The sequence below is a fragment of the Streptomyces sp. NPDC004126 genome (assembly GCF_050275515.1).
Classification (GTDB): domain Bacteria; phylum Actinomycetota; class Actinomycetes; order Streptomycetales; family Streptomycetaceae; genus Streptomyces.
The window spans coordinates 55,957-112,480 of record NZ_JBNNPF010000004.1 but is presented as its reverse complement, the minus strand read 5'-3'; the positions used below and the strand labels follow the sequence as shown (position 1 = coordinate 112,480).

At 70.5% G+C, this 56,524-nt stretch carries 53 protein-coding genes (1 of these 53 cut by a window edge); 27 read left to right on the top strand and 26 right to left on the bottom strand.

Going from position 1 to position 56,524, the window contains the following annotated elements; translation table 11 throughout:
* A protein-coding gene (gene hisC, locus ACQKM2_RS05805; protein WP_427706976.1) for a histidinol-phosphate transaminase crosses the window boundary here: on the bottom strand, nt 1-1,007 show its 5' portion. 73 nt of this gene lie to the left of the window's left edge; the window shows 1,007 of its 1,080 coding nt (coding positions 1-1,007); its start codon is at nt 1,005-1,007; the stop codon falls past the left edge of the window.
* Nucleotides 1,008-1,369: 362 nt separating this feature from the next.
* Here hisC and ACQKM2_RS05800 point away from each other — a divergent pair, with 362 nt between their 5' ends.
* The 3 genes from ACQKM2_RS05800 (at nt 1,370) to ACQKM2_RS05790 (ending at nt 4,902) form a co-directional block, all read left to right on the top strand.
* The gene (locus ACQKM2_RS05800; RefSeq protein ID WP_007265278.1) at nt 1,370-2,485 is read left to right on the top strand and encodes a LacI family DNA-binding transcriptional regulator; all 1,116 of its coding nucleotides are present in this window, start codon (nt 1,370-1,372) and stop codon (nt 2,483-2,485) included.
* 216 nt (nt 2,486-2,701) lie between these two features.
* A complete protein-coding gene (locus ACQKM2_RS05795; protein ID WP_427707185.1) occupies nt 2,702-3,937 on the top strand; it encodes a metallophosphoesterase in 1,236 nt (411 codons plus the stop codon).
* Between the two features lie 149 nt (nt 3,938-4,086).
* Nucleotides 4,087-4,902 carry a hypothetical protein gene (locus ACQKM2_RS05790; RefSeq protein WP_427706974.1) on the top strand — a complete coding sequence of 272 codons (816 nt, stop codon included), beginning with the start codon at nt 4,087-4,089 and terminating at the stop codon, nt 4,900-4,902.
* A gap of 130 nt (nt 4,903-5,032) precedes the next feature.
* On the opposite strand, the gene thiC is transcribed toward ACQKM2_RS05790, so the two are convergent.
* Nucleotides 5,033-6,820, bottom strand: coding sequence for a phosphomethylpyrimidine synthase ThiC (gene thiC / locus ACQKM2_RS05785; RefSeq protein WP_427706972.1), 1,788 nt, complete (start codon nt 6,818-6,820; stop codon nt 5,033-5,035).
* Between the two features lie 177 nt (nt 6,821-6,997).
* Between thiC and ACQKM2_RS05780 the strand changes: the two genes are divergently transcribed.
* Entirely contained in the window at nt 6,998-8,473 is a 1,476-nt protein-coding gene (locus tag ACQKM2_RS05780; RefSeq protein ID WP_427706970.1) for a YibE/F family protein, read from the top strand.
* A gap of 35 nt (nt 8,474-8,508) precedes the next feature.
* Here the strand turns inward: ACQKM2_RS05780 and ACQKM2_RS05775 are convergent, their stop codons facing one another.
* The 4 genes from ACQKM2_RS05775 to ACQKM2_RS05760 form a co-directional block, all read right to left on the bottom strand.
* Nucleotides 8,509-8,958: an SsgA family sporulation/cell division regulator gene (locus tag ACQKM2_RS05775; RefSeq protein WP_427706968.1), complete on the bottom strand. Its 450-nt coding sequence runs from the start codon at nt 8,956-8,958 to the stop codon at nt 8,509-8,511.
* Nucleotides 8,959-9,055: 97 nt separating this feature from the next.
* Nucleotides 9,056-9,826, bottom strand: coding sequence for an IclR family transcriptional regulator (locus tag ACQKM2_RS05770; RefSeq protein WP_427706966.1), 771 nt, complete (start codon nt 9,824-9,826; stop codon nt 9,056-9,058).
* A gap of 181 nt (nt 9,827-10,007) precedes the next feature.
* The gene (locus ACQKM2_RS05765; RefSeq protein WP_427707184.1) at nt 10,008-10,232 is read right to left on the bottom strand and encodes a DUF5326 family protein; all 225 of its coding nucleotides are present in this window, start codon (nt 10,230-10,232) and stop codon (nt 10,008-10,010) included.
* Nucleotides 10,233-10,423: 191 nt separating this feature from the next.
* Nucleotides 10,424-10,741, bottom strand: coding sequence for a cupin domain-containing protein (locus tag ACQKM2_RS05760; protein WP_427706964.1), 318 nt, complete (start codon nt 10,739-10,741; stop codon nt 10,424-10,426).
* Nucleotides 10,742-10,833: 92 nt separating this feature from the next.
* Between ACQKM2_RS05760 and ACQKM2_RS05755 the strand changes: the two genes are divergently transcribed.
* The 5 genes from ACQKM2_RS05755 to ACQKM2_RS05735 all read left to right on the top strand — a co-directional run bounded on the left by ACQKM2_RS05755 (nt 10,834) and on the right by ACQKM2_RS05735 (nt 14,517).
* Nucleotides 10,834-11,214 carry a phage holin family protein gene (locus ACQKM2_RS05755; RefSeq protein WP_427706962.1) on the top strand — a complete coding sequence of 127 codons (381 nt, stop codon included), beginning with the start codon at nt 10,834-10,836 and terminating at the stop codon, nt 11,212-11,214.
* 11 nt (nt 11,215-11,225) lie between these two features.
* Nucleotides 11,226-11,735, top strand: coding sequence for a low molecular weight protein-tyrosine-phosphatase (locus ACQKM2_RS05750; RefSeq protein ID WP_427706960.1), 510 nt, complete (start codon nt 11,226-11,228; stop codon nt 11,733-11,735).
* The gene (locus ACQKM2_RS05745; protein ID WP_427706958.1) at nt 11,732-12,898 is read left to right on the top strand and encodes a cystathionine gamma-lyase; all 1,167 of its coding nucleotides are present in this window, start codon (nt 11,732-11,734) and stop codon (nt 12,896-12,898) included. The genes ACQKM2_RS05750 and ACQKM2_RS05745 overlap by 4 nt, the downstream gene beginning before the upstream one ends.
* A 181-nt stretch (nt 12,899-13,079) precedes the next feature.
* Complete coding sequence (locus ACQKM2_RS05740; RefSeq protein WP_427706956.1) at nt 13,080-13,976, top strand: LysR family transcriptional regulator; 897 nt, start codon at nt 13,080-13,082, stop codon at nt 13,974-13,976.
* Nucleotides 13,977-14,037: 61 nt separating this feature from the next.
* Complete coding sequence (locus tag ACQKM2_RS05735) at nt 14,038-14,517, top strand: NUDIX domain-containing protein (RefSeq protein WP_427706954.1); 480 nt, start codon at nt 14,038-14,040, stop codon at nt 14,515-14,517.
* A gap of 33 nt (nt 14,518-14,550) precedes the next feature.
* Here ACQKM2_RS05735 and ACQKM2_RS05730 read toward each other — a convergent pair whose 3' ends face one another.
* A complete protein-coding gene (locus ACQKM2_RS05730) occupies nt 14,551-15,651 on the bottom strand; it encodes a globin domain-containing protein (protein WP_427706952.1) in 1,101 nt (366 codons plus the stop codon).
* A 225-nt stretch (nt 15,652-15,876) separates the two neighbouring features.
* On the bottom strand, nt 15,877-16,527 hold the full coding sequence (locus tag ACQKM2_RS05725) for an HAD family hydrolase (protein WP_427706950.1): 651 nt from the start codon (nt 16,525-16,527) through the stop codon (nt 15,877-15,879).
* Between the two features lie 135 nt (nt 16,528-16,662).
* Between ACQKM2_RS05725 and ACQKM2_RS05720 the strand changes: the two genes are divergently transcribed.
* From ACQKM2_RS05720 to ACQKM2_RS05710, 3 genes are read left to right on the top strand one after another with little or no spacing between them, the layout of a single operon-like run.
* A complete protein-coding gene (locus ACQKM2_RS05720; protein WP_427706947.1) occupies nt 16,663-17,556 on the top strand; it encodes a GNAT family N-acetyltransferase in 894 nt (297 codons plus the stop codon).
* A 16-nt stretch (nt 17,557-17,572) separates the two neighbouring features.
* Entirely contained in the window at nt 17,573-18,034 is a 462-nt protein-coding gene (locus ACQKM2_RS05715; protein ID WP_427706945.1) for an N-acetyltransferase family protein, read from the top strand.
* A 54-nt stretch (nt 18,035-18,088) separates the two neighbouring features.
* Nucleotides 18,089-19,264 carry a winged helix DNA-binding domain-containing protein gene (locus ACQKM2_RS05710; protein ID WP_427706943.1) on the top strand — a complete coding sequence of 392 codons (1,176 nt, stop codon included), beginning with the start codon at nt 18,089-18,091 and terminating at the stop codon, nt 19,262-19,264.
* A 24-nt stretch (nt 19,265-19,288) separates the two neighbouring features.
* Here ACQKM2_RS05710 and ACQKM2_RS05705 read toward each other — a convergent pair whose 3' ends face one another.
* Both ACQKM2_RS05705 and dnaB read right to left on the bottom strand, forming a co-directional pair.
* Nucleotides 19,289-20,674: a serine hydrolase domain-containing protein gene (locus tag ACQKM2_RS05705; protein ID WP_427706941.1), complete on the bottom strand. Its 1,386-nt coding sequence runs from the start codon at nt 20,672-20,674 to the stop codon at nt 19,289-19,291.
* Between the two features lie 9 nt (nt 20,675-20,683).
* Nucleotides 20,684-22,147 (bottom strand): replicative DNA helicase, encoded by a 1,464-nt coding sequence (gene dnaB, locus ACQKM2_RS05700; RefSeq protein WP_042803698.1) that lies wholly within the window; start codon nt 22,145-22,147, stop codon nt 20,684-20,686.
* Nucleotides 22,148-22,599: 452 nt separating this feature from the next.
* Between dnaB and ACQKM2_RS05695 the strand changes: the two genes are divergently transcribed.
* The gene (locus ACQKM2_RS05695; RefSeq protein WP_427706938.1) at nt 22,600-23,937 is read left to right on the top strand and encodes an MATE family efflux transporter; all 1,338 of its coding nucleotides are present in this window, start codon (nt 22,600-22,602) and stop codon (nt 23,935-23,937) included.
* A 140-nt stretch (nt 23,938-24,077) separates the two neighbouring features.
* On the opposite strand, the gene rplI is transcribed toward ACQKM2_RS05695, so the two are convergent.
* The 4 genes from rplI to rpsF all read right to left on the bottom strand — a co-directional run bounded on the left by rplI (nt 24,078) and on the right by rpsF (nt 25,772).
* The gene (gene rplI / locus ACQKM2_RS05690; RefSeq protein WP_125594108.1) at nt 24,078-24,524 is read right to left on the bottom strand and encodes a 50S ribosomal protein L9; all 447 of its coding nucleotides are present in this window, start codon (nt 24,522-24,524) and stop codon (nt 24,078-24,080) included.
* Between the two features lie 18 nt (nt 24,525-24,542).
* Nucleotides 24,543-24,779, bottom strand: coding sequence for a 30S ribosomal protein S18 (gene rpsR / locus ACQKM2_RS05685; RefSeq protein WP_005315025.1), 237 nt, complete (start codon nt 24,777-24,779; stop codon nt 24,543-24,545).
* Nucleotides 24,780-24,821: 42 nt separating this feature from the next.
* Nucleotides 24,822-25,409 carry a single-stranded DNA-binding protein gene (locus ACQKM2_RS05680; protein WP_007265255.1) on the bottom strand — a complete coding sequence of 196 codons (588 nt, stop codon included), beginning with the start codon at nt 25,407-25,409 and terminating at the stop codon, nt 24,822-24,824.
* A 72-nt stretch (nt 25,410-25,481) separates the two neighbouring features.
* The gene (rpsF, locus tag ACQKM2_RS05675; protein ID WP_007265254.1) at nt 25,482-25,772 is read right to left on the bottom strand and encodes a 30S ribosomal protein S6; all 291 of its coding nucleotides are present in this window, start codon (nt 25,770-25,772) and stop codon (nt 25,482-25,484) included.
* Nucleotides 25,773-26,022: 250 nt separating this feature from the next.
* Here rpsF and ACQKM2_RS05670 point away from each other — a divergent pair, with 250 nt between their 5' ends.
* From ACQKM2_RS05670 to ACQKM2_RS05660, 3 genes are all read left to right on the top strand, one after another.
* Nucleotides 26,023-26,349, top strand: coding sequence for a hypothetical protein (locus ACQKM2_RS05670; RefSeq protein ID WP_427706935.1), 327 nt, complete (start codon nt 26,023-26,025; stop codon nt 26,347-26,349).
* A 131-nt stretch (nt 26,350-26,480) separates the two neighbouring features.
* On the top strand, nt 26,481-27,599 hold the full coding sequence (locus ACQKM2_RS05665; protein ID WP_427706933.1) for a lipid II:glycine glycyltransferase FemX: 1,119 nt from the start codon (nt 26,481-26,483) through the stop codon (nt 27,597-27,599).
* Nucleotides 27,600-27,633: 34 nt separating this feature from the next.
* Nucleotides 27,634-28,665: an alanine racemase gene (locus tag ACQKM2_RS05660; protein WP_427706931.1), complete on the top strand. Its 1,032-nt coding sequence runs from the start codon at nt 27,634-27,636 to the stop codon at nt 28,663-28,665.
* Nucleotides 28,666-28,698: 33 nt separating this feature from the next.
* On the opposite strand, the gene ACQKM2_RS05655 is transcribed toward ACQKM2_RS05660, so the two are convergent.
* Together ACQKM2_RS05655 and ACQKM2_RS05650 are read right to left on the bottom strand one after the other, a co-directional pair.
* On the bottom strand, nt 28,699-30,183 hold the full coding sequence (locus tag ACQKM2_RS05655) for a glycosyltransferase family 87 protein (RefSeq protein WP_427706929.1): 1,485 nt from the start codon (nt 30,181-30,183) through the stop codon (nt 28,699-28,701).
* Between the two features lie 90 nt (nt 30,184-30,273).
* Nucleotides 30,274-32,862 (bottom strand): transglycosylase domain-containing protein, encoded by a 2,589-nt coding sequence (locus ACQKM2_RS05650; protein ID WP_427706927.1) that lies wholly within the window; start codon nt 32,860-32,862, stop codon nt 30,274-30,276.
* 272 nt (nt 32,863-33,134) lie between these two features.
* Between ACQKM2_RS05650 and ACQKM2_RS05645 the strand changes: the two genes are divergently transcribed.
* From ACQKM2_RS05645 to ACQKM2_RS05635, 3 genes are all read left to right on the top strand, one after another.
* Entirely contained in the window at nt 33,135-33,737 is a 603-nt protein-coding gene (locus tag ACQKM2_RS05645; protein WP_007265248.1) for a PadR family transcriptional regulator, read from the top strand.
* A 50-nt stretch (nt 33,738-33,787) separates the two neighbouring features.
* Complete coding sequence (locus ACQKM2_RS05640; protein ID WP_427706925.1) at nt 33,788-34,870, top strand: inositol-3-phosphate synthase; 1,083 nt, start codon at nt 33,788-33,790, stop codon at nt 34,868-34,870.
* Nucleotides 34,871-34,973: 103 nt separating this feature from the next.
* Entirely contained in the window at nt 34,974-36,236 is a 1,263-nt protein-coding gene (locus ACQKM2_RS05635) for an MFS transporter (protein ID WP_427706923.1), read from the top strand.
* A 75-nt stretch (nt 36,237-36,311) separates the two neighbouring features.
* On the opposite strand, the gene ACQKM2_RS05630 is transcribed toward ACQKM2_RS05635, so the two are convergent.
* Nucleotides 36,312-37,763, bottom strand: a complete 1,452-nt coding sequence (locus ACQKM2_RS05630; RefSeq protein ID WP_427706921.1) for a CCA tRNA nucleotidyltransferase — start codon at nt 37,761-37,763, stop codon at nt 36,312-36,314.
* 186 nt (nt 37,764-37,949) lie between these two features.
* Between ACQKM2_RS05630 and ACQKM2_RS05625 the strand changes: the two genes are divergently transcribed.
* The 7 genes from ACQKM2_RS05625 (at nt 37,950) to trxA (ending at nt 47,457) form a co-directional block, all read left to right on the top strand.
* Nucleotides 37,950-40,217: a DUF6049 family protein gene (locus ACQKM2_RS05625; RefSeq protein ID WP_427706919.1), complete on the top strand. Its 2,268-nt coding sequence runs from the start codon at nt 37,950-37,952 to the stop codon at nt 40,215-40,217.
* 46 nt (nt 40,218-40,263) lie between these two features.
* A complete protein-coding gene (murJ, locus tag ACQKM2_RS05620) occupies nt 40,264-42,447 on the top strand; it encodes a murein biosynthesis integral membrane protein MurJ (protein WP_427706917.1) in 2,184 nt (727 codons plus the stop codon).
* Nucleotides 42,448-42,564: 117 nt separating this feature from the next.
* Nucleotides 42,565-44,265, top strand: coding sequence for a protein kinase family protein (locus ACQKM2_RS05615; protein ID WP_427706915.1), 1,701 nt, complete (start codon nt 42,565-42,567; stop codon nt 44,263-44,265).
* Between the two features lie 26 nt (nt 44,266-44,291).
* Nucleotides 44,292-44,993 (top strand): RNA polymerase sigma factor SigM, encoded by a 702-nt coding sequence (gene sigM / locus ACQKM2_RS05610; protein WP_427706913.1) that lies wholly within the window; start codon nt 44,292-44,294, stop codon nt 44,991-44,993.
* Between the two features lie 14 nt (nt 44,994-45,007).
* Nucleotides 45,008-45,961 carry an anti-sigma factor family protein gene (locus ACQKM2_RS05605; protein ID WP_427707182.1) on the top strand — a complete coding sequence of 318 codons (954 nt, stop codon included), beginning with the start codon at nt 45,008-45,010 and terminating at the stop codon, nt 45,959-45,961.
* A 147-nt stretch (nt 45,962-46,108) separates the two neighbouring features.
* Nucleotides 46,109-47,068 carry a thioredoxin-disulfide reductase gene (trxB, locus tag ACQKM2_RS05600; protein ID WP_427706911.1) on the top strand — a complete coding sequence of 320 codons (960 nt, stop codon included), beginning with the start codon at nt 46,109-46,111 and terminating at the stop codon, nt 47,066-47,068.
* Between the two features lie 50 nt (nt 47,069-47,118).
* Nucleotides 47,119-47,457, top strand: a complete 339-nt coding sequence (gene trxA, locus ACQKM2_RS05595; protein ID WP_427706909.1) for a thioredoxin — start codon at nt 47,119-47,121, stop codon at nt 47,455-47,457.
* 90 nt (nt 47,458-47,547) lie between these two features.
* Here the strand turns inward: trxA and ACQKM2_RS05590 are convergent, their stop codons facing one another.
* The 9 genes from ACQKM2_RS05590 to rpmH all read right to left on the bottom strand — a co-directional run bounded on the left by ACQKM2_RS05590 (nt 47,548) and on the right by rpmH (nt 54,008).
* The gene (locus tag ACQKM2_RS05590; protein WP_427706907.1) at nt 47,548-48,171 is read right to left on the bottom strand and encodes a GNAT family N-acetyltransferase; all 624 of its coding nucleotides are present in this window, start codon (nt 48,169-48,171) and stop codon (nt 47,548-47,550) included.
* Between the two features lie 86 nt (nt 48,172-48,257).
* Nucleotides 48,258-49,340, bottom strand: a complete 1,083-nt coding sequence (locus ACQKM2_RS05585; RefSeq protein ID WP_427706905.1) for a ParB/RepB/Spo0J family partition protein — start codon at nt 49,338-49,340, stop codon at nt 48,258-48,260.
* Nucleotides 49,337-50,437 carry a ParA family protein gene (locus tag ACQKM2_RS05580; protein ID WP_427706903.1) on the bottom strand — a complete coding sequence of 367 codons (1,101 nt, stop codon included), beginning with the start codon at nt 50,435-50,437 and terminating at the stop codon, nt 49,337-49,339. Before ACQKM2_RS05580 ends, ACQKM2_RS05585 begins: the two co-directional genes overlap by 4 nt.
* A gap of 255 nt (nt 50,438-50,692) precedes the next feature.
* The gene (rsmG, locus tag ACQKM2_RS05575; protein ID WP_427706901.1) at nt 50,693-51,430 is read right to left on the bottom strand and encodes a 16S rRNA (guanine(527)-N(7))-methyltransferase RsmG; all 738 of its coding nucleotides are present in this window, start codon (nt 51,428-51,430) and stop codon (nt 50,693-50,695) included.
* 129 nt (nt 51,431-51,559) lie between these two features.
* Nucleotides 51,560-52,072, bottom strand: coding sequence for a protein jag (locus ACQKM2_RS05570; RefSeq protein ID WP_362456712.1), 513 nt, complete (start codon nt 52,070-52,072; stop codon nt 51,560-51,562).
* 14 nt (nt 52,073-52,086) lie between these two features.
* Complete coding sequence (gene yidC / locus ACQKM2_RS05565; RefSeq protein WP_427706898.1) at nt 52,087-53,193, bottom strand: membrane protein insertase YidC; 1,107 nt, start codon at nt 53,191-53,193, stop codon at nt 52,087-52,089.
* 3 nt (nt 53,194-53,196) lie between these two features.
* Nucleotides 53,197-53,478, bottom strand: a complete 282-nt coding sequence (yidD, locus tag ACQKM2_RS05560; protein ID WP_007265231.1) for a membrane protein insertion efficiency factor YidD — start codon at nt 53,476-53,478, stop codon at nt 53,197-53,199.
* Nucleotides 53,475-53,849, bottom strand: coding sequence for a ribonuclease P protein component (rnpA, locus tag ACQKM2_RS05555; protein WP_386270700.1), 375 nt, complete (start codon nt 53,847-53,849; stop codon nt 53,475-53,477). The genes yidD and rnpA overlap by 4 nt, the downstream gene beginning before the upstream one ends.
* A 21-nt stretch (nt 53,850-53,870) precedes the next feature.
* Nucleotides 53,871-54,008 (bottom strand): 50S ribosomal protein L34, encoded by a 138-nt coding sequence (gene rpmH / locus ACQKM2_RS05550; RefSeq protein WP_007265229.1) that lies wholly within the window; start codon nt 54,006-54,008, stop codon nt 53,871-53,873.
* A 359-nt stretch (nt 54,009-54,367) separates the two neighbouring features.
* Here rpmH and dnaA point away from each other — a divergent pair, with 359 nt between their 5' ends.
* Entirely contained in the window at nt 54,368-56,203 is a 1,836-nt protein-coding gene (gene dnaA / locus ACQKM2_RS05545) for a chromosomal replication initiator protein DnaA (protein ID WP_427706895.1), read from the top strand.
* Nucleotides 56,204-56,524: the final 321 nt, after the last annotated feature.

Sequence of the window (56,524 nt, the reverse complement as noted above, 5' to 3'; positions counted from 1 at the left end):
CGCAGGCCCTCACCCGCGAAGGGCCGGACCACCACGCCGGCCTTCTCGCAGGCCGCCGCGAAGTCGGCCGTCCGCTCCCCCAGCCGCATCCACACGAAGTTGGCCTGGGTGTCCGGGACCGTCCAGCCCTGCGCGATCAGCGTCTCGTGGACGCGGTTGCGCTCGCACACCAGCGCCCCGACCCGGCCCATCAGCTCGTCCTCCGCCTGCAGCGAGGCGACCGCCGCGTCCTGGGCCAGCTGGCTCACGCCGAAGGGCACCGCCGTCTTGCGCAGCGCCGCGGCCACCGGCTCGTGTGCCACCGCGAAGCCGACGCGCAGGCCGGCCAGCCCGTACGCCTTGGAGAACGTGCGCAGCACGGCGACGTTCGGGCGGTTGCGGTAGAGCTCGATGCCGTCCGGGATGTCGGCGTCGCGCACGAACTCCCGGTAGGCCTCGTCCAGCACCACCAGGACGTCCGAGGGCACCCGGTCCAGGAACCGCTCCAGCTCGGCGCGGCGCACGGCGGTGCCGGTGGGGTTGTTGGGATTGCAGACGAAGATCAGGCGGGTCCGGTCGGTGATCGCGGCGGCCATCGCGTCCAGGTCGTGGACGTCACCGTCGGTCAGCGGCACCTGGACCGACTTCGCTCCCGCGATCTGGGTGATGATCGGGTACGCCTCGAAGGAGCGCCAGGCGTAGATGACCTCGTCGCCCGGGCCGGCCGTGGACTGGATCAGCGACTGGGCCACGCCCACCGAGCCGGTGCCCGTGGCGATGTGCTCGACCGGTACGCCGAAACGCTCCGCCAGCTCGTTCACCAGGCCGGTGCACGCCATGTCCGGGTAGCGGTTGAACCGGCCGGCTGCCGCCACGGCGGTCTCCAGGACCCCCGGGAGCGGCGGATACGGGTTCTCGTTCGAGGACAGCTTGAACGCGACGGCCCCGCCCGCGGCGGCGGGCTTGCCGGGCTTGTAGGTGGGGATGCCGTCCAGCTCGGCGCGCAGCTTCGGGCTCTTCTCGCTCACCGCAGGTCCTCCTCGACCGTCCCGTCGACGTCTCCGTCGACTCAATACTGCTCACCTTATGAGGATTCCGCCGATCCGAGAATGGCGGGCGCCAGGAACACAGGGGGAGCGCGCGCATATATGCGTGCGCCGGTGGCCTGCGCCGTGGCGCGCGTCCCTCGTGCAGGTGAGTTGAGGGCCACCCGAGACGGCTCCGTTTTGGCATGCTCGTACCCGCCGACAAGCCCCACTCTCAGACCAGGGCGAGAAATACCTTCAATTCCAAGGTCATTGGGGGTGGCGAACCATGCAGAATCGTGCCTGTCAACGCGTGCATATGCACCCGAACCACCCTCCCCTCCGCGCCCTACTATCGGCTCGCCATGACAGCAGCAGGGAAGCATCAGGTGAGCCGGACCGAGACCACCCGGCGGGTCGGCGGCCGACAGGGCCGGGCCGGCATCAGGGACGTGGCCGCCGCGGCGGGCGTGTCCATCACAACCGTCTCCGACGCGCTCAATGGCAAGGGGAGGCTGCCGGACGCCACCCGCCGCCACGTCCGCGAGGTCGCCGACCGGCTGGGGTACCGCCCCTCCGCCGCGGCCCGCACCCTCCGTACCGGCAAGTCGGGCCTCATCGGCCTGACCGTGACGACGTACGGGGATGAACCTTTCACCTTCACCGAATTCGCGTACTTCGCCGAGATGGCCCGGGCCGCCACCTCCGCGGCGCTCGCCCGCGGCTACGCCCTCGTCATCCTGCCCGCCACCTCACGACACGACGTCTGGTCCAACGTGGCCCTCGACGGCACCGTCGTCATCGACCCCTCCGACCACGACCCGGTCGTCAGCGAACTGGTCCGCCAGGGCCTGCCCGTGGTCTCCGACGGCCGGCCGGCGGGCACCCTGCCCGTCACCGCCTGGGTGGACAACGACCACGAAGCCGCCGTACTGGGCCTCCTCGACCACCTCGCCGCCGCCGGGGCCCGCCGCATCGGGCTGCTCACCGGCACCACCACCGACACCTACACCCGGCTCTCCACGACCGCGTACCTCAACTGGTGCGAGCGCGTCGGCCAGGACCCCGTCTACGAGTCCTACCCCGCCCACGACCCGTGCGCCGGCGCCGTCGCCGCCGACCGGCTCCTCGCCCGCCCCGACCGGCCGGACGCCGTGTACGGGCTCTTCGACCCCAACGGCACCGACCTCCTCGCCGCCGCCCGGCGCTACGGGCTGCGGGTCCCCGAGGACCTGCTCCTCGTCTGCTGCAGCGAGTCCACCGTCTACGCCAACACCGAACCGCCCATCACCACGCTCTCCCTCAAGCCCCGCCGCATCGGCACCGCCGTCGTACAGCTGCTGATCGACGCGATCGAGGGAGTGGACACCGGACGCCCCGTCGAACAGGTCGTGCCGACCGAGCTGATCATCCGTACCTCCTCGCAGCGCAGAACCCCCCGGACCACCGTCAGCCCGCCGCGCTCACCGGCCCAGGACTGACCGCCACACCGTCACTTGGGCGGGGCCGAAGGCCCCGTCGAGGATTTCCACAGCACCCAAACCGGAACAAAAGGGCAGGAAGGAGAGGTTCCGGTCAGGATTCACCACCCCTGGTGCGTCACAGAGCGCGAGCCGCATTCCTATGATGGGCGCACGACATCACGGACCCTCCGCACCGGAGGTGAGGAGGGTCCGCAGGTGTACGGCAGCGCGACGGTGGTGGAGGGGTCGATGACTCAGGGGGCCGGTCAGGGACCCGCGATGCGGACGGACACGCTGCGGGACTTCCGGGTGCCGGTCGTCGAACCCGCGCCGTACACCGCGCCCGCCGCACTGCCCGGCGAGCCCCCCGTGTACGGCGAGTACCCCGCGTACTACGACGAGAGCACTCCCGTGCCCCCGAGGCCCGCCTACGCCCCCGACCGGCCCGCCGCGGCCCCTCCCGCCCACCCGGGCACGGAGACCGTCCCGCAGCAGCGCGCCGCGGGCGACGGCGAGTACGGTGGCGGTGACGACGGCTACACGCCCACGCAGCGCGACCTGCCCATCATCGTCCGCGGCTCGGCCGGCGGCCCCGGGGACACCGTGCAGGTCCAGTACGTCCCCCAGGAGAACCCGGGCTCCGGCCCCGGTCCGCTCTACGTCGTGGGCGACGTGCACGGCTACCTGGACGAGCTCGTCCGGGAGCTCCAGGCCCAGCACCTCATCGACGCCGAATGCCGCTGGTCCGCCGGCAACGCCCGGCTCTGGTTCCTCGGCGACTTCACCGACCGCGGCCCCGACGGCATCGGCGTCATCGACCTCGTCATGCGGCTCTCCGCCGAGGCCGCCGCCGCCGGCGGCTACTGCAAGGCCCTGATGGGCAACCACGAACTGCTCCTGATCGGCGCCAAGCGCTTCGGCGACACCCCCGTGTCCTCCGGCGCCGGAACCGCCACCTTCCAGGCAGCCTGGCTCCTCAACGGCGGCCAGCGCACCGACATGGAGCGCCTGGAGGACGTCCACCTGCAGTGGATGTCCCGCCTCGACGCGGCGACGCTGCAGGACGGCCACCTGCTGCTGCACTCCGACACCACCGCGTACCTGGACTACGGCGACTCCATCGAGGACGTCAACGACACCATCCACGAACTGCTCAACCGCAACGACGCCGACATCACCTGGGACCTCTTCCGCAAGTTCACCAAGCGGTTCGCCTTCCGCGACGAGGAGACCGGCCCCCAGGCCGTACGGGAACTCCTGGCCACCTACGGCGGCGGCCGCGTCGTCCACGGCCACAGCCCCATCCCGTACCTGCTCGGCGAAGTGGGAACCGAGGACGGCGACGACTCCCACGGCCCGGAGGCCGTGGACGGGCCGCACGTGTACGCCGACGGGCTGGCCATCGCGATGGACGGCGGAGTGACGATGGCGGGCAAGCTGCTCGTCGTTCAACTACCTCTGCGCGACTGAGCGTTCTCGGAGCGGGGTATTTCAGCAAAGCCCCTGTCACGGCGTGGCAGGGGCGCTCTACCATCGCTCTATCCGTAGCAGGCTCTCCTCCGTTTGTGCCGGAGCCCCGGATCTACGCGGGCATACCGGCATGTACGGAGCATCGGGGGATGCACATGACCAGCGCTCCGCACCTGCTCACCGAAGACCGACCGGAGTTCGACCGGCTCCTCGACGAGGCGCTGCGCACCGCGGGCGAACGGCCCGAGCTCGCCACTCTCGGCGAACGCCTGAACGCCGAACAACTGCGCACCATGGCCCTGGCCGCCACCACACTCCTGACCGCCGCGGCGGCCGCCGAGTACGACCACTACGTGAAGGTGCGGGAGGAGCTGCGCGACGGAGCCCTGTCGGCCTCCGGGACGAACGCCGAGGACGGCGGCGAGGAGCAGGACGGCGGGGCCGGCGTGAGCGCCGTGGTCGGAGTCCTCGCACCGGTCCTGGCGGGCACCGCCATGCTGATCTTCCTGCTGGTGGGGTACTGCCTCAAGATGGTCGACCCCGCCCCGGCCTTCGCCGAGACGATGCTGACGGCGGGGTGGCTCTTCGGCGGGCTCACCGTGGCCGCCCTGCTGTTCGCGGTGGTCGGGCTGCTCGTCACGGCCCTGCGCAACAGCTCCACGGAGGTCGCGGCGGAAGAGAGCGTGCCGATACCCGACGAGCTCTCCCGCGCCCGGGAGGCCTGGAGGCACGCACTGCTGGAGCGGGGCATCGTGCCGTTCCTGCGCGACGCCCTGGCCGACCCGACCGCCGGGCCGGGCTATCCGGTGCCGCGCACGCCGGGGGCCGGACGGATCCCCAGCCTGGGCTACACGCGTCCGGACTTCACCAGCCCGGGCCCGAACTCCCAGGGCCCTCGCCCCGGTTTCAGCTCTCCGGACTTCACCAGCCCGGACTTCGGCGGACCGGACCACGACCCGGAGTAGGGCCCCGGCCACCGCTGCCCGTCCGGGCCTGTTTCACGTGAAACATCCGCCCCCAGGGGCTCGGCCGGGCACTACGAAGGCCGGCCGACGACTCCCCCCGGAATGCCGTCGGCCGACCCCCTGCGCAACGTCAGTCGGCCAGCGGCAGGTAGACCCTGTTGCCCGAGGCCGCGAACTCGGCGGACTTCTCCGCCATGCCCGCCTCGATCTCATCGGCCTTCAGGTCACCACCGTGCTGACGGCGGATGTCCTGCGAGATCTTCATGGAGCAGAACTTCGGACCGCACATGGAGCAGAAGTGCGCGGTCTTGGCCGGCTCGGCCGGAAGGGTCTCGTCGTGGAACTCGCGGGCCGTGTCCGGGTCGAGGGCCAGGTTGAACTGGTCCTCCCAGCGGAACTCGAACCGCGCGTCCGACAGGGCGTCGTCCCACTCCTGGGCGCCCGGGTGGCCCTTGGCCAGGTCCGCCGCGTGCGCGGAGATCTTGTAGGTGATGACGCCGGTCTTCACGTCGTCCCGGTTGGGCAGGCCCAGGTGCTCCTTGGGCGTCACGTAGCAGAGCATCGCGGTGCCCCACCAGGCGATCATCGCGGCGCCGATGCCCGAGGTGATGTGGTCGTACGCGGGCGCGACGTCGGTGGTCAGCGGGCCGAGCGTGTAGAACGGCGCCTCCTCGCAGATCTCCTGCTGGAGGTCGATGTTCTCCTTGATCTTGTGCATCGGGACGTGGCCCGGGCCCTCGATCATCGTCTGGACGTTGTGCCGCTTGGCGATGGTGTTCAGCTCGCCCAGCGTCTTCAGCTCCGCGAACTGCGCCGCGTCATTGGCGTCCGCGATGGAGCCGGGACGCAGGCCGTCGCCCAGCGAGTACGTGACGTCGTACGTCGCGAGGATCTCGCAGAGCTCCTCGAAGTTCGTGTAGAGGAAGTTCTCCTTGTGGTGCGCGAGGCACCAGGCGGCCATGATCGAACCGCCGCGGGAGACGATGCCGGTCTTGCGACGGGCGGTCAGCGGCACGTACGGCAGCAGCACGCCGGCGTGGACCGTCATGTAGTCGACGCCCTGCTCGGCCTGCTCGATGACCGTGTCCTTGTAGATCTCCCAGGTCAGGTCCTCGGCCCTGCCGTCGACCTTCTCCAGGGCCTGGTACAGCGGCACGGTGCCGATCGGGACGGGGGAGTTGCGCAGCACCCACTCGCGGGTGGTGTGGATGTTGCGGCCGGTGGAGAGGTCCATGACCGTGTCGGCGCCCCAGCGGGTCGCCCAGGTCATCTTCTCCACCTCTTCCTCGATCGAGGAGGTGACGGCGGAGTTGCCGATGTTGGCGTTGACCTTCACCAGGAACTTCTTGCCGATGATCATCGGCTCGATCTCCGGGTGGTTCACGTTGGCCGGGAGCACTGCACGGCCTGCGGCGATCTCCTCGCGGACGACCTCGGGGGAGACGTTCTCGCGGATCGCGACGTACTCCATCTCCGGGGTGATCTCGCCCCGGCGGGCGTACGCGAGCTGCGTGACGGCGGCGCCGCCACGGCCCCGGCGGGGCTGGCGCGGGCGGCCCGGGAAGACCGCGTCGAGGTTCTTGAGGCCCCCGCGCGGCGAGGTGTGCTTGATGCCGTCGTCCTCGGGGCGGACGGGGCGTCCCGCGTACTCCTCCGTGTCGCCCCGGCCGATGATCCAGTTCTCGCGCAGGGGCGCGAGGCCCCGGCGGACGTCGGTCTCGATCTGCGGGTCGGTGTACGGCCCGGACGTGTCGTAGAGCGTCACGTCCTTGCCGTTGGTGAGGTGGACCTGGCGGACCGGCACCCGGATGTCGGGGCGGGAGCCCGCCACGTAGCCCTTGTGCCAGCCCGGCTGGCGCTCGGTCTGACCGTCGGCGTTCTGGCTGACGGCAGGCGTGCGTGCGTCCTGAATGGTCATGAGACCTATCTCCCTACGCCGGCATTACCCGGTAACAGGTTCGGCGGTCGACGCAGCCTCCTCCCGTACGCATTCTCATGCGCGTACGGTGATCAGCGCCCTCTCAGCCCGGTGCTCCGAGCTCCCGCGTTGTGCAAAGTAGCCCCCACGTTAGCGTCGTGTGTGGCGTGCTGAACAGTGGGCCCCCTCATCTCTTGCGATGATCTGCCGGTGACGTACTCGCCGCAGCCTCCCTACGAGCCCACAGAGCCCATGGGCCACACCGGCCACGAGCATGCGTCCCACGGGCATGCCGAAGACTCCTCCCACGGGCATTCCCACGGCCACGGGCACGGCCACGGTCATGGCCACAGCCACGGCCACGGGCCGGCCGCCCCGGTCTCCAAGCACCTGCGCAAGGTGATCGCCGCCGTACTGATCCCGTTCGCCGCCGCCGTCTTCATCGGCATGGCCGTGCTCTGGCCCGGCGGCGCCCCCGCACACGAGCGCACCGGGGTGGGCTTCGACCGCCAGACCCAACAGGGCAAGGTCGTCGCTCTCGCGAAGGTCGACTGCAAATCGGTGAACGCCTCTCAGGTGCCTCCCACGGGCGACACCTCCACCCCCGAGGGCCGTGAGGCGCAGGCCGCCCAGACCGGCGAGTGCAAGAAGGCCACCGTCGAGGTGACCAGCGGACCGGATCAGGGCCGGGCCTTCTTCGAGATCGTCCAGCCGGGCGCGCCGAGGCAGTTGGAGAAGGGCCAGGAGGTGGTGGTGGCGTACGCGCCGGACGCACCCCGGGACCTCCAGTACTCGGTGATCGACCTGAACCGGAAGTTCCCGATGGCGCTGCTGGCGGGCATCTTCGCCGTCGCGGTCGTCGTGGTGGGCCGGATGCGCGGCCTCTTCGCCCTCATCGCGCTCGTCGTCAGCTTCGGCATCCTGACGCTCTTCATCCTCCCGGCGATCCTGCAGGGATCGAACCCGCTGCTCGTCGCGGTCATCGGCGCCAGTGCGATCATGCTGATCGCCCTCTACATGTGCCACGGGCTGACCGCCCGGACCTCGGTCGCCGTCCTCGGCACCCTGGTCTCGCTGCTGCTGATCGGGCTTCTGGGCTCTCAGTTCATCGACTGGGCGTTCCTGAGCGGCAACACGGACGACAACACCGGGCTGATCCACGGGCTCTACCCGAACATCGACATGAGCGGTTTGCTGCTCGCAGGCGTGATCATCGGATCCCTGGGCGTGCTCGACGACGTGACGGTCACCCAGACCTCGGCCGTCTGGGAACTCCACCAGGCGGACCCGGACATGGGTCCGCGCGCCCTCTACCGGGCCGCCATCCGGATCGGCCGCGACCACATCGCCTCGGTGGTGAACACCCTCGTGCTGGCGTACGCCGGTGCCGCACTGCCGCTCCTGCTGCTGTTCTCGATCGCGGACAGCAGCATGGGCACGGTGGCCAACAGCGAGCTGGTCGCGGAGGAGATCGTACGGACGCTGGTGGGCTCCATCGGGCTCGTGGCCTCGGTGCCGGTGACCACGGCACTGGCGGCGCTGGTGGTCTCGGCCGACCGGCCCGGACCCGCGGACGCGGCGGCCGGAAGCCCGGCGGCCGGTGCGGCGGCGCCGGCCCGCGGCGGGCGGGGACGGCGCCGGCGCAAGCGCTGAAGGACGGGACGGGGGCCGGGACCCCCGGCCCCGTCTCAGCCCGCCTTCCGCTCGTCGTGCTGCGACTCCGAGAGGATCCTGCCGAGCGCCTGGTCGAGGCTCTCGTCGAAGTCGCCGAGGTTGCGCTCCTGACCGAGCGGAACGAGCCGGTCGGTCCGGTCGAGGAACGCGACGAGCGGGCCCGCCCCGGCCCGGAACAGGGCCCGGTCGCCACCGACCTGGAGCCGGATGTGGACGTCGGACAGCTCGTCCGGATCGGTGGGCGCGATGTGCACGTCGCCGTCACCGCTCGGCTTGTTGATGCCGTCGAGAAGCAACTCCCGGCCGAACGCCCAGGTCACCGGGGCGTCTCCGGGAAGGTGGAAGGTCAGGCGTACCGCGTAGGGGTCACGGGCCTCGTACCGGAGCTCCACCGGAATCCGGAACGCGAGCTCCTCGGAAACGAGGAAGCTCATCATGACCTCTGCCTGTACCGACTCGCGCATTGCCTACCCCGCTGTAGTGGAAGTGGCCAGGAATGATCCCCCAGGGCCGTCTTGACAAGGGTGGTGGAAGCGCCAGCAGATCACAAGGAGTGAGTTTTCAGATACTGATAGAGAAGGAGAGGGTGCTCAACAGCGCGCCTACTTCACTCCGTAGTCGATCAACCGCATAGAGCAATCGGTCTTCTTGGTGCACAGGAAGGGAAATCGCCATGGTCGCGGCGGCATCGCCGGCCGTGATCGGGATGGCTGCGCACACCGTTCCGAGGGCGTACTCCTGACGCTCCGTAACCGGCTGCATCCGCTCCAGGGAGCCGATCCGCTGCTCCAGGGCGTGCATGTCCCGGACCGTGTAGGGCGTGATGCTCTCGACCGGGTGCCGGTCGTAGTAGTCCCTGCGCGTCTTCTCGTCGAGCTGGCCCAGCAGGCACTGGCCGATGGCGTGGGCGTGGCCGGTCGCGCGGAAGTCGGCCCACTCCTGGCAGGCCGGGTTGGCCGGGGTGTCCGAGACGCCCACGACCTCGATCTCACCCTCGCGGTAGACCGCGAAGTAGACGGGGGCCCCGACCGCGTCGCGGAAGTGCGCGAGCGAGTCGAGGATCATGCTGCGACGTTTCTGCTGAAGTCCACCGCCAGCCAGCCGGCCGGCCGCGTCGCCGAGTACGAACACCCCGCCCTCGCGACGCAGATAGCCCTCGTGCGTCAGGGTGCGCAGCAGGTGGTACGCGGTGGGGAGCGGGAGCCCGGCTTCGCGCGCCAGCTGTTTCGCCGGGGCTCCCCCGCTATGGGACCCCGCCGCTTCGAGGAGCCTCAACGCCCGCTGCACCGAACCGATCAGGGTCGGGACACCGGGATTGTGAACCGAAGGCAAAGCTCACCCCCAGGGGTGGCGGCGGGCCTCGGGGTGGCCCGCTCTGCGGGGGCCGCCCCCAGGGAACGGCACGGATTGCCACCCTATCGGCCGGTTCCCGCCATGTGGGCGGTTCGGCCGGTCCTGTTCCCCCGCCTGGGTCAATCCCCTTACCCGTTGGGGGAAGGACGCGGCGCGGGTCCTACCAGTCGCTGGAGGAGGTCTTCGCTCCGCTGCCGCTGCCGCTGAACTTCTTGACCACGAAGACCAGACCGCCGACGAGGGCGACGAAGAGCAGCGCCTTGAAGACGAACGAGATCAGCGCGCCGAGGATGGAGGTGATCACTCCGCCGAAAACGAAGATCGCCAGCAGCGGAACGGCGACCCACTTGACCCACCAGGGCATGCCCGCGAACATCGCTCGGATCCCGTCCATGTTCCTACCTCTTCCTCGTCAGTGACCCCGTGAGTTCGTGACTTCGCGAGTCATCGGGTCCGTTTCTTCCCTCGCTCTCGATGCTAGGAGGCCGCGGCCCCGCGCAGGGGGCCACGAGCCCTCGGAACCCCCTGACCCGCCCCCTAGGGGGATCGGGGGAACGACCCTCAGGCCGGGGCGGATCAGCCCTCCGGCGGGGAGAAGACCACCATCACCTTGAGGGGCTCGGTGATGTGGTGGAACCTGTGCGGCACCCCCGCCGGAACGTAGACGACGCTGCCGTTGGCCACCACCGTCGTCTCCTCCCCGACCGTGATGGACGCCCGCCCGCTCACCACGAAGTACACCTCGTCCTGGCGGTGCGGCTGCTGCGGGTCGCTCTGCCCGGCATCGAGCGCGTACAGCCCGACCGACATGTTCCGCTCCCGCAGGAACTGCAGATAGGCGCCGTTGTTGGCGGCGCGCTCCGCTTCGAGCTCGTCCAGCCGGAAGGCCTTCATCTTCGCTGTGCCCCTCGCTCTTGCCCGTGGTGCTCCGGGATCCGCTGATCTGCCGATGCCCGTCCCGGATCTTCTCTGCCACGATCAGACACATGACGAATTTCGTAGTCAAGACGCTCGCCAACGCGGCGGCCCTGGCCGTCGCCATCTGGCTGGTCTCCGGGATCACGCTCGACGACGGCAGCAGCACGGGCCGCCGCGTGCTGTCGCTGATCCTGGTCGCGCTGGTCTTCGGGCTGGTCAACCTCATCGTCAAGCCCGTGGTGAAGCTGCTGTCGTTCCCGCTGTTCATCCTCACCCTGGGCCTGTTCACCCTCGTCGTGAACGCCCTGATGCTGATGCTGACCTCCTGGCTGGCCGGGAAGGCCCACCTCAGCTTCCACGTGGACGGCTTCTGGACCGCCGTCCTCGGCGGCCTGATCATCTCCATCGTCTCCTGGGCCGTGAACCTGGCCCTGCCCGACAAGAACTGAGCGGACCGCCCATGTACCGCGTCTGCTTCGTCTGCACCGGCAACATATGCCGCTCCCCCATGGCCGAGTCGGTCTTCCGGGCCCGCGTCGTCGAGGCCGGCCTCGACGGGCTGGTCGAGGTGGACAGCGCCGGCACCGGCGGCTGGCACGAGGGCGACGGCGCCGACCCGCGCACCGTCTCGGTGCTGGAGGCCGCCGGGTACGAGCAGGACCACCGGGCCCGGCAGTTCCGGGCCTCGTGGTTCGACCGCCTCGACCTCGTCATCGCCCTCGACGCCGGCCACCTGCGGGACCTGCGCGCCCTCGCGCCCACCCCGCAGGCCGCCGCCAAGGTCCGGCTGCTGCGCTCCTACGACCCGGCGGCCCCGGCCGCACGGGCCGGCGTACCGGACGCGGCCGACGTGCCCGATCCGTACTACGGCCCGTTCGACGGGTTCGAGGAGTGCCTGGCCCTGGTCGAGGCGGCGAGCACCGGCCTGCTGGACGCCGTACGCACCGCCGTGAAGGAGCACACCCCGTGAACGAGCACACCCCCGGCGGAACGGCCCCGGCCGACCGGTACGGCGACGGCACCCGCGCCGTACGCGCCGGGCTCCCCGAGCCCGCCAAGAACGAACCCCCGCTGCCCGGACCGGTCTTCGCCGCGCACTTCCACCTCCCCGGCGAGGTCTCGGGCCCGTACACCTACGGCCGCGACACGAACCCCACGTGGACCCTGCTGGAACGGGCCGTCGGGGAACTGGAGGCACCCGGCGACGAGGGGGTGGAGACCGTCGTCTTCGCCTCCGGCATGGCGGCCGTCTCCGCCGTCCTGCTCTCCCAGGCCCGCACCGGTGACACCGTCGTCCTGCCCTCCGACGGCTACCAGGCACTGCCCCTGGTCCGCGAGCAGCTCGAAGCGTACGGAGTCCGCGTACGCACCGCCCCGACCGGCCGGGACGCGCAGCTCGCCGCCCTCGACGGGGCCCGGCTGCTGTGGATCGAGACCCCGTCCAACCCGGGGCTCGACGTCTGCGACGTACGCCGTCTCGTGGCGGCCGCGCATGCGGCGGGCGCCCTGGTCGCCGTCGACAACACCCTCGCCACCCCGCTCGGACAGCGGCCCCTGGAGCTGGGCGCGGACTTCTCCGTCGCCAGCGGCACCAAGGGGCTCACCGGCCACGGGGACCTGCTGCTCGGCTACGTCGTCTGCCGCGACCCGGAACTCGCCGCGGCCGTCCGCCGCTGGCGAAAGATCGTCGGGGCGATCCCGGGGCCCATGGAGGCCTGGCTGGCCCACCGCTCCCTGGGCACCCTCCAGCTGCGGGCCGGACGCCAGTGGGGCAACGCGCTGGCGGTGGCCGAGGCGTTGGCCGACCGGCCCGAGGTCACCGGGCTGCGCTACCCGGGGCTCCCCTCGGACCCCTCCCACAAGACGGCCGCCCGCCAGATGCGCGGCTTCGGCTCGGTGGTCTCCTTCACCCTCCCGGACCGCGCGCACGCCGAACGCTTCATGACCAGCCTGCACCTGGTCGAGGACGCCACGAGCTTCGGCGGGGTCCGCTCCACCGCGGAGCGGCGCGGCCGTTGGGGCGGCGACGACGTGCCGGAGGGCTTCATCCGGTTCTCCGCCGGGGCCGAGGACCCCGAGGACCTGGTCGCCGACGTGCTCCGGGCCCTCGATTCCGCGGCAGCCGGAGCCTGACCGGCCCAGGGGCATCAGGGCGGTCCGAGCCTCCCCCCTGGTGGCTCGGACCGCCCCGGGTTCCCCGAGAGAAGAACCACGCCGACAAGGCTAGTTGACTCAGCGTCAGAGTCCAATCACGGTAACGACAGGGGCCTATCGGCATATTTATAGTTGAAGGCCCCCACCGAGAGGGGCCGCCATGGACCTGGCCCTGCTGCGCACCTTCGTCGCCGTGCACCGGGCCGGCTCGTTCACCCGGGCCGCCGCGCTCCTCGGGCTGTCACAGCCCGCCGTCACCTCCCAGATCCGCACCCTGGAGCGGCAGCTCGGCCGGCCCCTGTTCCACCGGCGCGCCCGGGGCGTCACCCCCACGGCCGTCGGGGACGAACTGGCCCACAAGGCCGCCCCGCACCTCGACGCGCTGCTCCGGATCGCCGAGAGCGGGCGGGAGGCCGCCGGGGCCCTGCGGACCCTGCACCTCGCCGGGCCCCCGGAATTCCTCTGCCTGCGCGTACTGCCCGCCCTCGCGCCCCTGGTCGGCCAGGGCCAGACCCTGCGGACCGTCCTCGCGCCCGGCACCGAGGAGAACCTCGCCGGTCTGGCCGCCGGGCAGCACGACCTGGTCGTCACCACCGGCCGGCCGCGCGGCGGCCCGTTCACCACGACCGTCCTCTGCGACGAGGACCAGGTCCTGGTCGCCGCTCCCTACTGGGCCGCCCTGGCCGACCCCGCCGCACTGGGCGCTTCCGGACCCGCGGCACTCGACGGCATCCCGGTCGTCGAGGTCCACGAGAGCCTGCCCCTGGTCACCCGCTACTGGGCCGCCGTCTTCGACTCCGTGCCCGACTCCGCCGCCACCGTCGTGGCCCCGGACCTGCGGGCCGTACTGGGATGCGTCCGGGCCGGCGCCGGGCTGGCCGTCCTGCCCCGCTACCTGTGCCAGGAAGCCCTGGACCGCGGTGAGGTCGTCTCCCTGCTGGAACCCGCCGTGCCTCCGCTGCGCACCTGGTTCCTCGTCGTACGGGCGGGCAGCCTGGCGCTCGCCCACCTCGCCCGGGCCCACGACCGCCTGCTGCGTGCCGCGGCGCACTGGTGAGTGCCTCGGGTTCCGGACGATGGCGCGTTTCGGAAGGCCGGGTGTGGGCCACTCTTCTCCCATGACCGAACGTCCCGTGGTCAAACGCACCGCCCGCGCGATCCTGCTCGACGGTGACGACCTGATCCTCATCAAGCGCACCAAGCCCGGCGTCGACCCGTACTGGCTCACTCCCGGCGGCGGTGTGGAAACCTCCGACAGCACCGTCATCGACGCCCTCCACCGGGAGCTCCACGAAGAACTGGGAGCCAAGATCACCGATGTGGTGCCCTGTTTCGTCGACACCGTCGAGCACATCGCCTCCGGGGGAGTGACCGGGGTGAAGGTGCAGCACTTCTTCGTCTGCCGGCTCGCGTCCATGGACCCCGGCCTGCGCCACGGGCCCGAGGTCGACGAACCCGAGGGCGAGTACGAGATCGTCCGCGTGCCCTTCAGCCGGGTGGGCATCGCCGCCGTCCACCTGGTTCCGCTCTCGCTGCGCCACTACCTCGACGGCAACATCGAGGGGGTGCGCGCCATGCACGCCCCCGACCTGGGCTGACGGCACCCGGAGGGCCGGCGGGCCGCGGCGTGCTCAGCCGGCCACGCCCGCCAGCTCCTCCAGGGCGTCGAAGCGGATCCGCTCCCCGGGAATCCCGATCCGCTTGAGCGCGTCCACACCGCTGCGGACCATTGCCGGCGGCCCCGAGATGAAGGCGTCGTACGACCTCCAGGGCCCGTTCTCACCGACCGCCTGCGGCAGCTGTCCCGCCAGCCCCTCGCCGATCACCGGGCGGACCGACAGCCACGGATGGGAGCGCTGCAACCCGAGCAGGGTGTCCTTGTCGTACAGGTCGTGATCGCTGCGCGCCCCGAAGAAGACCTCCACCGGGCGACGCTCCCCGTGCTCGGCGACGTCCTCGATCAGGGCCTTGATCGGGGCGATGCCGGTACCGCCGCCCAGGCACAGCATCCCGTTGTCGGTGCTGTGGTCCACCACCATCGAACCGGCCGGCGGTCCCAGCCGCAGGACGTCGCCCGGCCGGGCGTGCCGCACCAGGGCGTTGGAGACCCAGCCCGCCGGGACGGCCTTGACGTGGAAGGACAGCAGCCCGTCCGCCCGGGGCGCCGAGGCGAAGGAGTAGTGCCGCCAGACCCGCGGCCACCAGGGGGTCTCCAGGGTCGTGTACTGGCCGGCGAGGAACGGGTACGGCTGGTCGGGGCGGACCGTCAGCACGGCGATGTCCGAGGTGCGCAGGTCGTGCGAGACCACCTCGGCGTGCCACCAGGCCGGCGCCCTGGCCTCGTCCTCCGCCGCCGCGTCGATCATCGTCTGCGAGATGGCCGTGTACGCGCGCACCCACGCCGCCTCGGTCTCCGGCCCCCAGGTGAGTTCCGCGTACCGGGCCAGCGCGCCGATCAGCGCCTCGCCGACCGCCGGGTAGTGGGCGGAGACGGTGCCGTACTTGCGGTGGCCCGCGCCGAGCCGGCGCAGGTAGGGGGTCAGCACCGCGGGGTCGTCGATGTGCTCGGCGGCGGTCAGCAGGGCCTTGAGCAGCCGGTCGCGCTGGACGTCCATGGCCGCCGGGAACATCTCCCGGACCTCGGGGTGCCCCGTGAAGACCAGGGCGTAGAAGTAGGAGGTCACCTTGTCCGCGACGGGTGCGATCTCCGCGAGGGTCCGGCGGATGAGCACGGCGTCCGGGGAGGGCTCGAGGGCACCGCCCCCGGAGGTTATCCGGCCCGTCGGTCTGGCCGATCTGGTGGGCGGAGCGTCCATGCGGTGCCTCGCTTCGAGCATCTCGGTCGGGTCTCACACGCCACGGCCCCGAATCCGTGGTTCCGGGTTTCACAGCGTGCCAGCCGACCGAGAGCACGGCGGAGGAATGGAGGAAACGGGGTTTCGAACCCCCTTTTCCCCTTAAGATGCCTCGACTCCCGGGCGTGCCGCACCCAGCAGCTGGTATGCCTCCCGGAGGTCACGACCCTGGTAGACGTGCGTGGCACGGGCCGCCAGGTGGGGGCGCGCGTTCACCGCGACCGAGCGGGGCACCGCCTCGAAGAGCACCGCATCGGTCATCGAGTCCCCGTACGCGACACAGTCGGCCCGGCCCACCCCGAAGCGCGCGCACAGCGAGTCCGCGACCTCCACCTTGCGCTCCGGCGTCAGGATCCCGGCCACGTCGACGGGGGCGGTGAAGGGCACCGCCGGGAAGACCGAGCCGTGCGCGGCGTGCGCCCCCCACTCCAGCAGCAGCTCCACGAAGAACGAGGGGGACAGGGAGATCACCGCGCAGTAGTCACCGCGCTCCCGGATCTCCGTCCAGACCTCCTGGATGCCCGCCAGCCAGGGCGACCCGTCGAAGGCCGCGCGGACGTGCGCGGGCGTCAGCTCCGACCACAGCTCCCGGGCCGCGACCGAGAACTCGTGCGGGCCGATCTCCCGGGCGCCGAAGGCCCGCTCCAGCTCGGCGATCTCAGTGTCCGCCCCGAGCTGCCGGGAGATCTCCACCGGTGCTGCCGAGCCGTACATCAGGGTGCCGTCGAGGTCGAACAGGTGCAGCGAAGTCATAGCTGCCGAGGCTATCCGCTCCGTCGGGCGAGGCCGATGTTTCACGTGAAACAGCCGCTGTTTCACGTGAAACATCGGCTTCCCGGTCCCTCAATTCCCTGGACTCCCCACGAGCCGATGATCCACTCTGGGCCGGTGACACCACCACCGCTCACCGACCTGCCGATCCGCGCACTGACCACGGAAGACCTCCGTCACTGCGCCGACCTGTCCGAAGACCGCGGCTGGCCGCGCGAGGACCACAAGTGGGGGCTGCTCCTCGCCGCCGGCGACGGCTACGGGATCGACGCGCCCGACGGCCGGGGACTCGCCGCCGCCTGCGTCGTCACCCGGTACGGGAACCCCGGAGCCAAGCCCGACCTGGCCGCCATCGGGATGGTCCTCGTCGCCGACCGGTACGCCCGCCAGGGCCTCGGCCGGCACCTCATGCGGCACGTGTGCGACGAGGTGCTCGCCGGCGTCCCGCTCACCCTGCACGCCACCCCGTACGGCCGCCCGCTCTACGAGGAGCTCGGCTTCGACACCACCGGCCGCGCCGAGATGCTCCGGGGCGCCTTCCGCCCCGAGCCGGACGGCGCCGCCGCCGGCCCCGCCGGTGTCCGCGTCCGCCCGGCCTCCGCCGAGGACCTCCAGGGGATCGTCCGGCTGGACACCGAGGTGTTCGGCACCGACCGGACCCACCTCATCACCCGGCTCCCGGCCTTCACCGACAGGCTGCTCGTCGCCGAGGACCGCTCCGGTGCGCTCATCGGCTACGCCTCGATCTGGCCCAACATGGACACCCATGTCGTCGGCCCCCTGATCGCCCGTGACACCGCCACCGCCAAGGCCCTGGTGTCCGAGCTGGCCGCCGGCACCGGACGGGACCTGCGCACCGACGTGGACGTGCGCCACGAGGAACTCCTCGTCTGGCTCAAGGAGCGCGGCCTGGAGTCCGTGGCCTTCAACACCGTCATGACCAGGGACGTCCCGGGCCTTCCCGGCGACTGGTCCCGCCGCTGGGCACCGCTCACCGTCGCCGCCGGCTGAAAACGAGGAGACCCCCATGACCGGAGCCCCCGAGCTCACCATCCGGCCGGCCACCGAGGCCGACCTGCCCGACATCGTCGCCATGCTCGCCGACGACCCGCTCGGCGCCACCCGCGAATCCCCGGACGACCTGGCCCCGTACGCCGCGGCACTGAAGCGGCTGACCGACGACCCCCACCAGCAGGTCGTCGTCGCGGTCCGCGCCGAACGCGTCGTGGGCACCCTCCAGCTCACGATCGTCCCCGGCCTGTCCCGCAAGGGCGCCACCCGGTCCATCATCGAAGGCGTCCGCGTCCACGCCGACGAGCGCGGCAGCGGCCTCGGGACCCGCTTCATCGAGTGGGCCGTCGAGCGGTCCCGGCAGGAGGGCTGCGTGCTGGTCCAGCTCACCTCGGACGTGACCCGCACGGACGCCCACCGGTTCTACGAGCGGCTCGGTTTCACCGCCTCCCACGTGGGGTTCAAGCTCCAGCTCTGATCGGTCCCCGCAAAGGTCGGGCCGCTGTCGGCGGCCCGGCCTACGATCGGGAGGATGAGCACCGGCCTCCCCCTCGTCACCACCGCCGAGCGCCGCCACCGGCTGGGCCGGCGGCACCGTCTGGCCCCCTCCGTCCGCGCCGCCACCCCGGCCCGGGTCGCGGACGCGGTCGTCGCCCTGCACGCCACGGACGCCGCGACCGTCTTCCTCTCCCTCCGCGCCCGGCTGGCCGAGGGCGGGCCCGCCGCGGTCGAGCAGGCCCTGTACGGGGACGTCAGCCTCGTCCGCATGCTCAGCATGCGCAACACCCTCTTCGCCGTCTCCACGGAACTCGCCCCGTACGTCGACTCGTCCACCGCCCGGGGCATCGCGGCGAAGGAGCGCCGGACCCTCCTCAAGCACCTCGCGGACGACGGCCAGGGGCTCGACGCCGACTGGCTGGAGCGGGCCGAGGCCGCCGCCCTCGACACGCTCGACGCCCTGGGCACGGCGACGGGCAGCCAGCTCTCCGCGGCGGTGCCCGCCCTGCGGCAGAAGATCACCGTCGGCCGGGGCAAGAAGTACGAGACCGAGACCGGTGTGGCCACCCGCGTGATCCGCCTCCTGGCCGCCGACGGCCGCATCCGGCGGGACCGGCCGCGCGGGACGTGGACGTCCAGCCAGTTCCGGTGGGTGCACACGCAGCCGTGGTCCGCCGTGCCCGCCGCCGAGGCCCGCGGCGAACTCGCCCGCCGCTGGCTCCACGCATACGGCCCGGCCACCGAGGCCGACCTCAAGTGGTGGACCGGCTGGAGCCTCACCGACGTGCGCAAGGCCCTGGCCGCCGTGGGCCCCGAGCAGGTCCGCCTCGACGACGGCGGCACCGCGCTCGTCTGCCCCGGTGACACCGGGCCCGAGCCGGCCCCGGAGCCCTGGGCCGCGCTGCTGCCCTGCCTCGACCCCAGCGCCATGGGCTGGGCGGACCGGGGCTTCCACCTCGACCCCGCCCACCGTCCCGCCCTGTTCGACTACGCGGGCAACATCGGGCCCACCGTGTGGTGGAACGGCGAGATCGTCGGGGGCTGGGCCCAGCGCTCCGACGGAGAGATCGTCTGGCGGCTGCTGGGCGACCCCGGCCGGGCCGCCGAGGAGGCGGTCGCCGCGGAGGCTGCCCGGCTCGCGGAGTGGGTGGGCGACGCCCGCGTCACGCCCCGTTTCCGCACCCCGCTGGAGCGCGAACTCGTCGCCTGAGCCGGGCGCGCGGCCCGCCGGGCCTCAGCCGATGCCGCGCCAGCCCTGCGCGTCCGCCCCGCCGGGCACCGGGGCCGCCGGGTCGTACGGCTCGCGCGTGAAGACGAACGACGCGAGGTCGAGGTGGCTCACGGACCCGTCCTCGCGCCTGACCGCCCGCAGCGTCTCGCCCGCGTAGTAGCCCGTCAGGCCGGTCCAGGTGCCGTCCGGTTCGGCGCGGAACCGGGCCGGCCGGCCGGTGGCGCCGACCGGGCTCAGCTCCAGCGAGCCGTCCTGGTTCAGCCGCAGGACCTGGGCCGAAGTCCCCCAGTACCAGGGACCGCACAGCTCCAGCGGCACCTGCTCGTCCTCCTTGAACGGACGCCAGGGCTCGGGGATGCGCGGCTCCGCCTCCGAGACGATCGCGACGAGATCGGCGGCCACCGTGGAAGCCGGCAGGCCCGAGGTGCAGTTGGCCAGTACGACCGCCGCCACATCGTCCGCCTCGCTGAACCAGAGGCCCGCGACGAACCCGGGCAGCGAACCGCCGTGCCCCGTGAGCCTGCGCCCGCCCTGGTCCGCCAGCTGGAGTCCCAGACCGTAGCCGAGGTCGGCGGAGCCGGGCTCCGGGGGCGCCACCGACGTACGCATCTCCCGTACGCTCTCGGCGCTCAGCACCCGGTCGTCGCCCCGCATCAACAGCCGCGCGAAGCGGGCCAGATCACCGGTGGTCGACCAGAGCTGACCGGCCGCCGCCATCAGCCCCAGGTCCTCGGACGGCTCCGGCATCATCACGTCCGCCCAGGGGTGCACCGCCCAGCCGCCCGCGTGGGGAGCCTGCGGCAGGCCGCTCGTACGGCCGAGCCCCAGCGGCTCCAGCACCTCGGCGCGCAGCACTTCCTCCCACGACCTGCCCCGGAGCGCCTCCACGAGCGAACCCAGCAGGGTGTAACCGGGGTTGGAGTAGTGGAACCGGGTCCCCGGCACGTGCTTGAACGGCTCCTCGCCGAGTACGTCCGCCAGCTCCGGCCGAAGCGCCGCCGACGAGCGCTCCCACCACTCGCCCGGCGTCTCCGCCGCGAGGCCCGAGGTGTGGGCCAGCAGCTGGGCGATGGTCACCTCGTCCGCACCGCTCCCGGGCAGGTGCTTGCCCAGCGGGTCCGACAGGTCCAGCAAGCCCTCGTCCCGCAGCCGCATCACCAGGACGGCGGTGAAGGTCTTGGTGATCGAGCCGATCCGGTACTGCACGTTCCCGTCCGGCCCGTGGCCCTCCACGCAGGTCCGGGAGCCCTCCCAGACCACCTCCCCGCCGCGGACGACGGCCGCCACCAGCGAAGGGGACCGGCCCTCGCGCTGGGCGACGGCGACCCGGTGCCGCAGGGCACGCCGGGTGGCGGGGAGCAGTTCCAGGTCTTCAGAGAGCGCGTCCATGATCGGATGCTACGTGTTGGCCATGTCCACGAACCGCGAATAGTGGCCCTGGAAGGCCACGGTGATGGTGGCCGTCGGACCGTTTCGGTGCTTGGCGACGATCAGGTCCGCCTCGCCCGCGCGGGGCGACTCCTTCTCGTACGCGTCCTCGCGGTGCAGCAGGATCACCATGTCGGCGTCCTGCTCGATCGAGCCGGATTCACGCAGGTCGGAGACCATCGGCTTCTTGTCGGTGCGCTGCTCGGGGCCACGGTTCAGCTGGGAGAGCGCGATCACCGGCACCTCGAGCTCCTTGGCCAGCAGCTTGAGGTTTCGGGACATGTCCGAGACCTCCTGCTGGCGGCTCTCGGGCCGGCGCGAGCCGCCCGACTGCATCAGCTGGAGGTAGTCGATGACGACGAGGGAGAGGTCGTTGCGCTGCTTGAGCCGGCGGCACTTGGCGCGGATCTCCATCATCGACAGGTTGGGGGAGTCGTCGATGTACAGCGGGGCGGCCGAGACGTCCGGCATCCGGCGGGCGAGCCGGGTCCAGTCGTCGTCGGTCATGGTGCCGGAGCGCATGTGGTGCAGCGCCACCCGGGCCTCCGCCGAGAGCAGGCGCATGGCGATCTCGTTGCGGCCCATTTCGAGGGAGAAGATGACGCTCGGCAGGTTGCTCTTGATGGAGCAGGCGCGGGCGAAGTCCAGCGCGAGCGTCGACTTGCCCATCGCGGGGCGGGCGGCGATGACGATCATCTGGCCCGGGTGCAGGCCGTTGGTCAGGGAGTCGAGGTCGGTGAAGCCGGTCGGCACGCCGGACATCTGGCCGGAGCGCGAGCCGATCGCCTCGATCTCGTCGAGCGCGCCCTCCATGATGTCGCCCAGCGGCAGGTAGTCCTCGGAGGTCCGCTGCTCGGTGACGGCGTAGATCTCGGCCTGGGCGCTGTTGACGATCTCGTCGACGTCGCCGTCCGCCGCGTAGCCCATCTGCGTGATCTTCGTACCGGCCGCGACGAGGCGGCGCAGGACGGCCCGCTCGTGGACGATCTCCGCGTAGTACTCGGCGTTCGCCGCGGTCGGCACGGACTGCACCAGGGTGTGCAGGTACGAGGCGCCGCCGACCTTGCTGATCTCGCCGCGGCGGGTCAGCTCGGCGCCGACCGTGATCGGGTCGGCGGGCTCGCCCTTCGCGTACAGGTCGAGGATGGCCTGGTAGATCGTCTCGTGAGAGGGCCGGTAGAAGTCGTGGCCCTTGAGGACCTCGACCACGTCGGCGATCGCGTCCTTGGACAGCAGCATGCCGCCGAGCACCGACTGCTCGGCGTCCAGGTCCTGCGGCGGGACGCGCTCGAAGCCGCCTCCTCCGCCGTCCCAGGAGCCGCCCTCGCGGCCCCGGTCCTGCTGGTCGTCCCCGCGGCCGCGGCCTTCGCCGCCGCGGCGCGAGCGGGCGGGCAGACGGTCACTGGGACCGCTGTCGGCCCAGGGGTCGTCCATGGGCTCGGGCATGCTCACCGGGCCACCTCCTCCCGTCCGCAACGCGGACCTCGCCGTGGCAATCTTTCTACGACACGGCTCTGACATTTGGGACACCCGAAACGGCTCCGGGCGCGTCGGGCAACGCACAACGGTAGGGCCGCGAGCGACGTCAGCCAATCTTGTTATCCACAGGCTGTGTGGATGAGATGTGGACGACGGAGCCAATGCTGTGGGTAAGTCGCCCGAAGCTGTGCACAGACCGGGGGACGACGCTGTGGACAAAATCACCCGCCCCCTCCACACACCCACCCTGACCTGCGATTTTCTCTTCCCCGGACGACGGTGGAGAAAATTCTTGGCCACTGTCTCAAGATCGCTCCCAACGGGCCGGAAAGAACGCCCAAGTCAGAGGCTTGGTAAGGATCCAAAGACCCTTGTATCCATTACCTGTGGAAGATTAGATTGAGCACATGACACAGGCCCCCACCACCGCGAAGCCGACCGCGAGACGACACGACCGCGAGATCCTCGCACTCGCCGTGCCGGCCTTCGGTGCGCTCGTGGCCGAGCCGCTCTTCGTGATGGCCGACAGCGCCATCGTGGGACACCTCGGCACCTCCCAGCTGGCCGGCCTCGGTGTCGCGGCGGCGCTCCTGACCACGGCCGTCAGCGTCTTCGTCTTCCTCGCCTACGCAACCACCGCGGCCGTCGCCCGGCGCGTCGGCGCCGGTGACCTCCAGTCCGCCATCCGGCAGGGCATGGACGGCATCTGGCTCGCGCTCCTGCTCGGCACCGCGGTCCTCGTCGCGGTCCTGCTCGGCGCATCCGGCCTGGTCTCCCTCTTCGGGGCCTCGGAGACCGCAGCCCCTTACGCAGAAACGTATCTCCGGATCTCTGCGCTCGGCATCCCCCCCATGCTCATGGTCCTGGCGGCCACCGGCGTCATCCGCGGCCTCCAGGACACCCGTACGCCGCTCTACGTGGCCATCGGAGGCTTCGCCCTCAACGGCGCCCTCAACGTGGCCCTGGTCTACGGCGCCGGCCTCGGCATCGCCGGATCGGCCTGGGGCACGGTCATCGCCCAGTGCGCCATGGCCGCCGCGTACCTCTTCGTGGTCGTCCGCGGCGCCCGGCGCCACGGCGCCTCCCTGCGGCCCGACGCGGCCGGGATCCGCGCCTGCGCCCAGGCCGGTGTGCCGCTGCTGGTCCGCACGCTGTCCCTGCGCGCCATCCTGATGATCGCGACCGCCGTGGCGGCCCGGCTGGGGGACGCCGACATCGCGGCCCACCAGATCCTGCTGTCCCTCTGGAGCCTGCTCGCCTTCGCCCTGGACGCGATCGCCATCGCCGGCCAGGCCATCATCGGCCGCTACCTGGGGGCCGGCGACACCGAGGGGGCCAAGACCGTCTGCCGGCGGATGCTGACGTGGGGTGTGGTCTCGGGCGTCGTCCTGGGGCTGCTGGTCGTCCTGGCACGTCCCGTGTTCATCCCGCTGTTCACCAGCGACCCCGTGGTCGAGGACGCACTGCTGCCCGCCCTGCTGGTCGTGGCCCTGGCCCAGCCCGTCTGCGGGGTCGTCTTCGTCTTGGACGGAGTGCTGATGGGGGCCGGCGACGGGCGCTACCTCGCCTGGGCGATGCTGCTGACCCTGGCCGTCTTCGCCCCGGCCGCGCTCCTGGTCCCCGCCCTGGGCGGCGGGCTGACGGCGCTCTGGTGGGCCATGACGCTGATGATGCTCGTCCGGATGGCCACCCTCCAGCTCCGCGCCCGCTCCGGCCGCTGGCTGGTCGCGGGAGCCACCCGGTGATCCGGGTCGCGGGAGCCATCCGCCGACCTGGGAGGCCACCCGGTGACGGCGGGATGTTTCACGTGAAACGTCCCCCCGGGAGCATCCCGGGAACGACGAAGGGCCGCACCCCGGAGGGTGCGGCCCTTCATGCGCTGCCCTTAGGCGGCGACGACCTCGATGCCCACGTTCGCGACGACCTCGGCGTGCAGACGCACGGAGACCTGGTACGAACCGAGGGTCTTGATCGGGGAGCCCAGCTCCACGCGACGCTTGTCGACCTTCGGGCCACCGGAAGCCTCGACCGCGGAAGCGATGTCAGCCGGGGTGACGGAACCGAAGAGGCGACCGGCGTCACCCGCGCGGGTGGCCAGACGGACCTTCACGCCCTCGAGCTTGGCCTTGACCTCGTTGGCCTGCTCGATGGTCGCGATCTCGTGGATCTTGCGGGCGCGGCGGATCTGCGCCACGTCCTTCTCGCCACCCTTGGTCCAGCGGATCGCGAAACCACGCGGGACCAGGTAGTTGCGAGCGTAACCGTCCTTGACGTCGACGACATCGCCGGCGGTGCCGAGGCCAGAGACCTCGTGGGTCAGGATGATCTTCATTAGTCGGTCACCCTTTCCTTATCGCGCGGTGGACGTGTAGGGCAGCAGCGCCATCTCACGGCTGTTCTTCACGGCCGTGGCGACGTCACGCTGGTGCTGCGTGCAGTTGCCGGTAACGCGGCGGGCACGGATCTTGCCGCGGTCGGAAATGAACTTCCGCAGCATGTTCGTGTCCTTGTAGTCCACGTACGCGGTCTTGTCCTTGCAGAACGCGCAGACCTTCTTCTTAGGCTTGCGCACAGGCGGCTTCGCCATTGTGTCTCTCCTGTGTGATCAAGAAGTGTGGAAGGAGCTGCCCTAGAAGGGCGGCTCGTCCGAGTAGCCGCCGCCGGAGCCGCCGGAGCTTCCGCCCCAGCCGCCCCCGCCGCCGCCCTGCTGGCCGCCGGCCGGCGCGCTGGACGCCCACGGGTCGTCGGAGGGAGCTCCGCCGCCCTGGGGCCCGTTGCTGGGGGCTCCGCCCCAGCCGCCGCCACCGCCCTGCTGCTGCTGACCGCCGCCGTATCCACCCTGGCCACCGCGACCGGTGGTCTTGGCGACCTTGGCCGTGGCGTTCTTCAGGCTGGGGCCGACTTCCTCGACGTCCAGCTCGTAGACCGTGCGCTTGACACCCTCACGGTCCTCGTAGGACCGCTGCCGCAGCCGGCCCTGCACGATGACGCGCATGCCCCGCTGAAGGGACTCGGCGACGTTCTCAGCCGCCTGCCGCCACACCGAGCAGGTCAGGAACAGGCTCTCGCCGTCCTTCCACTCGTTGGTCTGACGGTCGAAGGTGCGGGGGGTGGACGCGACACGGAACTTCGCGACCGCCGCACCCGAGGGGGTGAAGCGCAGCTCGGGGTCGTCGACGAGATTGCCGACGACCGTGATGACGGTCTCGCCTGCCATGGATGAACCTCTCGGCGGGGATTGCTGCTGGGCTGCTGTGCTACTCGGTCCCGATTACCGCTGAACCGGAGTTCAGTGGGTCTCGGGGCGGAGGACCTTGGTCCGGAGAACCGACTCGTTCAGGTTCATCTGGCGGTCGAGCTCCTTGACGACCGCAGGCTCGGCCTGCAGGTCGAGGACCGAGTAGATGCCCTCGGGCTTCTTCTTGATCTCGTAAGCGAGACGACGACGGCCCCAGGTGTCGACCTTCTCGACCTTTCCGTTGCCCTCACGGACGACGGAGAGGAAGTTCTCGATCAGGGGGGCGACAGCGCGCTCCTCGAGATCGGGGTCGAGGATGACCATCACTTCGTAGTGACGCATGTGGAACCCACCTCCTTTGGACTCAGCGGCCACGGTCGTTCCGTGGCAGGAGGGTCGTGATGCGTGTGCACGGCGTCCGAGAGCAGACACCGCGCAGCTGTACAGACTACCTGCTCGCGTCCTTCCGGTTGAAATCCGGCAGGAGAGGGCCACAATCTGTATCCATCGGGTGTGCCCGGTGCCGCACCCCCCGCCCCAGGCCGGAGGCGGCGCCGCGCACCGCTCTGCGTCAGCCAGGAGGTGCCTTCCGATGGCACAGGCAATGCACGGCCAGTCCTCGCCCCGCCCGCCGATCTCCCTCCTCTCCACCGACGGCAAGCCCCATCCGGTCCAGGACGCCCTGATGGTGGCCACCCTGGTCCTCGGCGCCGTGGCGTTCGTCACTGCGTTCTTCCACAATCTGCACCTGCTCAGCTCCTGGGCCGGGCTGATCGGGATCGGGACCGGGCTCTACGGACAGTTCATCTCCGCCACCACCCGGGAACGCTTCGCGCTGATCATCGGCCTTGGCGCGTCTGCCTTCGGCTTCATGCTCGGAATGGCGCACGGCGGCCTCTTCGGCGGCTGGCTGGGCTGACCGGGGGACCTCCGCGACGGGGCGCCGGCCCACCTCCGGCCCGGGCACCGGCCCGTCCCCCAGATGGGTGGCGCCACCGTCGCAGTAGGCTTCGCGCCATAGCAGCGAAGCCGCCGGAGGAGACACCCCGCATGAGCCTGTCCCTGAGCACCATCAGCCGAGAGCAGCATCTGGCGTACCTCCAGAGCCTGCCTTCGGCTAGCCACTGCCAGGTCCCGGCATGGGCCGACGTCAAGAACGAGTGGCGTTCGGAGAACCTCGGCTGGTTCGACAAGAACGGCGAACTCGTCGGTGTCGCGCTCGTGTTGTACCGCCAGCTGCCCAAGGTGAAGCGGTACCTCGCGTACCTCCCCGAGGGCCCGGTCATCAACTGGTACGCCCCGAACCTGGACGAGTGGCTCCAGCCGATGCTGGCCCACCTCAAGCAGCAGGGCGCCTTCACCGTGAAGATGGGTCCGCCCGTCGTCATCCGCCGCTGGAACTCGGCCGCCATCAAGTCCGGCATCCAGGACCCCGAGGTCAAGCGCCTGCGCGACGTCGAGGCCTCGCACATCGAGCCGCGCGCCTTCGAGGTGTCCGACAAGCTGCGCCGCATGGGCTGGCAGCAGGGCGAGGACGGCGGCGCCGGCTTCGGCGACGTCCAGCCCCGCTACGTCTTCCAGGTCCCGCTGGCCAACCGCTCCCTGGACGACGTCCTGAAGGGCTTCAACCAGCTGTGGCGCCGCAACATCAAGAAGGCCGAGAAGGCCGGCGTCGAGGTCGTCCAGGGCGGCTACGAGGACCTGCCGACCTGGCAGTACCTCTACGAGATCACCGCCGAGCGCGACAAGTTCCGCCCGCGCCCGCTCAGTTACTTCCAGCGCCAGTGGACGGCCCTCAACTCCGAGGACCCCAACCGCATGCGCCTGTACATCGCCAAGCACGAGGGTGAGCCGCTGGCCGCCGCCACGATGATCACCGTCGGGCAGCACGTCTGGTACTCCTACGGCGCCTCCGCGAACCACAAGCGCGAGGTCCGCCCCTCGAACGCGATGCAGTGGCGCATGCTGCGCGATTCGTACGCGCTGGGTGCCAGCGTCTACGACCTGCGCGGCATCTCTGACACGCTGGACGAGAACGACCACCTGTTCGGCCTGATCCAGTTCAAGGTCGGTACGGGCGGCGAGGCCGTCGAGTACGTCGGCGAGTGGGACTTCCCGCTCAACAAGGTGCTGCACAAGGCGCTCGACATCTACATGTCGCGCCGCTGACCCAGCTGTTTTTCGAGAGAGGTTCCGGACGGGCATGGCGCTCACGCTCTACGTCGACACCGCGCGCTGGCGTGCGCACCAGAAGCAGATCACGGACCAGTTCCCCGGTCTGATCCCGGTCTGCAAGGGCAACGGCTACGGCTTCGGCCACGAGCGGCTGTGCGAGGAGGCGACCCGGATGGGCGCCGACATCCTGGCCGTCGGCACCACGTACGAAGCCGCGAGCATCAAGGACCACTTCGGCGGCGACCTGCTCGTCCTCACCCCGTTCCGGCGGGGCGAGGACCCGGTGCCGCTGCCCGACCGGGTGATCCGCTCGGTGGCCTCGGTGGACGGGGTCCGCGGCCTGGTCGGGGCCCGCGTGGTCATCGAGTGCATGAGCTCGATGCGCCGCCACGGCATCTCCGAGCAGGACCTCGGCATGCTCCAGTCGGCGATCGAGGACGTCCGGCTGGAGGGCTTCGCCCTGCACCTGCCGCTGGACCGCCCGGACGGCTCGGACGCCGTCGAGGAGGTCATCGGCTGGATGGACCGGCTGCGCGCGGCCCGGCTGCCGCTGCACACCATGTTCGTCAGCCACCTGCGGGCCGAGGAGCTGGCACGACTCCAGCAGCAGTTCCCGCAGACCCGCTTCCGGGCCCGCATCGGCACCCGCCTGTGGCTGGGCGACCACGACGCGACCCAGTACCGGGGCTCGGTCCTGGACGTCACCCGGGTCGCCAAGGGCGACCGCTTCGGCTACCGCCAGCAGAAGGCCGCCTCCGACGGCTGGCTGGTCGTGGTCGCGGGCGGCACCTCCCACGGTGTGGGGCTGGAGGCCCCCAAGGCCCTCCACGGGATGATGCCGCGCGCCAAGGGCGTCGCCCGGGCCGGTCTGGCCACGGTCAACCGGAACCTGTCGCCCTTCGTCTGGGCGGGCAAGCAGCGCTGGTTCGCCGAGCCGCCGCACATGCAGGTGTCGATCCTGTTCGTGCCCTCGGACGCGACCGAGCCGAAGGTGGGCGACGAGCTGGTGGCCCACCTGCGCCACACCACGACGCAGTTCGACCGGGTGCTCGACTCCTGAGCCGGTCCCCGGTACCCGGGCCGGCCGGCCCGGTCAGTCCCTGGGGTCCACGCCCCAGGCGACCCGCTGTCCTTCCGAAGGCGCCGCGTACTGCGGCGCCTTCGCCTTTTCCGAGAGGGTGAAGACGTCCTCGGCCCCGTCCAGGACGCCGCCGGAGGGGTCGTCCGAGCCGTCGCGCCGTACGACGTCGCGCTCGGGCAGCAGGATGTCGCGTACGACGACGGCGCACAGGTACAGCGTGGCCAGCAGGTGGGCGGTGATGGCCAGCTGGTAGCCCTCCAGGGGCAGGCCCTGGTGCTTGTCCCCGCTGGTCGTGTAGGCGAGATAGAACCAGATCCCGAGGAAGTACGCGATCTCGCCCGTCTGCCAGATCAGGAAGTCCCGCCAGCGGGGGCGGGCCAGCGCGGCGAGCGGGACGAGCCACAGCACGTACTGCGGCGAGTACACCTTGTTGGCCAGGATGAACGCGGCGACGACCAGGAAGGCCAGCTGGGCGAAGCGCGGGCGCCTGGGGGCCGTCAGGGTGAGCAGTCCGATGGCGAGGCAGAGCAGCAGGGTGAGCCCGGTCGCGTAGGTGTTGGCCCCTTCGAGGGGGTTCCCGGTGCGCTGGGAGATCAGCAGCCAGACGGACCCGAAGTCGATGGGCCGCTCCTGGCTGAACTCGTAGAACCGCTTCCACCCGTTCCAGGCGAAGTACATGACGGGGCCGTTCACCAGGAGCCAGGACGCGACCGCGCCGAGGGCCGCGGCGCCGAACGCCCGCCACTTCCCGGCCCGCCAGCAGAGCACGAAGAGCACGCCGAGCAGCAGGACGGGGTAGAGCTTGGCCGCGGTCGCCAGGCCGATGAAGACGCCGGCGAGCAGGGGCCGGCCGCGCGACCACATCAGCATCGCGACGGCGGTGAGGGCCACGGCCGGCAGGTCCCAGTTGATGGTGGCGTTGAGCGCGAAGGCCGGTGCCAGGGCGAGGAGCAGGGCGTCCCAGGGCCTGCGGCGGTGGGTGCGGGCGACGCAGACGGCGATGACGGCGGCGCAGGCCATCAGCATGCCCGCGTTGACCATCCAGTACATCTGCTCGCGGTGCTGGACGGAGCCGGCGGTGGGCGTCATCCAGGCGGCGACCTGCATGAAGGCCCCGGTGAGCACCGGGTACTCCAGGTACTGCATGCCGCCGTACTTCGGGTCGGTCACGATGTCGGGGAACTGGTCGCGGTAGGGCACGAGGCCTTCGGCGAAGCCGCGGGCGGAGTACAGGTGCGGGATGTCGGAGTAGCAGGCGTGGGTGTACTGCGAGCCCGCTCCCCGGAACCAGGCCCAGTCGTAGCACGGCAGCTTCTGGGCCATGCCCAGCGCGAACATGCCGAGGACCACCAGGACCACGACGCGGACCGGGCTCAGCCAGTGGCCGCCCAGCCGGGCGCGGCGTCCGACCGGGCCCCCGATGAACTCGCTGCCGGCGGCGGCGACCTCGTCGTGCTGGGTGGGCGGTACGGGGCGGTCCTCGTGCACCTTGGTCATGGCGCCCATCCTGCCGTACCGCGGCGTACACGGGGGAGGGCCGCCGCACGGTGTGCGACGGCCCTCCTCGCGTGCGGTACGGGGACGGGGTCAGCCGGAGGCGCCCATGATGCTGCCCCAGTTGCTCGATCCGCCCGGGCGGCCGGGACGCGTGGTCGGGGAGGGCATGGTGGTGTTGCCGCCCTGGGAGCCGCCGGGGCCGGTTCCGGCGTCGGTTCCCGCGTTCACCCCGCCGGTGACCGTCGGGTCGCAGTTCAGGTTCCAGGGCCTGGGCTTGCAGCTCGGCTTGCCGTTGCCGGACGGCGACGGGGTCACCGAGGGCGAGGTGCTCGGCGAGGGCGACACCGAGAGGGAGGGCGACGGTACGGCCGAGGGGGTGGGCTGGGGGGCGCCGGCCGCGTCCGCGATGACGCCGATGTCCTCGGCCTCGGGGAACTGCTTGACCGGGGTGCCCTTGAGGGCCTCGCGCATGTACTCGGTCCAGATGGCCGCCGGGATGTCACCACCGTGGATGGAGTCGACCCCGCCCACGTGGTTCATCGACATGAGCTCCTTGTTCTTGGAGGTCGGGTCGTTGCGGAAGAGGGTGACCGAGGTGGACAGCTCCGGGGTGTAGCCGACGAACCAGGCCGACTTGTTCTGGTCGGTGGTGCCGGTCTTGCCCGCCGCGGGGCGGCCCAGCTTCTTCGCCTTGGTGCCGGTGCCGTTCTCCACGACGTTGCGCAGGACCTTGGTGACGTTGTCCGCGATGGAGTCGTCCATGGCGCGGGACTCCTTGGGCGGCTCGAAGCCGGGCACCTCCTTGCCGTCCCTGACGACCTTCTTCACGGAGAAGGGCTCCCGGTGGGTGCCGGAGGCGGCGAAGGTGGCGTAGGAGTCGGCCATGCGGATGGCGCTGGGCGTCGAGGTGCCGAGGGCGAAGGAGGCGTTGTTGTTCCTGTCCATCGACTCCTCCAGGATCCCGGTCGACTTCGCGACCTCGCGGACCTTGCTGTGGCCGACGTCGAAGACGAGCTGGGCGAACGGCACGTTGATGGACTTCTCCATCGCCTCGTTCAGGGTCACGTAGCCGTACGGGTACTCGCTCTCGTTCTTCTGCCGGAACGGCTGGCCGTCGGAGCCGAGCAGCGGCTTGCCCGAGCGGTCGTTGATGACGGTGCGGTCGTCGGCGTTGTACTTGCTGTCGACCGAGATGCCCGAGCCCTTGGAGTTCTGCGTGCCGTACTGCATGGCGGCCGCGAGGACGTACGGCTTCCAGGTCGAGCCGACGGGGACGCCGGAGGTGTTGGCGTTGTTGGCGAAGTACTTGTGGTCCCAGCCGGGCCCGCCGTACAGGGCCACGATCGCCCCGGACTTCACGTCCACGGAGGCGGCGCCGAACTGCACGTAGGTGTCGTACTGGGGCCGCTTCTTCTCGTCGAGGAAGTCGTTGCGGGTGTCCTCCACCGCCTTGACCAGGGCGTCCACCCTGGGCTTCTCGAAGGTGGTGGTGATCGTGTAGCCGCCGAGCGCCATCTTCTCGGCGGTGATGCCGGTGGTCTTCATGACGTACTGCTTGGCCACCTCGACGAGGTAGCCGGTCTGGCCGGACATCCCGCGGGCCTGCTCGGAGTCCACCCTGGCGGGGAACTCCTTGTACTTGTCCCGCTCGGACTGCGCCATGCGCCCCACGGCGACCTCGCGGTCGAGCACCCAGGCCCAGCGGAGCCGGGCGCGCTTCTCGTTGGCCTCGGGGGTGGCGGCGGGACCGATGCCGCCGTCCGGGTTGTAGAGGTTCGGGCCCTTGAGCATGGAGGCGAGGAAGGCGCTCTCGGACGGGTTGAGGTCCTTGGCGTCCTTGCCGAAGTAGGCGCGGGCGGCGGCCTGGATGCCGTAGGCGTCCCGGCCGTAGTAGGCGGTGTTCAGGTAGCCGGCGAGGACGACGTCCTTCTCCTCGCTGACGCCCAGCTTGATCGCGATGAAGAGCTCGGTGACCTTGCGCTTGAGGGTCTGCTCGGAGTCGAGGTAGGTGTTCTTGACGTACTGCTGGGTGATGGTCGAGCCGCCCTGGGTGGAGCCGCCGGTGGCCATGTTCACCACGGCGCGCGCGATGCCCATCGGGTCGACGCCCTTGTCCGTCTCGAACGACTCGTTCTCGGCCGCGATCACCGCGTTCCGCATGGACAGGGGAATCTGGTCGATCGAGACGATCTGCCGGTTCGTGGTGCCGCCAGTGGCGACCATCTGGGTGCCGTCGGCCCATTGGAAGACGTTGTTCTGCGCCTTGGCGGCCTTGTTCGCGTCCGGGGTGCCCACGCTGGCGATGCCGATGCCGGCACCCGCGAAGATCACTGCGAAGAACCCCAGGAAGGTACCGCCGACCAGCTTCCAGGAGGGCACGAAACGCTTCCAGCCGACCTTGCCGGCGCGCGGGTAGTCGATGAACCGACTGCCGCCCTTTCCGCCTCTGCCCCCCTTCCCGCCTGCGCGTCCACGGTCGGCGGGGCCCCGCTGGGCGGCCCGGCGGGCATCGGCTCGGCTCCCGTGCGCTCCGGCTTCCGCATACGGTCCGCCGGGCGGCGCCGCGGGGACGTCACGACCGGGTCCGGCACCACGGCCGGGGCGCTGCGGGGCGGCCCTACGGGGCGCGGCGCGGCCGCCGCCCTGGGGCTGCGGCGGTTTACGGCGGTGCTCGCTCATCGAACGACTACTCCTCGGGCAGGCGAGTGGCCTGGAAGCGGCAGGTGATTCCGGTTCCCCCCGGTGGTCCTGCCGCACAGACTACGCACGGCCAAAACCCAACCAGTGCCGAAGTTCACCCCAAATCAGGCAACTTGCGTCGTACGAATCGGTGATGTGACGCCGGTCACCACGTCACCGCTTGTCGCTTCGAGCAGCCCGTTCTATCGTCTGGATGTATCGAGCCGATACATCAGCTCGACATAAACTCCGAAGCAGAGAGGGGCAGGCGGATGAGCAGGCGCTCCGGCATCCTCGAGTTCGCCGTCCTCGGCCTGCTTCGTGAATCCCCCATGCACGGTTACGAGCTCCGCAAGCGGCTCAACACCTCGCTGGGGGTGTTCAGGGCGTTCAGCTACGGGACTCTCTACCCCTGCCTCAAGACTCTGGTCGCGAACGGCTGGTTGATCGAAGAACCGGGGAACGCCCCGGAAGACGCTCTCGCCGCTTCACTCGCAGGGCGCCGCGCCAAGATCGTCTACCGGTTGACGGCAGCAGGTAAGGAGCACTTCGAAGAGCTCCTCTCCCACACCGGCCCCGACACATGGGAGGACGAGTCCTTCGCCGCCCGCTTCGCCTTCTTCGGTCAGACCGAGCGGGACGTGCGGATGCGGGTACTGGAGGGCCGCCGCAGCCGGCTGGAGGAGCGCCTGGAGAAGATGCGCGCCTCGCTCGCCCGTACACGGGAGCGCCTGGACGACTACACGCTCGAACTGCAGCGGCACGGCATGGAGTCCGTCGAGCGTGAAGTGCGCTGGCTCAACGAGCTCATCGAGAGCGAGCGGGCGGGACGGGATCGGAGACGACCCGGACCGCCCGACGAAACTGCAAAGTGAGGCCTGTATCTCGCAGGCCTCGTTCCGAGAACAAACAGGGAGCAACCGGAATGGGTTCGGTTCGCGTAGCCATCGTCGGCGTGGGCAACTGCGCCGCCTCGCTGGTGCAGGGCGTCGAGTACTACAAGGACGCCGACCCGGCGTCCAAGGTCCCCGGTCTGATGCACGTCCAGTTCGGCGACTACCACGTGGGTGACGTCGAGTTCGTCGCCGCTTTCGACGTCGACGCGAAGAAGGTCGGCCTCGACCTCTCGGACGCCATCGGCGCCAGCGAGAACAACACCATCAAGATCTGCGACGTCCCGAACTCGGGCGTGACCGTCCAGCGCGGCCACACCTTCGACGGCCTGGGCAAGTACTACCGCCAGACCATCGAGGAGTCCGCCGAGGCCCCGGTCGACGTGGTCCAGGTCCTCAAGGACCGTCAGGTCGACGTCCTCGTCTGCTACCTCCCGGTCGGTTCCGAGGCGGCGGCGAAGTTCTACGCCCAGTGCGCCATCGACGCCAAGGTCGCCTTCGTCAACGCCCTCCCGGTCTTCATCGCCGGCACCAAGGAGTGGGCCGACAAGTTCACCGAGGCCGGTGTCCCGATCGTCGGCGACGACATCAAGTCCCAGGTCGGCGCCACCATCACGCACCGCGTGATGGCGAAGCTCTTCGAAGACCGCGGTGTCCGTCTCGAGCGCACCATGCAGCTCAACGTCGGCGGCAACATGGACTTCAAGAACATGCTCGAGCGCGAGCGCCTGGAGTCGAAGAAGATCTCCAAGACGCAGGCCGTCACCTCGCAGATCCCCGACCGTGAGCTCGGCGAGAAGAACGTCCACATCGGCCCGTCCGACTACGTCGCGTGGCTCGACGACCGCAAGTGGGCCTACGTCCGCCTCGAGGGCCGCGCCTTCGGCGACGTCCCGCTGAACCTCGAGTACAAGCTCGAGGTGTGGGACTCCCCGAACTCCGCCGGTGTCATCATCGACGCCGTGCGCGCCGCGAAGATCGCCAAGGACCGCGGCATCGGCGGCCCGATCCTGTCGGCCTCCAGCTACTTCATGAAGTCCCCGCCGGTCCAGTACTTCGACGACGAGGCCTACGCCAACGTCGAGAAGTTCATCAAGGGCGAGGTCGAGCGCTAGTCGCCCCAAGGGTCCTCCGGACACCTGGTCTTCGACCGCTCTTCCACCGAGGGTCCCCGGACGATGTGTCCGGGGACCCTCGGTGTGTGTGACCCTTGCCCTCATGCCCGTCGTAGGTGATCTGCGCGTACTCCTGCGCCTGAGGGACTTCCGCAACCTGCTCGCCGTGCGGCTGTTCTCGCAGGCTGCCGACGGCGTCTACCAGGTCGCGCTCGCCACGTACGTGGTCTTCTCCCCCGAGAAGCAGACCTCGCCCGCGGCCATCGCCTCGGCCATGGCGGTGCTGCTGCTGCCCTACTCGGCCGTCGGGCCCTTCGCCGGAGTGCTGCTGGACCGGTGGCGCAGGCGCCAGGTCTTCCTCTACGGCAACCTGCTGCGGGCCCTGCTGGCGTGTGTGACCGCCGTGCTGATCGTCGTCCACGTCCCCGACTGGCTCTTCTACGCCTCGGCCCTGTCCGTGACGGCGGTCAACCGCTTCGTCCTCGCCGGGCTCGCCGCGTCCCTGCCCCACGTCGTCCGTGCCGACCAGCTGGTCACCGCGAACGCCCTCTCACCCACCGCCGGCACGCTGGCGGCGGTCGCCGGAGGCGGGCTGGCCTTCCTGGTCCGACTACTGGCCTCGGGGTCCAACGCCCTCGTCGTCCTGCTCGGCGCGACCCTCTACCTGTTCGCGGCCCTGGCCTCCCTCCGCCTGGCCATCGGGCTCCTGGGGCCCGACCACCGGGGCGGGCCCGAGCATCCCTCGCTCCTCGAAGGGATCGCCCTCACGGTCCGGGGCATGGCCGAGGGCCTCAGGCACCTGGCCGGCCGCCGGGAGGCCGCGCGGGCGCTGACCGCGATGACCCTGATGCGGTTCTGCTACGGCGCCCTGACCGTGATGCTGCTGATGCTCTGCCGCTACTCCTGGTCGGACAACGAGGCCGACGGGCTGGCCCTGCTGGGGATCGCCGTCGGGGTGTCCGGGGCCGGATTCTTCGCTGCCGCCCTCGTCACCCCCTGGATGGTGCACCGCCTCGGACCGCTGGGCTGGATCGTCGTCTGCGCGGCGGCCTCGGCCGTGCTGGTGCCCGCTCTCGGGCTTTTTTTCGCGCCCGGTCCGATGCTCGTCGCCGCCTTCGTCCTCGGCCTCGCCACCCAGGGCGCCAAGATCTCCACCGACACGGTCCTGCAGTCCCGGGTCGACGACGAGTTCCGGGGCCGGGTCTTCTCCGTCTACGACGTGCTCTTCAACATCGCCTTCGTCGGGGCGGCCGCCGTGGCCTCCCTCATGCTCCCCACCGACGGCAGGTCCGTCGCCCTGCTCGTCAGCGTGGCCCTGCTCTACGCGGCCACGGCCGTTTTCCTGCGCCGGCGATGTTTCACGTGAAACACGCCGGCCGACGTTTCACGTGAAACACGGCGGCGATGTTTCACGTGAAACATCGCCGCCGGGGATCGTCCGTCAGGCCCGGGGGGCCTGAGCCGCCCACCACTCCTTGAGCGCCGCGACCGCGGCCTCTCGTTCCATCGGGCCGTTCTCCAGCCTCAGCTCCAGCAGGAACGCGTAGGCCTTGCCCACCGCCGGGCCGGGGCCGATCTCCAGGATCTGCTGGATCTCGTTCCCGTTCAGGTCGGGGCGGATCGCATCCAGCTCCTCCTGCTCCTGGAGCTGCGCGATGCGCTCCTCCAGACCGTCATAGGTACGGGACAGCGCGTTGGCCTTGCGCTTGTTGCGCGTGGTGCAGTCCGACCGGGTCAGCTTGTGCAGACGGTCGAGCAGCGGGCCGGCGTCGCGGACGTAGCGCCGGACCGCCGAGTCCGTCCACTCGCCGTCCCCGTACCCGTGGAAGCGCAGGTGCAGCTCCACCAGCCGGGACACGTCCCTGATCATCTCGTTGGAGTACTTCAGCGCCGTCATGCGCTTCTTGGTCATCTTCGCGCCGACCACCTCGTGGTGGTGGAAGGAGACGCGGCCGTCGCTCTCGAAGCGGCGGGTCCGGGGCTTGCCGATGTCGTGCAGCAGGGCGGCCAGCCGCAGCACCAGGTCCGGACCGTCCTCCTCCAGGTCGATCGCCTGCTCCAGGACGATCAGCGAGTGGTCGTAGACGTCCTTGTGCCGGTGGTGCTCGTCACGCTCCAGCCGCAGGGCCGGCAGCTCCGGCAGGACCCGGTCGGCGAGACCGGTGTCCACCAGCAGGCCCAGGCCCTTGCGGGGGTGGGCGGACAGCAGCAGCTTGTTCAGCTCGCCCTGCACGCGCTCGGCCGAGACGATCTCGATCCGGTCGGACATCGCCTTCATCGCCGACACGACCTCGGGCGCGACCTCGAAGTCCAGCTGCGCGGCGAAGCGTGCCGCGCGCAGCATGCGCAGCGGGTCGTCCGAGAAGGAGTCCTCCGGCGTCCCGGGCGTCCGCAGCACACCGGCGGCCAGGTCCTCCAGGCCGCCGTGCGGGTCGACGAACTCCTGCTCCGGGAGGGCCAGGGCCATGGCGTTGACGGTGAAGTCCCGTCGGACCAGGTCCTCCTCGATGGAGTCGCCGTAGGAGACCTCGGGCTTGCGCGAGGTCCGGTCGTACGCCTCGGAGCGGTACGTGGTCACCTCGATCTGGAACCCGTCGCGCTGCGCCCCGACGGTGCCGAAGGCGATGCCTACGTCCCAGATCGAGTCCGCCCAGGGACGCATGATCTTCAGTACGGCCTCGGGGCGCGCGTCGGTGGTGAAGTCGAGGTCGTTGCCGAGACGCCCGAGCAGCGCGTCGCGGACGGACCCGCCGACCAGGGCGAGGCGGAAGCCCGCCTCCTGGAACCGGCGTCCGAGCTCGTCGGCGACAGGAGCGACCCGCAGCAGTTCACTGACCGCGCGGCGCTGCACCTGACTCAGGGCACTGGGGTTGTCTTCGTTGGCGTTCGGCACAACAGAAAAGGGTACGTGGCCCGCCCGGCGGGGGCTCCCCCGTTTCACGGCCACCCCGCCGTCGGCGGCCCGGGAAGCGGAACCGATCGTGTGGAGCAAGGCGCGGCACTCGCGCACAGCGCGCCTCGTTACCATGCGTGGACGCAGAACCGACGACCACTGACACTTCGAGGGACGGGCGAACGCGTGGCCGATGCGGCAGACATCCAGGGGGCGGCCTCCGTCCCTGCCCGGCGCCGCTGGCTGCGGCGGGCAGTGGTCCTGCTCAGCGGGACACCGGTGCTGGCCGCCCTGATCTACGCCCCCGCCCCGGCCGCGCACGCGGCCGATTCCTCGGTCGACGTCCAGCTGACCGAGGTTTCACCGAGCGCTCCGGTCAAGAGCGACACGCTCACGGTCTCCGGCACCGTGGTCAACAACGGCTCGGAGACGATCAAGAACGCCCATGTGGGACTGCGGGTCGGGCCCAGGCTGGGGGACCGGTCGGCGATCGGCGAGGTGTCGGACCGCAAGGGGTTCCGGCCCGGAGTGGACCCGGGGGAGATCGACCCGGCCTTCGCCGTGAAGATCGACTCGCTGACCTCCAAGGTCGGCCAGCAGTTCACGATCAAGGTGCCGGTGAACAAGCTGGACCTGGGCGCGGACGGGGTCTACCAGCTCGGCGTCTCCCTGTCCGGGTCGACCGACAGCCGCCCGCACGAGCAGGTCCTGGGCATCCAGCGGACCTTCCTGCCCTGGCAGCCGGACCCGGCGGCCAAGCGGTCCTCGCTGACCTACGTGTGGCCGCTGATCTCCACCACGCACGTCACGGCGGAGACCGGCTCGGACGAGCTCCAGACCCCCGTCTTCCTCGACGACTCCCTGGCGGACGAGCTGCGGCCGGGCGGCCGCCTGGAGCGGATGGTCGCGCTCGGCAAGGACCTGCCGGTCACCTGGGTCATCGACCCGGACCTGCTCACCGCGGTCGACGCCATGACCAAGGGCTACCGGGTCCGCAGCTCCAACCCGGACGGCAAGCCCGTACAGGGCCGGAACCGGGCCGTCGCGGAGCAGTGGCTGAGCGCCCTGGAAACCTCCGTACAGGGCAAGAAGGTCGTCGCGCTGCCCTTCGCCGATCCCGACATCGCCTCCCTCGCCCACCACGGCAAGGAGGTCTCGGGCACCCTGGGCCAGCTGCGGCCCGCCACCGACAAGGCGAAGCAGGCCGTGGAGACGGTGCTGCACGTCCCCGCCTCCACCGACTTCTCCTGGCCGGTGGACGGCGCCATCGACCCCGCGATCGTCAACGTCGCCACCTCGGCCGGCGCGCACAACGTCCTGGCCCGCAGCGACAGCCTGCAGGAAACCGGCGCGCTCGGGTACACGCCGACGGCCGCCCGTCCCATCGGTGCGGGCACCACCGCCGTGGTGGCCGACGCCGACCTCTCCACCGCCTTCGAGGGCGACATGGCCGCAGCCGGGAACTCCACGCTCGCCGTGCAGCGGTTCCTGGCCCACAGCCTCGCCCTGAACCTGCAGAACAGCGACGAGCCGCGCAGCTACGTGGTGACCCCGCAGCGCCGGCCGACGGCCAGCCAGGCGGATTCGATGGCCGTCGCCCTGCGCGGGCTCCAGGCGGCCCGCTGGACCCAGCCCTCCGACCTGGAGGCGGCGGCCGCGGCGAAGCCCGACCCCGGCGCCGCGACCCAGGTGCCGGGTGCCGGCCAGTACCCGGAAGCCCTGGCCAAGCAGGAGCTTCCGGTGTCCGCCTTCGAGAAGATCCGCACCACGCAGAGCACGCTCGACCACTTCAAGGTCATCCTCTCGGCGCCGGACCGCGTCGAGATCCCCTTCGGCAACACCACGAACCGGGAGATGTCGACCTCCTGGCGGGGCCGTCCCGAGGAGGCCGCCGCCTACCGCGACCAGGTGCAGGCCTACCTGATCGGGCTGACCGACAAGGTCAAGGTCGTCCCCAAGTCCGACGCCACCCTGTCCGGCCACAGCGCGACCATTCCGGTCAGCGTCCAGAACAGCCTCGTCCAGGACGTCCACAACCTCGTGCTGCGCGTGAAGTCCGCCAACCCCACCCGTCTGATGTTCGGCGACAGCGGCGAATCGGAACAGGAAGTCACCGTTCAGGGCGGTCACAGCCAGACGGTAAAGTTCACCGCCAACGCCACCGCGAGTGGTCCGGTCGAGGTCAGCGCACGCCTGTACACCAAGGACGGCGTGCCGTACGGCAAAGAACGCAAGTTCACGGTCGAGGCCACCGAGATCACTCCCACCGTCATGCTCGTCATCGCCGGCGGTGTGCTCCTCCTCGTTCTGGCGGGCATCAAGATGTACGCCAGCCGCAAGCGCGTGGCCGCGCGAGCGGCCGCTGAGGAGAGCACGCAGCCGAGTGACGAGTCCACGGACACCGGACCGCAAAGCACCGAGGGGTCCGGCACGGGTGAGACAGTGGACCGTTGAGCGATGCCGTGGCCGTTCGGCCTGGGGACGATGAGGTGGGGTTGCGATGAACGCGCCGTACAACGGTGACCGCGCGCAGGGCACTGGCGGGCCTACGCCCTCCCAGGGCACTGCCCCGGGCGCTCCGGTGCCCGGACAGGTTCCGGCGCCCGCGCCCGCACAGGACCACGACCCGTACGTCCAGGACGCCTACGACTACGACCCCTACCGGTCGCAGGACCTGTCCGCCCAGGACCCGGTGACCGAGGCCCTCTACGACCGTGCCTCGCACCCCCCGCCGCCCCCGGGCACCTACCAGGAGGCCGGCCCGCTCTACGCGGCTCCCCAGGCCCCCTCGCACGGCCCCGACCCGCACATCTGGGCCCAGACCCCGCCGCCGGAACCGGACGGCCCTTCCCGCCACCTGCCCTACGGCGACCACGCGGCGACGACGCAGTTCGTCGGAGTGGACTCGCTCGTGACCCGGGCGTCCGAGGAAGAGCCCGAGCCCGACGCCTTCACGCACCTCTACCGCGACCAGCAGGCCGCCCACGGCGCCGCCGGCCCGTCCGCCGAGGAGGCACCGGTCGCGGCGCCGGCACCGGCCAAGCCCGCCGGCAAGGCGGCCGGCCTGCTCAAGTCCAGCGCCCTGATGGCGGCCGGCACGATCGTCTCCCGCATCACCGGCTTCGCCCGCACCCTGATCACCGCGGGCGCCATCGGCGTCGCCTCCCTCAACGACTCCTTCCAGGTCGCCAACACCCTGCCGACGATGATCTACGTCCTCGTCGGCGGCGGTGCCCTCAACGCGGTCTTCATCCCGCAGCTCGTACGCGCGATGAAGAACGACGACGACGGCGGCGAGGCCTACGCCAACCGCCTGCTCACCCTCGTCATCACGCTGCTCGGCGCGGTCACCGTCGTCTGCGTCCTCGCCGCCCCGATCTTCATCCGGATGATGTCGCCGACCATCGCCGGCGATCCGAAGCGCCTCGAAGTCGCCGTGGCCTTCGCCCAATACTGCCTGCCCACGATGTTCTTCATGGGCATTCACGTGGTGCTCGGTCAGATCCTCAACGCCCGGGGCCGGTTCGGCGCGATGATGTGGACGCCGGTCCTCAACAACATCGTCATCATCGCCACCTTCGGCGCCTTCATCTGGGCCTTCGGCGGGTTCACGACCTCCGGTGTCTCGGAGGCCACCATCACCCCCGAGGGCGTCCGCCTCTTGGGCATCGGCACCCTGCTCGGACTCGCCGTCCAGGCGCTGGCGATGCTGCCCTACCTGCGCGAGACGGGCTTCAAGCCGCGCCTGCGGTTCGACTGGAAGGGCCACGGCCTCGGCAAGGCGGTCGGCCTGGCGAAGTGGACGTTCTTCTTCGTCCTCGCCAACCAGATCGGCTTCGTCGTCGTCACCCAGCTCGCCACAGCGGCCGGCACGGCCGCCGAGAAGCTGGGCCACGGCGGTACCGGCATCACCGCCTACCAGTACGCCCTGCTGCTGTGGCAGATGCCGCAGGCCATCATCACCGTGTCCGTCATGACCGCGGTCCTGCCCCGGATTTCCCGGTCCGCCCACGACGGCGACGCCGCCGCCGTCCGCGACGACATCTCGTACGGTCTGCGCACCTCGGCCGTGGCCATCGTGCCCTGCGCCTTCGCCTTCCTCGCGCTCGGCGTCCCGATCGCCACCCTGCTCTACGCCAGCGCGGGCAAGGACGCCGTGAACATCGGCTTCATGCTGATGGCCTTCGGCCTCGGCCTGATCCCGTACTCCGTCCAGTACGTGGTCCTGCGCGGGTTCTACGCCTACGAGGACACCCGGACCCCCTTCTACAACACCGTCATCGTCGCGGCCGTCAACGCCGCCGTCTCGGCCCTCGCCTACTTCGTGCTGCCCGCACGCTGGGCCGTCATCGGCATGGCCGCCGCGTACGGCCTCGGCTACCTGGTCGGCGTCGGCGTGGCCTGGCGCCGCCTCAAGGCCCGCCTCGGCGGGGACCTCGACGGTGCCCACGTCATGCGCACCTACACCCGCCTGATCGGCGCGTGCGTCCCGGCCGCCGTGGTGGGCGGCGCCGTCGCCTACGCGGTCATGCAGGTCCTGGGCAGCGGAGCCCTCGGTTCCGTCGCCGCCCTGGTCGCGGGCGGCATCGCCCTGGGAGGCGTGTTCCTCCTCGCCGCCAAGCGGATGCGGATCGAAGAGCTCAACTCCATGGTCGGAATGGTCCGCGGACGTCTGGGGCGCTGATGCGCACAACCGTCACCCCCCTTCGTGTGTCGTGCATAGCGGCGGACTGTGGGCACAATTGGCATGGCTTCGCAGACTGGCCGACAGCGCGCAACGGATGGGGAGGCAGGGACGACGGTGGCGGAACGTAGCACGGCTGCCGTCGACGTGGCCCACAACAGCGGCGAGCAGCCGCTGGCCGCAGATGCGGCCAAGGCCACGGCCGACGGGGTGGACGCCAAGAACGGAAAAGCCTCGGACGGACCGGTGCCCGAGAAGGACGGCGAGCGCGCGGCCGCGGCACCGGCGGCCGCGCCGGAACTGCACAGCGGGCACAAGCTCGCGCGGCGCTACCGCCTGGAGGAGTGCGTCACCCGTCTGGACGGGTTCAGCAGCTGGCGCGCCATGGACGAGAAGCTGCGCCGCGCGGTGGGCGTCCACCTGCTGCCCGCGGACCACCCCAGGGCCCGCAGCGTCCTGGCCGCGGCCCGCTCGTCCGCCCTGCTCGGCGACCCCCGGTTCGTCCAGGTCCTCGACGCCGTGGAGGAGAACGACCTCGTCTACGTCGTCCACGAGTGGCTGCCCGACGCCACCGAACTGACCTCGGTCCTGGCCGCCGGCACCCTCGAACCCCACGAGGCCTACCAGCTGGTCAGCCAGGTCTCCCAGGCCATGGCCGCCGCCCACCGCGAGGGCCTGGCCCACCTGCGCCTGACGCCCAGCGCGATACTGCGCACCTCCACCGGCCAGTACCGCATCCGCGGCCTCGCCGTGAACGCCGCCCTGCGCGGCATCACCAGCGACACCCCGCAGCGGGCGGACACCGAGGCCATCGGCGCGCTGCTGTACGCCTCCCTCACCCAGCGCTGGCCCTACGAGAACGACGCGTACGGCCTGCGCGGCCTGCCCAAGGGCGTCGGCCTGCTCGCCCCCGACCAGGTTCGCGCCGGCGTCCACCGGGGCCTCGGCGAGCTCGCCATGCGCGCCCTCGCCAACGACGGGGCGACCGCGTCCCGCCAGGAGCCCGCCTGCACCAGCCCCGAGGAGCTGGCCAAGGCCGTCGCCGAGATGCCCCGCATCCGGCCGCCGGAGCCCGCCTTCACCGCGCCTCCGGAGTACCAGCACACCACCTACCAGCAGGGCACCTACGGCCGTCCCGCGCCGGTCGGGCTGCCGACCACCCAGGCGGTCCCGTCCGTCCCCCCGCCGCCGCTGCAGAGCCGCACCGGGCGCGCCCTGAAGTGGGGCGTCGCCGCCCTGCTGATCGTCGCCCTGGGCCTCGGCAGCTGGCAGCTCGCCGACACCCTCCTGGAGCACAGCAAGTCGGGCGACGGTGACAGCACCCAGACCCAGCAGCAGGGCCCCAACGACGCCCCTCAGAAGAAGGAGCTCGCGCCGCTCTCCATCAAGAGCGCGAAGGAGTACGCGCCGGACGGCGTCCCGCAGAACGCGGCCGACGTCGGCAAGACGTACGACGGGGACCCGTCCAGCTACTGGCGGACCAAGAGCTTCTCCGACGGCCCCAAGATCGCGATCAAGCCCGGTGTCGGGATCGTCTACGACCTCGGTTCGGAGCAGGAGGTCAGCGAGGTCTCGATAGCGCTGAGGTACCCGGGCGACCACACCACCCTGACGGTGTACGCGGCGGAGACGGCCGACTCGAAGAAGAAGATCACGAGCACGAACACCAAGGACAGCAACGTCAAGCTGGCCGTAGAGAAGCCGGTCAAGACCCGCTACGTGCTCCTGTGGATCACGGCCATGCCGTACGCGCCCTACGACAACTTCAGCGGCGAAGGCTACAAGCAGGGCATCACGGACGTGCAGTTCAAGGGCTGACGCAGGGCAGGGGAGGGGGCTCACCGTTGGACGACGCCGCGACCGGCGAGCACAGCGACCAGGATCTCCTTTCCCTGCACGTCGCCGGCGATCCCGACGCCTTCGGGGAGCTCGTACGGCGCCACCGCGACCGGCTCTGGGCCGTCGCGCTGCGCACCCTCGGCGACCGCGAGGAGGCCGCGGACGCCGTCCAGGACGCCCTCGTCTCCGCCTACCGGGCCGCCCACACCTTCCGGGGCGATTCCGCGGTCACCACCTGGCTGCACCGGATCACCGTCAACGCCTGTCTCGACCGCGCCCGCAAGGCCGCCTCCCGCCGGACCGCTCCCCTCGACGACACGGACCGCCTGGAGCGGCTGCTGGAGCCCCACGAGTCCGCCGAGGCGCCTGCGGAGCGCCAGGACCTCCACCGCCAGCTCCTGGCCGCCCTCAGCACCCTCCCGGCCGAGCAGCGGGCCGCCCTCGTCCTCGTCGACATGCAGGGATACCCCGTCGCCGACGCCGCCCGCATCCTCGACGTCCCCACCGGCACGGTGAAGAGCCGGTGCGCGCGGGGCCGGGCCAAACTCCTCCCGATGCTCACTCATCTGCGCACGAATGCCGGGGATAACACCACCTCGGAGCGGGGAAGGAACCGGACGCCGGGGACACCCGTCCCACCTGCGGCAGACCCCAGGAATCCAGAACCGGATCCAGACGCTGTGAAGGGCGGAGGTGGACGACCGTGAGCCCCTCGACCGGCATGACCGGCACTGCCGGCACGACCTGGCACCCGGAAGTATCGGAGATCTCCGACCTCACCGAAGGGCTGCTCTCCCCCGCCCGTACCGCCGAGGTGCGCGGCCACCTCGGGAACTGCGCGCTCTGCGCCGACGTGCTCGCCTCCCTGGAGGAGATCCGGTCCCTCCTCGGCACCCTCCCGGGGCCGCCGCGCATGCCCTCGTCCATCGCCGGCCGGATCGACGCGGCCCTCGCCGCCGAGGCGCTCCTCGACTCGACGACGCCCCGGGCCGAGGCCGCTGCCTCCGGACCGCACCCCATGCGCGATGTTTCACGTGAAACATCGCCGGCGACCGCGGTCGGCACGGGCCGGAACGAGGCCCACCGGCCCACCGGTCACCCGTCTGGCCCAACGGGCCCCGGTCGTCGTCGCGCCCGGCGCCGTATCGCCGTCCTCACCGGGCTGGCCGGGGCAGCCGCCTGCGCCCTCGCCGTCATCCTCTTCAACGGACTGGGCGGCACCGGCTCGCATGACACCGCCACGCGCAACGACCCGGCGAGGACCTCCGCCGACTCCCCGACCCCCGGCGGGTACACCGCCCAGGGACTCCGGCAGAGCGTCCGGCAGCTGCTCGCCGGCGAAGCCGCGGCGAACACCCCGAAGACCGCACCGGGCGAGACCGACAGGAGCATGGGGCTGCAGGAAGCCTCCCCCGGGTTGGCTCCCGCCGACCGGCTCGCCTCTCCGGAGCCGGCACCGGTCCCGCCCTGCGTCCAGCAGGGCACCGGCCGGACCGAACCGCCGGTCGCCTCCGAACGCGGCAGCTACCAGGGCACTCCCGTCTACCTCGTCGTACTGCCCCACCCGGGTGACCCTGCCCGGGTGGACGCCTATCTCGTGCCCGCCGGCTGTGCGGACAATCCGGCGCAAACACCGGACAAGCCCCTGCTGACCAGTACATATCCCCGCAACTGACGGGATCACGGGGTGGCCCGCCGCGCGTTGCGGGACTGGAGGGGCCAAGCGGGGAATGTGCGCGCCGTAGGATCCGTTGGGTGGGGTGAGAGTCCGCACCGGCCCCCGGTAGGCAGCACGAAGTCCGCAGAGACGAGGAAAGAACCCGTGAGCGACGTACGAAACGTGATCATCATCGGCTCCGGGCCGGCCGGTTACACGGCCGCCCTGTACACCGCACGCGCTTCGCTCAACCCCCTGGTCTTCGAAGGTGCCGTCACCGCCGGCGGCGCGCTCATGAACACCACCGAGGTCGAGAACTTCCCCGGCTTCCGGGACGGCATCATGGGCCCGGACCTCATGGACAACATGCGCGACCAGGCCGAGCGCTTCGGCGCCGAGCTCGTCCCGGACGACGTCGTCGCCGTGGACCTCACCGGTGAGATCAAGACCGTCACGGACACCGCCGGCACGGTGCACCGCGCCAAGGCCGTCATCGTCACGACCGGCTCCCAGCACCGCAAGCTCGGTCTGCCCAACGAGGACGCCCTCTCCGGCCGCGGTGTCTCCTGGTGCGCCACCTGTGACGGGTTCTTCTTCAAGGACCAGGACATCGCCGTCGTCGGCGGCGGCGACACCGCGATGGAGGAGGCCACCTTCCTCTCCCGGTTCGCCAAGTCCGTCACGATCGTCCACCGCCGTGACAGCCTGCGCGCCTCCAAGACCATGCAGGACCGCGCCTTCGCCGACCCGAAGATCAAGTTCGCCTGGGACAGCGAGGTCGCCGAGATCCACGGCGAGCAGAAGCTCTCCGGCCTCACCCTGCGCAACACCAAGACCGGCGAGACCTCCGAGCTGCCCGTGACCGGCCTGTTCATCGCCGTCGGACACGACCCGCGCACCGAGCTGTTCACCGGCCAGCTCGACCTGGACGACGAGGGCTACCTCAAGGTCGACGCTCCCTCGACGCGCACCAACCTGACCGGTGTGTTCGGCGCCGGCGACGTCGTGGACCACACCTACCGCCAGGCGATCACCGCGGCCGGCACCGGCTGCTCCGCCGCCCTCGACGCGGAGCGCTTCCTCGCGGCGCTCGCGGACGCCGAGCCGGCGGCCGCGACCGTCTGACCCGGCTCCATCCCCACACCCCACACCCCGTAGAAAAGAAGGAGGCCGCAGTGGCCGGCACCCTCAAGAACGTGACCGACGCGGACTTCGACGACGTCGTCCTGCGCAGCGAGAAGCCCGTCCTGGTGGACTTCTGGGCCGAGTGGTGCGGCCCGTGCCGCCAGATCGCGCCTTCGCTGGAGGCGATCGCCGCCGAACACGGCGACCAGATCGAGATCGTGAAGCTCAACATCGACCAGAACCCGGGCACCGCGGCCAAGTACGGCGTCATGTCCATCCCGACCCTGAACGTCTACCAGGGCGGCGAGGTCGTGAAGACCATCGTCGGTGCGAAGCCCAAGGCCGCCATCCTGCGCGACCTGTCCGACTTCGTCGAGGTGCAGGCCTGATCAGCCGCTCCGCGCGGTCGACAGTGACCACGTGAAACGGGGCCGCCCCTTCGGGGGCGGCCCCGTTCGCATGTCCGGAAGCCCAGCCGCTCACAGTGGGCGCAGTGCCGGCTCCTTGCGGGCCCTCGCTCCGCCCAACAGGCGGTCCAGGGCGAGCTCCACGTCTTCCTTCCACGACAGCGTCGTGCGCAGCTCCAGCCTCAGCCGGGGGTGGAACGGGTGGGGACGTACGGTCTTGAAGCCCACCGACAGCAGGTGGTCCGCCGGCAGCAGACAGGCGGGCCGCTCCCAACGCGCTTCACCGAACGCCTCGATCGCCTTGAACCCCCGTCGCAGCAGGTCCTTCGCGACCGTCTGGACCATCACCCGCCCCAGGCCCTGCCCCTGGTACCCCGGCATGATCCATCCCGTGATCAGCTGCACCGCGTCGGGGGACACCGGGCTCGTCGGGAACGAAGCGGCCCTCGGTACATAGGCGGGCGGGGCGTACAGCACGAACCCGACCGGGACCTCGTCCACGTAGACCACCCGGCCGCAGGAGCCCCAGTCCAGCAGGACCGCCGAGATCCAGGCCTCCTTCTCCAGCTCCGGAGTGCCCGCCTTCACGGCGGCCTCACCGGTGACGGGATCCAGCTCCCAGAACACACAGCTCCGACAACGCCTGGGCAGGTCCTGGAGGTTGTCCAGCGTGAGCGGTACCAGCCGACGACCCATGCCCACATCGTAAGCACTGCCCCCTGCTTCTTCGAGTGTGGACATCTCGAAGGAACAGGGGGCGGCAAGTGGAACGAGCCGGGGTACTACTCCCCGGAGAGGCCCTGTTCGAGCACGCGGCCCTCACCCGGCGCCAGCGTTCCCAGGATGCGTTCCAGGTCCTCCATCGACGCGAACTCGACGGTGATCTTGCCCTTCTTCTGACCCAGATCCACCTTCACCCGGGTCTCGAACCGGTCGGACAGACGGGTCGCCAGCTCGCTGAGCGCCGGGGACACACGCGCCCCGGCCCGCGGGCCCTTGGGCTTCACGGCGCTCGACGGCTCCGAGCCCATCAGCTGGATGATCTCCTCGACCGAGCGCACCGACAGCCCCTCGGCCACGATCCGCTCGGCGAGACGGAGCTGCTCCCCGAAGTCCTCCACGGATACGAGCGCCCGGGCATGCCCCGCCAACAGCACACCGGAGGCCACCTTCAGCTGTACATCGGGCGAGAGCCTCAGCAGCCGCAGGGTGTTGGTCACCTGCGGACGCGAGCGCCCGATCCGGTCCGCCAGCTGGTCGTGCGTGCAGTTGAACTCCTTGAGGAGCTGGTCGTACGCGGCGGCCTCCTCCAGCGGGTTCAGCTGCACGCGGTGCAGGTTCTCCAGGAGGGCGTCCAGCAGGAGCTTGTCGTCGTCCGTCGCCCGGATGATCGCGGGGATGGACTCCAGCCCCGCCAGCCCGCAGGCGCGGAAACGGCGCTCGCCCATGATCAGCTCATAGCGGCCGGGCTCCGTCTCCCGGACCACCACCGGCTGGAGCAGGCCCACCGTCTGGATCGAGGTCACCAGCTCGGCCAGCGCGTCCTCGTCGAGGTGGTTCATATTGCGGGGCTGCTTCGGGTTCGGCGAGATCGCGTCCAGCGGAAGCTCCGCGAACGTCGCTCCCGCCACCTCGTCGCTCGCCGGCTGGACCGCCGCCGTCTCCACGGGCACCAATGTTCCACGTGAAACATCCGCCTGGACCAACGCCGCGAGCTTCGCCGCCGCGATCCCCCGCTCCGACTGGAGCACCGGCACCGCCGACGGGTTCGTCGACCCGGTACCCACCACCGGCGTCTTCTCCTGGGGAGCGGACGGAATCAGCGCGCCGAGCCCCCGCCCCAGACCCCTACGTCGCTCGCTCACTGGATCCCCTCCGCCACACTCTGCGTGCTGTTCATGCCCGCGCCCAGATGGGCGTGCTGGGCGTCGTAATGGATTCCGGCCCCCCGCAGCGCGATCTCCCGCGCTGCTTCCAGGTAGGAAAGGGCACCGCTGGAACCCGGGTCGTACGTGAGGACCGTCTGCCCGTAGCTCGGAGCCTCCGAGATACGCACCGACCGCGGGATGCTCGTACGCAGCACCTCCTTGCCGAAGTGGGTGCGCACCTCGTCTGCCACCTGCGAGGCCAGCCGCGTCCTGCCGTCGTACATCGTCAGCAGGATCGTCGAGACGTGCAGGGCCGGGTTCAGGTGGGCCCGCACCAGGTCGACGTTGCGCAGCAGCTGTCCCAGGCCCTCCAGCGCGTAGTACTCGCACTGGATGGGGATCAGCACCTCCGCGCCGGCCACCATGGCGTTCACCGTCAGCAGGCCCAGCGAGGGCGGGCAGTCGATGAGGATGTAGTCGAGCGGCTGCTCGTACGCCTGGATCGCGCGCTGGAGCCGACTCTCGCGGGCCACCAGCGACACCAGCTCGATCTCCGCGCCGGCGAGGTCGATCGTGGCCGGGGCGCAGAAGAGCCCCTCCACGTCCACCACCGGCTGGACGACCTCCATCAGGGGACGGCTGTCCACGAGTACGTCGTAGATGGACGGCACGTCCGCGTGGTGGTCGATGCCCAGCGCCGTGGAGGCGTTGCCCTGCGGGTCGAGGTCGATGACCAGGACGCGCGCACCGTGCAGGGCCAGCGAGGCCGCCAGGTTCACGGTCGTCGTGGTCTTGCCGACGCCGCCCTTCTGGTTGGCCACGACCATGATCCGGGTCTGTGCAGGGCGGGGCAGAGCGGCACCGGTGTGCCCCAGGGACTCGATCGCCTGCTGGGCGGCGCGGGCGAGCGGGGCGTCCTCGATGTCGTCGTTGTCCACGAGGGGCGGGGACGATGTTTCACGTGAAACATCCTCACCCGGCGATTCAGAGCGGGGACCGGGGACCGGATCGGCCATCGGCCCCGCGAGGTTGGCGTCGGACCGCACGGTGTCACTCTCCTCGGCAGCGGGCTCGCGATGAACAGAGCCTGCCATGCCACCCGGGTCGCGAACCAGCGGGGCCCGTACTCCTGTGGATGAATCCACCGTTGTGGACAACTCCGTCACCCCCGCGTCCTTGCGGGGGCGGGGGGCCGCAGCAGCACGGCCGCGGCTGATGATTCCGTGCAGCAGAGAGCGACGTTTCACGTGAAACACGATGCCCGGACGGAGTCTTCAGCCCGCTACGACACTCCGAAATCCATACCTATAGGGCCCAACCCGCCCCAAAACGCACCGTCGGCGACGGATTCAGCGGCGCCTGCGCGCGCGCCCCACCCGTGCGGCCTTAGCCCGCTTGGCCGCGAACCTCACCCCGCCGGGGCTTTCTCCGACCTCCACCCGGACCACCGTGGACAGCGGGTCGACGACGCCCTCGCCCACGTGGAGCACCGAGGTCTTCACCACACCCAGCTTGGTCAGCGCGACCTTCGCCGAGACCAGCTCCTCCTCCGCGGTGTCGCCCTTCAGGGCCAGCATCTCGCCGTAAGGACGCAGCAGCGGTACGCCCCAGCCCGCGAGCCGGTCCAGCGGTGCCACCGCGCGGGCCGTCACCACGTGCACCGGCTGGAGCTTGCCGAGCACCTCTTCGGCCCGGCCGCGCACCACGGTGACGTGGTCCAGCCCGAGCAGCTCCACGGCTTCCTGGAGGAAGTTCGTCCTGCGCAGCAGGGGCTCCAACAGGGTGATCTTCAGGTCCCGGCGCACCAGCGCGAGCGGGATGCCGGGCAGGCCGGCGCCCGAGCCCACGTCGCACACGGTGACGCCCTCCGGCACCACCTCGGAGAGCACCGCGCAGTTCAGCAGGTGCCGCTCCCAGAGCCGGGGAACCTCACGCGGCCCGATCAGGCCCCGCTTGACCCCCGCGTCCGCCAGCAGCTCCGCGTACCGCACAGCTTCCGGGAAAAACTCACCGAACACCGCGCGCGCCTCTTCGGGCGCCGGGGGCGCCTCTTCAGGCGCCGCGGGAAGCTCCGCTGCCTCCGTCACGGGGACCGTCCTTCCGTACAGAACCGCTCACGCCAAAACCGTGTCGTTCAACCGTGTCGTTCAACTGCCAGGCTTACAAACTTCGGCCCCGCCTGCGACACAGGCGGGGCCGACACACAACGTTCCCGGTCAGGCCGGGAGCACGACGACGAAGCGCTGCGGCTCCTCGCCCTCGGACTCGCTCTTCAGGCCGGCGGCGGCCACGGCGTCGTGGACGACCTTGCGCTCGAAGGGGGTCATCGGGGCCAGCTTCAGCGGCTCGCCCGAGGCCTTCACGTCCGCGGCGGCCTTCGCGCCCAGCGCGGCCAGCTCCTCGCGCTTCTTCGCCCGGAAGCCCGCGATGTCCAGCATCAGCCGGCTGCGGTCGCCGGTCTCCCGGTGCACGGCGAGGCGGGTCAGCTCCTGAAGGGCCTCCAGGACCTCACCGTCGCGACCCACGAGCTTCTGCAGGTCGCGGCCGCCCGAGTCGCTGACGATCGACACCGCGGCGCGGTCGGCCTCGACGTCCATGTCGATGTCGCCGTCCAGGTCGGCGATGTCCAGCAGACCCTCAAGGTAGTCGGCCGCGATCTCACCCTCCTGCTCGAGGCGGGTCAGGGTGTCGCCACTCTCAGCGGCGGCGGTGGTGGTGCCTTCCGTCACGGGAGGGACTCCTTCTACTTCTTGGAGGGCTTGCTGGGGGGCGTCTGACGCTTGGACTTCGGCTGCCGCTTCGGCTGCTGCCGCTTGGTGGCGACACCGCCGCTCGCCGCGTCCGAGTCCGCCGTGGCCTCAGAACTCTTGATCACGGAGCCGTCCGCCTGCGCGGCCATGCCCTGCTTCGTCAGCGCGGTGATGAACTTCCGCTCGTTGTCGTTGCGGTCCGGGCCCTTGGCCACGATCGCCGCGACGATCTTCTTCTTGCCCCGGCCCTTGACGTCGCCGTGGGTGCTGACGTGCTTCAGCAGACGGGTCAGGTACTGGTCCTGGGCCTTGCTGCCCGGCGTCGGGTTCTGGTTGATCACGTACATCTGCTGGCCCATGGTCCACACGTTGGTGGTCAGCCAGTAGACGAGGACACCGACGGGGAAGTTGATGCCCATGACCGCGAAGATCACCGGGAAGATGTACATCAGCATCTTCTGCTGCTGCATGAACGGCGTCTTGACCGAGAGGTCCACGTTCTTCTGCATCAGCTGGCGCTGCGTGTAGAACTGCGACAGCGACATCAGGACGATCATGACCGCGGTCACGATGCGCACGTTGGTGACCGAGGCGTCCAGGGCCGCGACCTTCTCGGCGCTGTCGGTGAACTTGGCAGCCAGCGGGGCGCCGAAGATGTGCGCCTGGCGGGCGCTCTCCAGCAGCGACTGGTTGATCACGCCGATGGTCTTGCCGTTGGCGATGCTCGCGAGCACGTGGTACAGCGCGAAGAAGAACGGCGACTGCGCCAGGATGGGAAGGCACGAGGAGAGCGGGTTGGTACCCGTCTCCTTGTACAGCTTCATCATCTCTTCGGACTGACGCTGCTTGTCGTTCTTGTAGCGCTCCTGGATCGCCTTCATCTTCGGCTGGAGCGCCTGCATGCCTCGCGTCGCCTTGATCTGCTTCACGAAGAGCGGGATCAGACAGATGCGGATCAGGACCACCAGGGACACGATGGACAGGCCCCAGGCCCATCCACTGTCCGCACCGAAGATCGCGCCGTAGACCGAGTGGAACTGGACGATGATCCACGACACGGGTGTGGTGATAAAGCTGAACAGACTGGCAATCGTGTCCACTAATCAGGCTCCTTGAGCATTGCGAGATCTACGCAACGCACTGCGCAGCTGCTCGTGCCAACGCGGGCGTTTCCGGGGTGGGACATGATCCACACCACCCGGGGACCACGGATTGCACCGCAGGATCCGCCAGGCGGTCAGAGCCGTCCCCTTCACCGCACCATGCCGGTCGATGGCCGTGAACCCGTAGTGCGAACACGACGGGTAGTAGCGGCACACCGGCCCGAGCAGCGGACTGATCGTCCACTGGTACAGCTTGATCAAAGCGAGCAGCGGGTACTTCATCGAGCCACGCCTCCCAGCAGCCGCGCCAAGGCGGCGTCCAGGTCACGGGCCAGCTCGTCGGCGCCGGCGTCAGCGGCTCCGGGCAGGGCCCGCACCACCACCAGGCTACCGGCGGGCAGCTGGGCCAGCCGATCACGCACGAGATGGCGGAGACGGCGCTTGACCCGGTTGCGGACGACTGCGATGCCGACAGCCTTGCTGACGACGAAACCCGCACGCGGCGAGGGATCGACATCCCCCGGCTCGTGCGGGTCCGTTGCACCGCTTGTACGTAGGTGGACGACGAGGAGCGGGCGACCTGCCCGGCGCCCTCGGCGCACCGCGCTCGCGAAGTCCTCGCGCCGCCTCAGCCGATTTTCGGGAGACAGCACGACGTCACGACCTGCGCGTTGTTACGCGGAAAGGGCGGAACGGCCCTTGCTGCGACGGTTCGCGAGGATCGCGCGACCGGCACGGGTACGCATCCGCAGACGGAAGCCGTGGGTCTTGGCGCGACGGCGGTTGTTCGGCTGGAAGGTGCGCTTGCTCACTCGGGGGCTCCAGAGAATGAATCGTTGTGGCGGTACATCGCCTGGCTGTCACCGTGCGCCCACGAGGAACTCGCGTGTTCGCCCGAGTGGACACCGCTAAATGATCACAATCAGTGATCTTCGCCCATCGGTAGGCAGGCGGCAGCAGCCATCGACAACTCGACCTCGTTACGGTACGCGCGGCTACGCCATCCGGTCAAACCGAGTGTCCGCTGCCCCACACTGTGCACAGGCTGTGGACAACGACTTGAACCCTACCCACCGGCCTGACTACCGTTGCCTGATCCCGGATTTTTTGTCCCGACCGTCCCAAAGAACCACACATTCGTGGGACCGGGACCTGTGAGAGAGCGTGCTCTGTGGCTGACGTACCTGCCGATCTTGCCGCAGTGTGGCCACGCGTCCTCGAGAAGCTGCTCGGGGAGGGCCAGCAGGGTATCGAGCCCAAGGACAAGCAGTGGGTGGAGCGATGCCAGCCGCTGGCCCTCGTGGCCGACACCGCGCTGCTCGCCGTGCCCAACGAGTGGGGCAAGCGGGTCCTGGAGGGCCGTCTCGCCCCGCTCATCAGCGACGCCCTGAGCCGCGAGTGCGGCCGGCCGATCCGGATCGCGATCACCGTGGACGACTCCGCGGGCGAGCCCGCGCCGCCGGCCCCGCCCGCCCCCTCCCCGCGCGAGGGCTACGAGCCGTACGGCGGCCAGCGCCCCGGCGCCGGCCCCGGCGAGGACCAGCTCCCCACCGCGCGCCCCGCCTACCCCGAGTACCAGCAGCCGCGCCAGGAGCCCGGCTCCTGGCCCCGCGGCGGCCAGGACGAGTACGGCTGGCAGCAGCAGCGCCTCGGCGGCTTCCCCGAGCGCGACCCCTACGCCACCCCGCAGCCCGGCTACCTCCAGCAGTCCGAGCCCGGCGGGTACGACCAGGGCGGCTACGAGCAGCAGAAGTACGAGCAGCCCGGTTACGAGCCCTCCTCTTCCTACGAACCCCAGAAGTACGAGCCCCAGAAGTACGACTCCCCGTCGTACGAGTCCCAGCCGTACGAGCCCCAGGGCTACGAGCCGCAGCAGTACGAGCAGCCGTCCCCGCGCCCCGCGCCCGGCCGGCCGACGCCCGCGCCCCCGCCGTCGGCGCCGTCCGGCGGCTCCACCTCGGGCCCGCTGGAGCCGACCGCCCGGCTGAACCCCAAGTACCTCTTCGACACCTTCGTCATCGGTGCCTCCAACCGCTTCGCGCACGCCGCCGCGGTGGCCGTCGCCGAGGCGCCGGCGAAGGCGTACAACCCCCTCTTCGTCTATGGGGAGTCGGGCCTCGGCAAGACGCACCTGCTGCACGCCATCGGGCACTACGCGCGGAGCCTCTACCCCGGCACCCGCGTGCGGTACGTGAGCTCGGAGGAGTTCACCAACGAGTTCATCAACTCCATCCGCGACGGCAAGGGCGACGCCTTCCGCAAGCGGTACCGGGAGATGGACATCCTGCTCGTCGACGACATCCAGTTCCTCGCGAGCAAGGAGTCGACGCAGGAGGAGTTCTTCCACACCTTCAACACGCTCCACAACGCCAACAAGCAGATCGTCCTCTCCTCCGACCGGCCGCCCAAGCAGCTCGTCACCCTGGAGGACCGGCTCCGCAACCGCTTCGAGTGGGGCCTGATCACCGACGTCCAGCCGCCCGAGCTGGAGACGCGCATCGCGATCCTGCGCAAGAAGGCCGTCCAGGAGCAGCTCAACGCCCCGCCGGAGGTACTGGAGTTCATCGCCTCCCGCATCTCGCGCAACATCCGCGAGCTGGAGGGGGCGCTGATCCGCGTCACCGCCTTCGCGAGCCTGAACCGGCAGCCGGTGGACCTCGGACTCACCGAGGACGTCCTCAAGAACCTGATCCCGGGCGGCGAGGACAGCGCGCCCGAGATCACCGCGTCCGACATCATGGCGGCCACCGCCGACTACTTCGGGCTGACCGTGGACGACCTGTGCGGCTCCTCGCGCAGCCGGGTCCTCGTCACCGCCCGGCAGATCGCCATGTACCTGTGCCGGGAGCTCACCGACCTGTCGCTGCCGAAGATCGGCGCCCAGTTCGGCGGGCGGGACCACACCACCGTCATGCACGCGGACCGCAAGATCCGCGCCCTGATGGCGGAACGGCGCTCCATCTACAACCAGGTCACGGAGCTCACCAACCGCATCAAGAACGGCTGACGCGGGCCCCGCGGGGGCCGGCTGGCGGTCCCTCAAACCTCACGACAGGGCGCTTCCGGATCGAACCGGGGGCGCCCTTCTTCGTCCGTGCGCCCCTGCTCTGTTCGAATGCGCCCCCGGGAGGGCCCGTCATCCACAGATTCCCCGGTTTTCTTCCGTCCACAGCCTGAGGACAGTCCCCATCGCCCACAATCTGTCCACAGGGGTGGCTGTTGAGGAACCATCAGGGCAGGTCAGACCCCTGTGGAATTGTGAGCAAGCGTCATCCACAGCCTGTGGACAGAAAAATCATCCACAGGCTCATCCACTCCTCTGTCCACC

Coding starts and splice junctions, on each gene's coding strand:
- ACQKM2_RS05775 (WP_427706968.1), bottom strand. CDS start 8,958: ATGCGCGAGTCGGTACAGGCAGAGGTCATGATGAGCTTCCTCGTTTCC.
- dnaB (WP_042803698.1), bottom strand. CDS start 22,147: ATGGACGACCCCTGGGCCGACAGCGGTCCCAGTGACCGTCTGCCCGCC.
- ACQKM2_RS05635 (WP_427706923.1), top strand. CDS start 34,974: ATGCCCGTCGTAGGTGATCTGCGCGTACTCCTGCGCCTGAGGGACTTC.
- rplI (WP_125594108.1), bottom strand. CDS start 24,524: ATGAAGATCATCCTGACCCACGAGGTCTCTGGCCTCGGCACCGCCGGC.
- ACQKM2_RS05655 (WP_427706929.1), bottom strand. CDS start 30,183: ATGACCAAGGTGCACGAGGACCGCCCCGTACCGCCCACCCAGCACGAC.
- ACQKM2_RS05755 (WP_427706962.1), top strand. CDS start 10,834: ATGACGAATTTCGTAGTCAAGACGCTCGCCAACGCGGCGGCCCTGGCC.
- yidD (WP_007265231.1), bottom strand. CDS start 53,478: ATGAAGTACCCGCTGCTCGCTTTGATCAAGCTGTACCAGTGGACGATC.
- ACQKM2_RS05735 (WP_427706954.1), top strand. CDS start 14,038: ATGACCGAACGTCCCGTGGTCAAACGCACCGCCCGCGCGATCCTGCTC.
- ACQKM2_RS05590 (WP_427706907.1), bottom strand. CDS start 48,171: ATGGGTCGTCGGCTGGTACCGCTCACGCTGGACAACCTCCAGGACCTG.
- murJ (WP_427706917.1), top strand. CDS start 40,264: ATGAACGCGCCGTACAACGGTGACCGCGCGCAGGGCACTGGCGGGCCT.
- ACQKM2_RS05605 (WP_427707182.1), top strand. CDS start 45,008: ATGACCGGCACTGCCGGCACGACCTGGCACCCGGAAGTATCGGAGATC.
- ACQKM2_RS05680 (WP_007265255.1), bottom strand. CDS start 25,409: ATGGCAGGCGAGACCGTCATCACGGTCGTCGGCAATCTCGTCGACGAC.
- ACQKM2_RS05580 (WP_427706903.1), bottom strand. CDS start 50,437: ATGGCAGGCTCTGTTCATCGCGAGCCCGCTGCCGAGGAGAGTGACACC.
- ACQKM2_RS05725 (WP_427706950.1), bottom strand. CDS start 16,527: ATGACTTCGCTGCACCTGTTCGACCTCGACGGCACCCTGATGTACGGC.
- ACQKM2_RS05760 (WP_427706964.1), bottom strand. CDS start 10,741: ATGAAGGCCTTCCGGCTGGACGAGCTCGAAGCGGAGCGCGCCGCCAAC.
- ACQKM2_RS05640 (WP_427706925.1), top strand. CDS start 33,788: ATGGGTTCGGTTCGCGTAGCCATCGTCGGCGTGGGCAACTGCGCCGCC.
- thiC (WP_427706972.1), bottom strand. CDS start 6,820: ATGACCATTCAGGACGCACGCACGCCTGCCGTCAGCCAGAACGCCGAC.
- ACQKM2_RS05670 (WP_427706935.1), top strand. CDS start 26,023: ATGGCACAGGCAATGCACGGCCAGTCCTCGCCCCGCCCGCCGATCTCC.
- ACQKM2_RS05790 (WP_427706974.1), top strand. CDS start 4,087: ATGCACATGACCAGCGCTCCGCACCTGCTCACCGAAGACCGACCGGAG.
- rpsR (WP_005315025.1), bottom strand. CDS start 24,779: ATGGCGAAGCCGCCTGTGCGCAAGCCTAAGAAGAAGGTCTGCGCGTTC.
- ACQKM2_RS05665 (WP_427706933.1), top strand. CDS start 26,481: ATGAGCCTGTCCCTGAGCACCATCAGCCGAGAGCAGCATCTGGCGTAC.
- ACQKM2_RS05750 (WP_427706960.1), top strand. CDS start 11,226: ATGTACCGCGTCTGCTTCGTCTGCACCGGCAACATATGCCGCTCCCCC.
- ACQKM2_RS05705 (WP_427706941.1), bottom strand. CDS start 20,674: ATGGACGCGCTCTCTGAAGACCTGGAACTGCTCCCCGCCACCCGGCGT.
- ACQKM2_RS05650 (WP_427706927.1), bottom strand. CDS start 32,862: ATGAGCGAGCACCGCCGTAAACCGCCGCAGCCCCAGGGCGGCGGCCGC.
- ACQKM2_RS05645 (WP_007265248.1), top strand. CDS start 33,135: ATGAGCAGGCGCTCCGGCATCCTCGAGTTCGCCGTCCTCGGCCTGCTT.
- ACQKM2_RS05800 (WP_007265278.1), top strand. CDS start 1,370: ATGACAGCAGCAGGGAAGCATCAGGTGAGCCGGACCGAGACCACCCGG.
- rpsF (WP_007265254.1), bottom strand. CDS start 25,772: ATGCGTCACTACGAAGTGATGGTCATCCTCGACCCCGATCTCGAGGAG.
- ACQKM2_RS05710 (WP_427706943.1), top strand. CDS start 18,089: ATGAGCACCGGCCTCCCCCTCGTCACCACCGCCGAGCGCCGCCACCGG.
- ACQKM2_RS05695 (WP_427706938.1), top strand. CDS start 22,600: ATGACACAGGCCCCCACCACCGCGAAGCCGACCGCGAGACGACACGAC.
- ACQKM2_RS05740 (WP_427706956.1), top strand. CDS start 13,080: ATGGACCTGGCCCTGCTGCGCACCTTCGTCGCCGTGCACCGGGCCGGC.
- ACQKM2_RS05715 (WP_427706945.1), top strand. CDS start 17,573: ATGACCGGAGCCCCCGAGCTCACCATCCGGCCGGCCACCGAGGCCGAC.
- ACQKM2_RS05660 (WP_427706931.1), top strand. CDS start 27,634: ATGGCGCTCACGCTCTACGTCGACACCGCGCGCTGGCGTGCGCACCAG.